Annotated in this window: 48 protein-coding genes and 1 pseudogene; 25 read left to right on the top strand and 24 right to left on the bottom strand. The window is 45.9% G+C overall.

The window, feature by feature from the left end; genetic code table 11:
- Window positions 1-494 precede the first annotated feature (494 nt).
- Window positions 495-1913 carry a [FeFe] hydrogenase H-cluster radical SAM maturase HydG gene (hydG, locus tag FFM78_RS09960; protein WP_137638289.1) on the top strand — a complete coding sequence of 473 codons (1419 nt, stop codon included), beginning with the start codon at window positions 495-497 and terminating at the stop codon, window positions 1911-1913.
- Between the two features lie 405 nt (window positions 1914-2318).
- Here hydG and FFM78_RS09955 read toward each other — a convergent pair whose 3' ends face one another.
- Window positions 2319-3494, bottom strand: coding sequence for an IS256-like element IS1310 family transposase (locus tag FFM78_RS09955; protein WP_003561746.1), 1176 nt, complete (start codon window positions 3492-3494; stop codon window positions 2319-2321).
- A 164-nt stretch (window positions 3495-3658) separates the two neighbouring features.
- Between FFM78_RS09955 and FFM78_RS09950 the strand changes: the two genes are divergently transcribed.
- The 6 genes from FFM78_RS09950 (at window position 3659) to FFM78_RS09925 (ending at window position 9538) form a co-directional block, all read left to right on the top strand.
- Window positions 3659-4858, top strand: coding sequence for a quaternary amine ABC transporter ATP-binding protein (locus FFM78_RS09950; protein WP_137638288.1), 1200 nt, complete (start codon window positions 3659-3661; stop codon window positions 4856-4858).
- A gap of 4 nt (window positions 4859-4862) precedes the next feature.
- A complete protein-coding gene (locus FFM78_RS09945; protein WP_137638292.1) occupies window positions 4863-5705 on the top strand; it encodes an ABC transporter permease in 843 nt (280 codons plus the stop codon).
- 11 nt (window positions 5706-5716) lie between these two features.
- Complete coding sequence (locus tag FFM78_RS09940; protein WP_004265175.1) at window positions 5717-6622, top strand: glycine betaine ABC transporter substrate-binding protein; 906 nt, start codon at window positions 5717-5719, stop codon at window positions 6620-6622.
- A 173-nt stretch (window positions 6623-6795) separates the two neighbouring features.
- The gene (locus FFM78_RS09935; protein WP_004265064.1) at window positions 6796-7734 is read left to right on the top strand and encodes a UbiA family prenyltransferase; all 939 of its coding nucleotides are present in this window, start codon (window positions 6796-6798) and stop codon (window positions 7732-7734) included.
- Between the two features lie 175 nt (window positions 7735-7909).
- A complete protein-coding gene (locus FFM78_RS09930) occupies window positions 7910-8179 on the top strand; it encodes an ACT domain-containing protein (RefSeq protein ID WP_137638287.1) in 270 nt (89 codons plus the stop codon).
- Between the two features lie 15 nt (window positions 8180-8194).
- Window positions 8195-9538, top strand: a complete 1344-nt coding sequence (locus FFM78_RS09925; protein WP_137638286.1) for a PFL family protein — start codon at window positions 8195-8197, stop codon at window positions 9536-9538.
- 150 nt (window positions 9539-9688) lie between these two features.
- On the opposite strand, the pseudogene FFM78_RS09920 reads toward FFM78_RS09925, so the two are convergent.
- Window positions 9689-11098 (bottom strand): annotated as a pseudogene (locus tag FFM78_RS09920) (aminotransferase-like domain-containing protein).
- A 246-nt stretch (window positions 11099-11344) separates the two neighbouring features.
- Here FFM78_RS09920 and FFM78_RS09915 point away from each other — a divergent pair.
- The 3 genes from FFM78_RS09915 to FFM78_RS09905 all read left to right on the top strand — a co-directional run bounded on the left by FFM78_RS09915 (window position 11345) and on the right by FFM78_RS09905 (window position 13485).
- On the top strand, window positions 11345-11959 hold the full coding sequence (locus FFM78_RS09915) for a LysE/ArgO family amino acid transporter (RefSeq protein ID WP_137638285.1): 615 nt from the start codon (window positions 11345-11347) through the stop codon (window positions 11957-11959).
- A gap of 26 nt (window positions 11960-11985) precedes the next feature.
- Window positions 11986-12522 carry a DUF1697 domain-containing protein gene (locus tag FFM78_RS09910; protein WP_137638284.1) on the top strand — a complete coding sequence of 179 codons (537 nt, stop codon included), beginning with the start codon at window positions 11986-11988 and terminating at the stop codon, window positions 12520-12522.
- Window positions 12523-12708: 186 nt separating this feature from the next.
- Window positions 12709-13485, top strand: a complete 777-nt coding sequence (locus FFM78_RS09905) for a Cof-type HAD-IIB family hydrolase (RefSeq protein WP_137638283.1) — start codon at window positions 12709-12711, stop codon at window positions 13483-13485.
- Between the two features lie 163 nt (window positions 13486-13648).
- Here FFM78_RS09905 and FFM78_RS09900 read toward each other — a convergent pair whose 3' ends face one another.
- The 4 genes from FFM78_RS09900 to greA all read right to left on the bottom strand — a co-directional run bounded on the left by FFM78_RS09900 (window position 13649) and on the right by greA (window position 17109).
- Window positions 13649-14203 carry a ferritin-like domain-containing protein gene (locus tag FFM78_RS09900; protein WP_137638282.1) on the bottom strand — a complete coding sequence of 185 codons (555 nt, stop codon included), beginning with the start codon at window positions 14201-14203 and terminating at the stop codon, window positions 13649-13651.
- Window positions 14204-14245: 42 nt separating this feature from the next.
- Window positions 14246-14473 (bottom strand): heavy-metal-associated domain-containing protein, encoded by a 228-nt coding sequence (locus tag FFM78_RS09895; RefSeq protein ID WP_137638281.1) that lies wholly within the window; start codon window positions 14471-14473, stop codon window positions 14246-14248.
- A 168-nt stretch (window positions 14474-14641) separates the two neighbouring features.
- Window positions 14642-16540, bottom strand: a complete 1899-nt coding sequence (locus FFM78_RS09890) for a heavy metal translocating P-type ATPase (RefSeq protein WP_137638280.1) — start codon at window positions 16538-16540, stop codon at window positions 14642-14644.
- A gap of 101 nt (window positions 16541-16641) precedes the next feature.
- On the bottom strand, window positions 16642-17109 hold the full coding sequence (greA, locus tag FFM78_RS09885) for a transcription elongation factor GreA (protein ID WP_137638279.1): 468 nt from the start codon (window positions 17107-17109) through the stop codon (window positions 16642-16644).
- Between the two features lie 357 nt (window positions 17110-17466).
- Here greA and ppdK point away from each other — a divergent pair, with 357 nt between their 5' ends.
- The 4 genes from ppdK (at window position 17467) to FFM78_RS09865 (ending at window position 22475) form a co-directional block, all read left to right on the top strand.
- Complete coding sequence (gene ppdK / locus FFM78_RS09880; RefSeq protein WP_137638278.1) at window positions 17467-20115, top strand: pyruvate, phosphate dikinase; 2649 nt, start codon at window positions 17467-17469, stop codon at window positions 20113-20115.
- Between the two features lie 51 nt (window positions 20116-20166).
- Window positions 20167-20799 (top strand): helix-turn-helix transcriptional regulator, encoded by a 633-nt coding sequence (locus tag FFM78_RS09875; RefSeq protein WP_171001873.1) that lies wholly within the window; start codon window positions 20167-20169, stop codon window positions 20797-20799.
- 62 nt (window positions 20800-20861) lie between these two features.
- Complete coding sequence (locus FFM78_RS09870; protein ID WP_137638276.1) at window positions 20862-21644, top strand: pyruvate, water dikinase regulatory protein; 783 nt, start codon at window positions 20862-20864, stop codon at window positions 21642-21644.
- Window positions 21645-21854: 210 nt separating this feature from the next.
- Window positions 21855-22475: an SGNH/GDSL hydrolase family protein gene (locus tag FFM78_RS09865; protein WP_137638275.1), complete on the top strand. Its 621-nt coding sequence runs from the start codon at window positions 21855-21857 to the stop codon at window positions 22473-22475.
- Window positions 22476-22581: 106 nt separating this feature from the next.
- On the opposite strand, the gene FFM78_RS09860 is transcribed toward FFM78_RS09865, so the two are convergent.
- Genes FFM78_RS09860 through FFM78_RS09850 form a run of 3 tightly spaced genes read right to left on the bottom strand, consistent with a single transcriptional unit; the run spans window position 22582 to window position 25385 of the window.
- The gene (locus FFM78_RS09860) at window positions 22582-23613 is read right to left on the bottom strand and encodes an ABC transporter substrate-binding protein (protein WP_137638274.1); all 1032 of its coding nucleotides are present in this window, start codon (window positions 23611-23613) and stop codon (window positions 22582-22584) included.
- A 12-nt stretch (window positions 23614-23625) separates the two neighbouring features.
- Window positions 23626-24420, bottom strand: a complete 795-nt coding sequence (locus tag FFM78_RS09855) for an ABC transporter ATP-binding protein (protein ID WP_137638273.1) — start codon at window positions 24418-24420, stop codon at window positions 23626-23628.
- Window positions 24417-25385, bottom strand: coding sequence for a FecCD family ABC transporter permease (locus FFM78_RS09850; protein ID WP_223877052.1), 969 nt, complete (start codon window positions 25383-25385; stop codon window positions 24417-24419). Before FFM78_RS09850 ends, FFM78_RS09855 begins: the two co-directional genes overlap by 4 nt.
- A 258-nt stretch (window positions 25386-25643) precedes the next feature.
- Here FFM78_RS09850 and FFM78_RS09845 point away from each other — a divergent pair, with 258 nt between their 5' ends.
- From FFM78_RS09845 to FFM78_RS09825, 5 genes are all read left to right on the top strand, one after another.
- Window positions 25644-26051: a molybdenum cofactor biosynthesis protein MoaE gene (locus FFM78_RS09845; RefSeq protein WP_137638272.1), complete on the top strand. Its 408-nt coding sequence runs from the start codon at window positions 25644-25646 to the stop codon at window positions 26049-26051.
- Window positions 26051-26296, top strand: coding sequence for a MoaD/ThiS family protein (locus FFM78_RS09840; RefSeq protein ID WP_137638271.1), 246 nt, complete (start codon window positions 26051-26053; stop codon window positions 26294-26296). Before FFM78_RS09845 ends, FFM78_RS09840 begins: the two co-directional genes overlap by 1 nt.
- Window positions 26297-26344: 48 nt before the next feature.
- A complete protein-coding gene (gene moaA, locus FFM78_RS09835) occupies window positions 26345-27340 on the top strand; it encodes a GTP 3',8-cyclase MoaA (RefSeq protein ID WP_137638270.1) in 996 nt (331 codons plus the stop codon).
- Window positions 27341-27345: 5 nt separating this feature from the next.
- Window positions 27346-28527, top strand: coding sequence for a nitrate/nitrite transporter (locus tag FFM78_RS09830; protein WP_137638269.1), 1182 nt, complete (start codon window positions 27346-27348; stop codon window positions 28525-28527).
- Window positions 28528-28704: 177 nt separating this feature from the next.
- Complete coding sequence (locus FFM78_RS09825; protein ID WP_137638268.1) at window positions 28705-30789, top strand: DNA topoisomerase; 2085 nt, start codon at window positions 28705-28707, stop codon at window positions 30787-30789.
- A 59-nt stretch (window positions 30790-30848) separates the two neighbouring features.
- Here the strand turns inward: FFM78_RS09825 and FFM78_RS09820 are convergent, their stop codons facing one another.
- Entirely contained in the window at window positions 30849-31652 is an 804-nt protein-coding gene (locus FFM78_RS09820; protein ID WP_137638267.1) for a putative ABC transporter permease, read from the bottom strand.
- Between the two features lie 320 nt (window positions 31653-31972).
- Here FFM78_RS09820 and FFM78_RS09815 point away from each other — a divergent pair, with 320 nt between their 5' ends.
- Together FFM78_RS09815 and FFM78_RS09810 are read left to right on the top strand one after the other, a co-directional pair.
- Complete coding sequence (locus tag FFM78_RS09815; protein ID WP_137638266.1) at window positions 31973-32209, top strand: DUF1858 domain-containing protein; 237 nt, start codon at window positions 31973-31975, stop codon at window positions 32207-32209.
- Entirely contained in the window at window positions 32196-33842 is a 1647-nt protein-coding gene (locus FFM78_RS09810) for a DUF438 domain-containing protein (RefSeq protein ID WP_137638290.1), read from the top strand. Before FFM78_RS09815 ends, FFM78_RS09810 begins: the two co-directional genes overlap by 14 nt.
- A gap of 191 nt (window positions 33843-34033) precedes the next feature.
- Here FFM78_RS09810 and FFM78_RS09805 read toward each other — a convergent pair whose 3' ends face one another.
- The 14 genes from FFM78_RS09805 to FFM78_RS09740 all read right to left on the bottom strand — a co-directional run bounded on the left by FFM78_RS09805 (window position 34034) and on the right by FFM78_RS09740 (window position 44374).
- On the bottom strand, window positions 34034-35011 hold the full coding sequence (locus FFM78_RS09805) for a polyprenyl synthetase family protein (protein ID WP_137638265.1): 978 nt from the start codon (window positions 35009-35011) through the stop codon (window positions 34034-34036).
- 15 nt (window positions 35012-35026) lie between these two features.
- The gene (locus FFM78_RS09800; protein ID WP_137638264.1) at window positions 35027-36010 is read right to left on the bottom strand and encodes a hypothetical protein; all 984 of its coding nucleotides are present in this window, start codon (window positions 36008-36010) and stop codon (window positions 35027-35029) included.
- A gap of 53 nt (window positions 36011-36063) precedes the next feature.
- Window positions 36064-36327: a hypothetical protein gene (locus FFM78_RS09795; RefSeq protein ID WP_137638263.1), complete on the bottom strand. Its 264-nt coding sequence runs from the start codon at window positions 36325-36327 to the stop codon at window positions 36064-36066.
- A gap of 26 nt (window positions 36328-36353) precedes the next feature.
- Entirely contained in the window at window positions 36354-37115 is a 762-nt protein-coding gene (locus tag FFM78_RS09790) for a flavodoxin family protein (protein WP_137638262.1), read from the bottom strand.
- 233 nt (window positions 37116-37348) lie between these two features.
- A complete protein-coding gene (locus FFM78_RS09785; protein ID WP_137638261.1) occupies window positions 37349-38008 on the bottom strand; it encodes a response regulator in 660 nt (219 codons plus the stop codon).
- A 165-nt stretch (window positions 38009-38173) separates the two neighbouring features.
- Complete coding sequence (locus FFM78_RS09780) at window positions 38174-39202, bottom strand: sensor histidine kinase (RefSeq protein WP_137638260.1); 1029 nt, start codon at window positions 39200-39202, stop codon at window positions 38174-38176.
- 150 nt (window positions 39203-39352) lie between these two features.
- Window positions 39353-39790 carry a GAF domain-containing protein gene (locus FFM78_RS09775; protein ID WP_137638259.1) on the bottom strand — a complete coding sequence of 146 codons (438 nt, stop codon included), beginning with the start codon at window positions 39788-39790 and terminating at the stop codon, window positions 39353-39355.
- A 110-nt stretch (window positions 39791-39900) separates the two neighbouring features.
- Entirely contained in the window at window positions 39901-40128 is a 228-nt protein-coding gene (locus FFM78_RS09770; protein ID WP_137638258.1) for a hypothetical protein, read from the bottom strand.
- A 16-nt stretch (window positions 40129-40144) separates the two neighbouring features.
- A complete protein-coding gene (locus tag FFM78_RS09765) occupies window positions 40145-40711 on the bottom strand; it encodes an NTP transferase domain-containing protein (protein WP_137638257.1) in 567 nt (188 codons plus the stop codon).
- The gene (gene moaC / locus FFM78_RS09760; RefSeq protein ID WP_137638256.1) at window positions 40698-41180 is read right to left on the bottom strand and encodes a cyclic pyranopterin monophosphate synthase MoaC; all 483 of its coding nucleotides are present in this window, start codon (window positions 41178-41180) and stop codon (window positions 40698-40700) included. The genes FFM78_RS09765 and moaC overlap by 14 nt, the downstream gene beginning before the upstream one ends.
- Entirely contained in the window at window positions 41180-41674 is a 495-nt protein-coding gene (gene mobB, locus FFM78_RS09755; RefSeq protein WP_137638255.1) for a molybdopterin-guanine dinucleotide biosynthesis protein B, read from the bottom strand. Before mobB ends, moaC begins: the two co-directional genes overlap by 1 nt.
- Window positions 41653-42873 (bottom strand): molybdopterin molybdotransferase MoeA, encoded by a 1221-nt coding sequence (locus FFM78_RS09750; protein WP_137638254.1) that lies wholly within the window; start codon window positions 42871-42873, stop codon window positions 41653-41655. Before FFM78_RS09750 ends, mobB begins: the two co-directional genes overlap by 22 nt.
- 8 nt (window positions 42874-42881) lie before the next feature.
- Window positions 42882-43349, bottom strand: a complete 468-nt coding sequence (locus tag FFM78_RS09745) for a MogA/MoaB family molybdenum cofactor biosynthesis protein (RefSeq protein ID WP_137638253.1) — start codon at window positions 43347-43349, stop codon at window positions 42882-42884.
- On the bottom strand, window positions 43346-44374 hold the full coding sequence (locus FFM78_RS09740; protein WP_137638252.1) for a HesA/MoeB/ThiF family protein: 1029 nt from the start codon (window positions 44372-44374) through the stop codon (window positions 43346-43348). Before FFM78_RS09740 ends, FFM78_RS09745 begins: the two co-directional genes overlap by 4 nt.
- Window positions 44375-44769: 395 nt before the next feature.
- On the opposite strand from FFM78_RS09740, the gene FFM78_RS09735 reads away from it, so the two are divergent.
- From FFM78_RS09735 to narI, 4 genes are read left to right on the top strand one after another with little or no spacing between them, the layout of a single operon-like run.
- Window positions 44770-48438, top strand: a complete 3669-nt coding sequence (locus tag FFM78_RS09735) for a nitrate reductase subunit alpha (protein WP_171001872.1) — start codon at window positions 44770-44772, stop codon at window positions 48436-48438.
- A complete protein-coding gene (gene narH, locus FFM78_RS09730) occupies window positions 48428-49987 on the top strand; it encodes a nitrate reductase subunit beta (RefSeq protein WP_137638250.1) in 1560 nt (519 codons plus the stop codon). The genes FFM78_RS09735 and narH overlap by 11 nt, the downstream gene beginning before the upstream one ends.
- Window positions 49980-50552 carry a nitrate reductase molybdenum cofactor assembly chaperone gene (gene narJ, locus FFM78_RS09725; RefSeq protein ID WP_137638249.1) on the top strand — a complete coding sequence of 191 codons (573 nt, stop codon included), beginning with the start codon at window positions 49980-49982 and terminating at the stop codon, window positions 50550-50552. Before narH ends, narJ begins: the two co-directional genes overlap by 8 nt.
- Complete coding sequence (gene narI / locus FFM78_RS09720; RefSeq protein ID WP_137638248.1) at window positions 50553-51251, top strand: respiratory nitrate reductase subunit gamma; 699 nt, start codon at window positions 50553-50555, stop codon at window positions 51249-51251. It begins immediately after the preceding gene.
- Window positions 51252-52072 lie beyond the last annotated feature (821 nt).

The following is a 52072-nucleotide window of genomic DNA, read 5'->3' as shown; positions in this document are numbered from 1 at the left end:
GCAAAATTAAAAAAATCTGTACAACCAAGGGACAAGTGTATCCAAAAGTTCAAAGCAATTCTGAGTTAGTTGAAAGATCTCACTAGCTAGAACTGATAAACATCGTATTTCAGCAAAAGATAAAGACATACCCGTCAGTTTTCGAAAAAATACGAAAACTGACGGGATTTTTATGAACTATGAATAATTCAGGATAATTCAGGAGTAACTATCATTTTAAATTCAGAGGCAACCCGTTCCTTTGACTGGATAGCTGATCCCGCAACCTTGTGAAAAAATGTTACCCCACAAGTCTCAACGCTATCAGTCCCACTTTCACGCTTTATTTGCTGTGCGCTATCGGCCCACAACTAATTGAAGCGGAAAGGTCAATGGAACAGGTTTTTTATTGGGATAAAACAAGCCAGCAATGGTTTGATTTATTAATATATTTGGCACCAACTTCAGTACTATAGGGAAAGAGCTTTCTGACCCTGAAGAAAGGAAGGACTACCATGTATAATCCAAAATCTCACATTGCCACTGAGTTCATCGATGATGATGAAATCCAAGAAACTCTGGCCTACGCTGACGCGAATAAAGACAACGCAGCTTTGATCGACCAGATTTTGAAGAAAGCAGCTCTCCATAAAGGGCTTGATCATCGTGAAGCTTCCGTTTTATTGGCCTGCACTTTGCCGGATAAAAATGCAGAAATTCTCGGCATTGCTAAAGGCATCAAGGAAGCGTTTTATGGCAAACGGATCGTGTTATTCGCACCGCTTTACCTTTCCAATTATTGTATCAACGGGTGTGTTTACTGTCCGTATCATAACCAGAACCGCCACATTCCGCGCAAAAAGTTGACTCAAGATGAGATCCGCCGAGAAGTTATTGCTTTGCAGGACATGGGCCACAAACGCCTAGCTCTGGAAACCGGTGAAGATCCGCGGAATTGTCCCATCGAGTATGTTTTAGAATCCATCAATACTATTTATAGTATCAAACATAAAAATGGTGCCATTCGGCGGGTCAATGTCAATATTGCGGCGACCACAGTTGAGAATTACCGGAAGCTGCATGAAGCGGGCATTGGCACATACATCCTATTCCAAGAAACCTACCACAAGGCAAGTTATTTGCAGTTACATCCTTGGGGACCTAAACATGATTATGATTACCATACTGAAGCCATGGATCGAGCACAAGAAGGCGGCATTGATGATGTAGGTATCGGTGTTTTATTCTGTCTAGATAAATATCGGTATGAATTTGCTGGTTTGATGATGCACGCAGAACATTTAGAGGCGGCCTTTGGGGTCGGCCCGCATACCATTTCTGCCCCACGGATCCGGCCGGCTGACGACATCGATCCCACCACCTTTGATAATGGGATCAGTGAAGAAACCTTTGAAAAAATTGTTGCCTGTATTCGGATCGCAGTCCCTTATACCGGTATGATCATGTCCACACGTGAAAGTATGGCTACGCGCCGCAATGTTCTAGATCTAGGTATCTCGCAAATCAGTGGTGCATCTTGTACCAGTGTCGGTGGCTACGCCGGAACTGATCGCGACAGTTTGGAATCCAACCAATTTGATACCAACGATAAACGCACAGTTGATGAAGTTGTCCATTGGCTGATGGATCTAGGCTATGTGCCAAGCTTCTGTACTGCTTGTTACCGCGCTGGCCGAACTGGGGATCGTTTTATGTCCCTATGTAAAAGTGGTCAGATCCAAAATTGTTGTTTGCCTAACGCCTTAATGACTTTAAAGGAATACATGCAGGATTACGCCAGCCCCGAAACTGTGGCGGCCGGCGAACGACTCATTCGGGAACAAGTGCCAGAGATTCCCAACGAACGAATTCGGGAAGTGGTCAGCAAGAATTTGGAAGCAATCACTGCTGGATCCCGGGACTTTAGGGTTTAAGCTTAACAAACACATGGCTGACTGAATTTAATTTATAAACTAAAACATGGCCTGAATGGGATCCGGTAATCCTATTGCGACCATGTTTTTTTTGATGGCCTAATTAAGGGCTTGTGAATTTTAAAAGGGATTAATTCTCATTTAATTTTAATGTACAAAGGAAAATAGTTGCATTTTCAGATTGGTTCCGTTTTAGAACTAATCTGATTTTTAAAGACTAACATAAAGCCCCATCTAGCGATTTTTTAATTTTTAAAGAAAGTTGGTTACCTAACTATCACATTAGAATAAAATGAGAATAAAAGTGGACGGTGTGCAACTTTCACAATAAGCCTGTATACTTTTTGGTAACATCAAGAATCTTGTGTAAATGAAATGCCTTCGTACATATAATATGTATCTAACTTAAATAAATGATGCTTCCAAGGTGTCCTGGAGTCCTTTGAACCCTCGGTGGATCCGCTTCAGAGACTTCTCGTTATAAACATTAAACTGAGAAACCAGGAAGCGATCCAGTGAATCTTCCGTTGGAAATTGTTCTTTGTGGTGGGTGGTGCGCTTGAGATGCTTATTAAAGTTCTCAATCAGGTTAGTGGAGTATAGTGATTGCCGGATAGCTGGTGGAAAGTCCATGAAAGTGAGTAAATTCGGCATTTTAAGCAGATCTTTGATTAATTTGGGATAGGTCTGATGCCAGTTGTTGGCGAACTCATTCAGTTTCAGTTCGGCTGCTTCACGGTTGGCGGCCCGATGAACTTGTTTAAAGTCACTGATCACGGCCTTGCGGTCTTTTACGCGAACTTTGTTCATCAGATTCCGCCCAACATGAACCAGGCAACGTTGTCGTTTGGCTTTAGGGAAATGCCGGTTCAAGCCTTCATCCAAACCAACTAACCCATCGGCCACAAACAACAGCACATCTTTAACGCCCTGCTTGATCAAGGTTCCCAGCAGTTCAGTCCAGATTCCAGTCGATTCCGTTGGCGCCACTTGGTAGTTCAGCACTTCTTTCGTACCATCTGGACGAATGCCAATCGCAATATGAACGGCTTCTTTTTGAACGGTATCCCGCTTTAACGGCAAGTAAGTGGCATCTAAGAAGATGGCCGCATATTGTGAAGCCAGTCGACGTTGCTGGAAAGCTTGAACCTGTTCATTGACGGCTTTAGTCATGTTGGAAACCGTGGCTTTGGAGTAGTGAGCACCGTACATTTTCTCAATAAGTTCGGCAATTTCAGCAGTGGTAATTCCCTTGGTATACAACTGAATGACCGTTGTTTCTAAATTATCACTGTGCCGACCGTAGGCTGGCAAGGTATGATTTTCAAACCGGCCATTGCGATCTCGAGGAATGGTTAAGTTAAGTTGGCCGTACTTCGTATCAAACGAGCGCTCATAACTGCCGTTGCGGTTATTACCAGTGTTAATCCCGGCGTATGAGTAGCGTTCGTAACCCAAAAACTCTGCCAATTCGGTTTGAAGCAGCTGGTTAATCGCAATTTCGAGGTGGTGACGAAAAACTTCGTCCAAATCTTGCTTTTGGGCTAGTGCAGCGATAATTTCTGTGGTAAGTTCATTCATGGGGAATGCCTCCTGTGATGTTTTCTGTGATTACTAAATATCATAAGGGAAGGCATTCCCTATTTCTATACAATTCAGAAATCTTTTATGCATTTACACAAGATATTTTACGCTCTCTACTTTTTAGATATAGTTTTCAGAAAATGAAATCAAAGGGGGATTCTATGACTATCAAATTACAAGTTAAAAATCTAACAAAAATATTTGGTAAGCGCGTGCCGCGTGCCAAAGAATTACTGAAACAAGGAAAATCAAAAGCAGCGATTCTAAAGGAAACAGGTGCGACAATCGGTGTCGACCGGGCTAACTTCGAAGTAGAATCTGGCGAGATTTTTGTCATTATGGGACTATCTGGGAGTGGTAAATCAACATTGGTTCGGATGATCAACCGGTTGATTGAGCCTACTGAAGGTAGTGTATTAATCGATGGCGAGGATTTAATGCAGATTGATAAGAAGGCATTACGTGAAGTCCGGCGTAAAAAGATGAGCATGGTATTCCAAAATTTTGGGCTCTTTCCAAATCGAACGATTCTTGAAAATACAGCCTATGGGCTTGAAATTCAAGGCATTGATAAGGCGACACGGGAACAAAAAACGAATGAAGCACTCGATTTAGTTGGTTTAAATGGTTATGGCGATCAGTATCCGACACAATTATCTGGTGGGATGCAACAACGGGTTGGTTTAGCGCGTGCATTAGCGAATGATGCTGAGATTTTATTAATGGACGAAGCTTTTTCTGCGCTTGATCCATTGAATCGTTCTGACATGCAAGACCAACTACTCGACTTGCAAGAAACGATGCACAAAACAATTATCTTTATTAGTCATGATTTAAATGAAGCGCTCAAAATCGGCGACCACATCATGATCATGAAGGATGGGGAAATCGTTCAAACCGGGACACCGGAAGATATCTTGACACGGCCTGCTGACGAGTATGTAGAGAAATTCATCGAAAACGTTGATCGTAGTAAAGTTTACACGGCCGGCAACGTTATGATTCGCCCAACGACTGTTAATATTGAAAAAGATGGCCCTCGTTTGGCCTTAAAACGAATGCGTGAAAATGAAGTTTCTAATGCTTACGTTGTCAACAGTAAACGTGAGTTAGTTGGGATTATTGATGCGCGTGATGTACTTGAGTTAGTCCGCAAAGAAAGTCGTGATTTGCAATCAATCGTGAATACTGAAGTTCCAACAACCGATGAAGAGACACCAATTGCTGATATCTTAGATGATATTTCGCAAACGGGCATTCCGTTTGCTGTCTTAAATGATAAGCAACAATTACGTGGGATTATTATTCGCGGGGCCGTCTTAGGGGCACTTGCAGGAAACGAGGTGAACCATTTTGCTTAATTTAATGACGATTACTAAATTACCAATTGCCAATTGGATGGATCACTTTGTCGATTGGCTGACACAATTTACTGGCTTTTTTAATGGTTTAACGAATTTTATTGGCGGAATTATCAACGCTTTCCAATGGGTGTTTGATTTAATCCCCATCTGGTTATTCATCGTGATTATCGCTGGCGTCACTTATTTAGCGAATCGCGACACCAAAAAATGGGGTTTAATTATCTTTGAAGTCCTCGGCCTACTCTTGATTTGGAACCTTGATTTCTGGCGGGATATGACGCAAACGTTAACGTTAGTGTTAACCTCGAGTCTGATTTCCCTCGTAATTGGGGTGCCACTTGGAATTTGGATGGCCAAAAGCGATATTGTCCAGGCAATATTTAAACCCATCTTAGATTTCATGCAGACAATGCCGGCATTTGTTTACTTAATTCCAGCCGTTGCCTTCTTTGGTATCGGGATGGTCCCGGGCGTTTTCGCATCAGTGATTTTTGCCATGCCACCAACGGTTCGTATGACAAACCTTGGGATTCGCCAAGTGCCAACCGAATTGATCGAAGCCTCTGATTCATATGGCTCAACTGAATGGCAAAAGTTAATTAAGGTTCAATTACCATTGGCGAAATCGACCTTAATGGCTGGGGTTAACCAAAGTATGATGTTGGCCTTATCAATGGTCGTGATTGCGTCAATGATTGGAGCAATGGGCTTAGGAACACGAGTTTACTTTGCTGTTGGCCGGAATGATGCTGGGGGCGGTTTTGCAGCCGGCTTGGCAATCGTAATCTTAGCGATTATTATTGATCGTTTAACCCAAGCTTTGAACCGGCAACGTAAACATTAAGGAGGGATTCAGTGATTAAGAAGAATAAATTAATAGCTTTTTTCACCTTAGTGGGGCTCGTCACACTTCTAACGGCCTGCAGTTCGCAAACTAAGCCGTACGCTACCGATGAGAAATTAGGCGGTCAAATTAATTACACGATTACCGGAATTGACGCGGGTGCTGGGATTATGGCATCCACACAAACTGCAATTAACAAGTATCATTTGAATGATCAGAACTGGCAGTTGCAAACCAGCTCAACTGCGGCAATGACCAGTACGTTAGACAAAGCGATTGCGGATAAACGCCCAATCGTCATTACTGGTTGGCAACCACATTGGATGTTTACTAAATATCCAATCAAGTTTTTAAAAGACCCCAAAAATGTTTTTGGTCAAGCTGAACACATTAATACGGTTGTTCGTAAGGGGCTAAAGAAGGATATGCCAGAAGCATATACCATCTTAGATCGATTCCATTGGACGCCAAAGGAAATGTCGACCGTAATGCTTAAAGTCAATGACGGTGTTGAACCTGAAAAGGCGGCGCGCGATTGGATTCAAGACAATCCAGAAAAAGTTGCTGAGTGGACTAAGGGTGTTAAAAAGGTTCATGGCACGAAAATTAAGTTAACCTATGTGGCTTGGGATTCAGAAATCGCGTCAACTAACGTGGTGGCTGAAGTTTTACGTCAACAAGGTTATCAACCAACGATTCAAGCTATGGAAATTCAACCGATGTGGGCGTCAGTCGCAACTAAAGCAGCCGATGCACAAGTTTCCGCATGGTTACCGAAGACCTCTGGTTTATACTACAAGGATTACAAAGGTCAGATTGAAGACTTAGGTCCGAACTTAGAGGGTGCTAAGGTCGGTTTAGCTGTACCTAAGTATATGACGAATATTAATTCGATTGAAGATTTGAAAACAAAATAGAATCAAACAGCGTATGCGATCTGTTCAGATAGAACATGGTTAGATGATCAAATTTCGGCTGTTGAAAGAGTCGGTTAGGGCAAAAGTTACTTTTGTTCCAACCGACTCTTTTTTTATTTGTTAGACATTCTCTGTTAGAATAGGACTATTGAATGTTATCGGAGGCGGAATAGATGTCTGTTAAGGCGTTTTTAGATTTTATCGAATTACGCACTAAAGTTGGTAGCGTGATTCCCTTTATGGCTGGGTTCTTTTTTACGTTGTATTATTTCCACCAAATTGATCCGATCAATACCGTGTTGTACTTCTGTGCATTGGTGTTAATTGATGTCTTCACAACGGGATGGAATAATTACAACGACTTTCACCTCGCTAAAAATGAAACGCTCCAGCAATCAACCAGTGCATTAGGACGACAAGATATTGCCCCTAAGGTTGCTTTACGCTGGTTGATCGGCTTTATAAGTACGGCAACCGTTCTGGGGCTGATTCTGGTCTGGCGCACAAATTTAATTGTGTTAGCCATCAGTGTTCTGTTCATCTTAATCGGGATTTTATATACTTACGGCCCATTCCCAATTTCACGATTACCACTGGGTGAGTTGTTATCGAGTCTGGTATTAGGGTTCGGTAATTTCTTTTTGACGGTGTATGTCAACGTTCCGGCGGATCAGTTGGTCGATTTGCGCTTTGATGGGCCGTTAATGTTATTCCAACTGAATTGGCTGAATGTGATTTTGGTGTTTGTGGCGAGTTTACCAACTGTCTTCCTGATTGCTAATTTGATGTTAATGAACAATATTTGTGATTACACAGTCGATTTAGAGAATGGGCGGCACACATTAATCAGTTACATTGGTCAAAAGCGCGGCATTCAACTTTATCAACTTAGTGCGTATAGTTGTTACGTGGTGATTATTGTTGGGATTGGCCTGAAATTATATCCATGGCCAGCAGCGCTAGCTTTTGCGAGTGGCCCAACTTTGTTACGTAATGGGTTTGCATTACAGAAGAGTCAGGAAAAACGCGTTGTATTTGGTACAGCGGTTCAGAATCTAATTGTCTTTAACGGTTTTTGGCTAGTGGGAATGTTGATTGGCCTCTATCTTTAAATGAAAAGTCACTGCGGTGGCTTTTTTGTTTGGGCGATCATTTAAACTAACTGGAATTTAACAGCAACTATTTTAAATAGTGGCACCGCATCATTTTTTATTTTTCAGAAAAAATGGCAATTTGATGAATAATCAATTAGAATTAAGCGTATCAAATATAAAAGGTGGGTTATTTATGCGTGCAGTCTTAACCGTCGTTGGACGAGATAAAGTTGGAATCGTGGCGGGCGTCAGCCAAACATTGGCGCAATTACAATTTAACATTGTCGACATGAGCCAAACTATTATGCAAGGTAATTTTACTATGATGCTAATGTGCGAATTATCCGCTACAGATGTGGACTTTGAGCCAATTCGCGCCCAACTGAACCAATTGGGGCAGCAATTAGGCGTGCAGATCCGAATTCAGCGTGAAGAAATTTTTGACACAATGCATAAAATTTAATGGAGGTGCCGGAGCTTGGAAACTAGCCAAATACTGGAAACGATTCGCATGATCGATGAGGAAAATTTAGATATTCGCACGATCACTATGGGTATCTCACTGTTGGATTGTATTGATCCAGATATTGAGCAGGCCTGCCGCAAAATTTATCAAAAGATCACCACTAAGGCAGCGCACCTAGTTGAAGTGGTCAATGCCATTGAAGCTGAATATGGGGTGCCGATCATTCACAAACGGATCGCGGTGACACCGATCAGTATCATTGGTGCGGCAACTGCTGCAACGGACTATTTACCCTTTGCCCAAGCCTTAGATCGCGCCGCTAAACAAGTCGGCGTTAATTTTATTGGCGGTTTTTCGGGTTTAGTTCAAAAAGGGTACCAAAAGGGGGATGAGATTTTAATTCACTCACTTCCCCAAGCACTGAGCCAAACTGAATTTGTGTGCGGGTCGGTCAATGTGGGTTCCAGCAAGTCAGGGATCAATATGGATGCGGTACGTGATATGGGGGTGGCCGTTAAGGCTGCCGCCGCACTATCGCCTTTAGCGCCGGCAAAATTAGTGGTGTTCGCCAATGCTGTTGAAGACAATCCCTTTATGGCAGGTGCATTTCACGGTGTTGGTGAAGCGGACGTGGTGATCAACGTTGGGGTCAGCGGTCCCGGTGTGGTCAAGCGTGCGCTGGAAAAGGTTAAAGGGCAGCCGTTTGACGTGGTGGCCGAAACGATCAAGAAAACGGCCTTTAAGATCACGCGCGTCGGTCAGTTAGTCGGTCATATTGCGGCCCAACGGTTGGCCGTACCTTTTGGGATCGTTGATTTATCGTTGGCGCCGACGCCGAAAGTTGGCGATTCTGTTGCCCGAATTCTAGAAGAGATCGGTTTAGAAACGGTGGGCACCCACGGAACCACGGCCGCCTTAGCTATGCTCAATGATGCAGTTAAAAAAGGCGGCGTTATGGCCTGTAACCAAGTCGGCGGCTTATCCGGTGCATTTATTCCAGTGTCCGAAGATGAAGGGATGATCGCCGCAGCCAGCAGTGGGGCGCTGAATTTGGAAAAATTAGAAGCGATGACGGCGGTTTGTTCGGTGGGGCTCGACATGATCGCGATTCCGGGTGATACGCCGGCGACCACCATTGCCGCGATGATCGCAGATGAGGCCGCGATCGGGATGATCAACAACAAAACCACTGCGGTGCGGGTCATCCCGGCCGTTGGCGCTAAGGTTGGTGACAACGTGGAATTTGGCGGCTTACTGGGGCGGTCACCGGTGATGCCCGTTAATACAGCCTCAGCCGCGGATTTCATTGCTCGCGGCGGACATATTCCTGCACCGATCCATTCGTTTAAAAATTAGTAAGGTTAGTGACGATCGTTGGTGCTAGGCAGATTTGTTTTAACTAAGTGGCTAAATCAAGCGCGCTTAACGTTGAATGATCAGCGTTTTCTAATAGAGCAGCGTGATACTAAAAAGTGGCGCCAGCAATGGGGCCACTTTTTTGTCGTTTCATTTCGCGTGCTGGATAAGTTGCGCTAAGACCTTGATCCCGGCTTGGAATTTTTGGGGGCTAACATAGGCGTAGGACAAACGGATCGCGTGTTCCGCACCATAAACACTGCCTGGATTAAACAGAATATGGTGACGCAACGCCGCTTGAAACAAGCGCTCAATGTTGATCTGCGGGGCCAGGTGCAGCCAAATGTAAAAGCCACCGCTAGGCGTTTGCCAAGTGGCAGCGGTGCTAAGGTACTGTTGTAAACTGGCTAGCGCAGCGTCGCGGCGTTGACGTAACTGCTGGCGGAGTTCAGTTAGGTAATCATCATACGCAGTATCTGCCAATAGCGCCGCCAATAATTGTTGTGCCAGCGAACTAGCGCCTTAATCGGTTTGCATTTTCACGTCGCTTAGGCGCCGGATCACTGCCGTGGGGCCGACTAGCCAACCTAAACGCAGGCCAGGCGCTAAGGTTTTCGAGATCGTGCCAAGATATAGCACATTACCGGTGTGATCCAGCGCTTTTAGCGGTAGTGGCGGCGGGGTTTCCAGCCATAGCTCTTGATAGGCGGTGTCCTCGATAAGCGGTAATTGCTGCTGTTGGGCAAATTGCAGTAGCGCTTGGCGCCGCGCCAAGGTCATGACGCTGCCAGTGGGATTTTGGAAACTGGGGATCGTGTACAACAATTGTTGCTGTGTAGCCGGCGGAATTTGCCAATAGCAGAGGCCGCTGGCGTCCTGAGGTATGCCTTTTATAGTGGCGGCGGCCGACTGGAAGACTTGCAGCGATTTAAGGTAGGTGGCAGCTTCAGTGTAAACGGTGGCACCAGGCCGCAATAAAGCGACTGAGATCAATTCTAATGCCTGTAACGAGCCGGAAGTGATCAAAATATTTTCTGGTTGGACGTTGATCTGCCAGCGGTGCAGTCGTTTGACCAATGCTTGGCGTAAATTCAGCGCGCCTAATGGTTCCAAATAATTCATTTGCGTGATCTGCGGCGTGATCGTTTTTAATTTGGTTTGGATCAAGCGTTGCGGGAAAAGTTCAGGCGCTAATTCACCGGTACTTAAGCGTAAATAATCGGCGTTTTCCAGCCGGTTGATCGTTTGGATCGTCGGTAAGTTGGCGTTGAATTGACCGTTCAGATAGTGATGCCAGTCCAGCGTCAGCGACCAAGTATTGCTGGCGACGCGGGTGCCGTTGCCGTAAGCACTGGTCAGTACACCGGCGGCCTGCAGATCATTTAATGCAGTGACGATGGTGCTACGGTTAACGCCAAATTGTTGGGCCAGCTGGCGTTGTGCCGGTAATTTTTCCCCTAGCAACCAATTTCCTTGTTGGATTTGTTGGCGGCAGTAGGTACTGATCTGTTGGTAAAGGGGAACGGTTGCGTTGGGATCGGGGCGCCAATTGATTTGCATGCGAAGACTCCTTTCACTGTTTGGTCCTTATTTGATGACTGTTCCCAATAATGGTTGGGTGAGTTTTGCGGATTTGGTTGGCGACAAGCAGTTGCTTCATCTCTATAATAGGCAACTAACAGTGAAAAGAAAAGCTTAATCAGCCTGCAGCTAAGGTGTGCTTTTCAATAAATTTAATGTAAACGGAGCTAAAAACGCTGCAAGCTAATCATCTTTTTAGCCCCGTTTTCGTAAAGGTTGGTTGGTATGATTCATTATTTACAAGGTTTATTATTTGGCATTGCTTATATTGCACCGATCGGGTTGCAAAATTTATTTGTGATCAATACGGCACTGGCCCAACCGCGGCGCCGGGCACTAAAAGTTGCGGTGATCGTGACCTTTTTCGATATCAGTTTGGCGCTGGCGACATTTTATGGTGTTGGTCGGTTGTTGACTTGGTTGCCCTGGTTAAAATTGGTGGTGCTGGGCGTTGGTAGCTTGATCGTGTTGTACATCGGCGTCAGCTTACTGCGCGCACAGGCCCCGGAGCTGAAAAAAAGTAGTACGCAACCCTTTAGTTATTGGCGTGCGATTATGGCGGCTTTTGCCATCGCGTGGTTAAATCCCCAAGCATTACTGGATGGCACGTTGCTGTTAGGGGCCTTTCGGGCATCGTTGGCCCCGCTAGCCGCTGACTTTTTTATTGGCGGCGTGATGACGGCTTCGGCGATTTGGTTTTCCGGCCTGACCCTGCTGATCTCTTGGTTGCGTGATCGTTTTACCACTAAATTTTTATTGTTACTGAACCGGATTTGTGGCGGCGTGATCATTTTATACGCTTGGAAATTAGTCAGCGAATTTGTGCAGCTGATTTGGTAGAATAGATAAAAAAAGGTGGTGGGCCAATGCGCTATTTGATTTTGTTGCGCGGCGTCAATGTTGGCGGCAAACACCGCGTCGTGATGGCCGAACTGCGCCAACAGTTAACGACGCTGGGATGCAAACAGGTACGCTCGTACATTAATAGCGGCAACTTACTGGTTGATAGCGACCAAAGCTTAATTGAAATGCAAAACACGGTAACCGCACTTTTAGCGGCGCAATACCCTTTTCCGATTGCAGCGGTGGTCATTGAAAAGGCGGCTTACTTGACTGAAGTAGCGCAAGTACCAACTTGGTGGGGTCAAGCCGGCGAGCTCCGGCATAACGCGCTGTTCTTTTTACCCACCTTTACAGAGTCGCTGTTAATACCGTTACGGCAGCAGGTGACGACTTACGAGCAGATCTATTACGGCCAGCACGCGTTGTTTTGGACCGCGCCGGCGCAGCAACATTATTCGCGTAGTTTATACGCCAAGCTATCACCGTTGGCGCTCTACCCGGCGGTGACGATCCGCAATCGTAATACAACGTTGAAGCTGGCGGCACTACTGCAGAATTAATGCATTTAATAAGATATGTAGTATAATAAGAATAGCTAAATATAACGTCTGGTTATATTAATTTGGTATTTTAGACTAATTTAGCGTACCTGTGTTTAAAAAAGGTGCCGCGTTTTGCTCCGACAGACAAGCACTTAAAAGTTGCGCTACGTTAATTTTCATTTCAAACAAAGGAAGGACTTCTGCATGTATAAAGCTGTCGTTTTTTTCGATTTAGATGGAACTTTATTTGATAATGACAAACAAGTCACACCGGCCAGTATCAAGGCGATCGCCCAGTTAAAGGCCAATAATATTTTGCCAGTGATCGCCACCGGCCGTAGTTTATTTGAAATTACTGGCACTTTGACCCAAGCCGGCATCGATTCTTGTGTTTGTGCGGACGGCAGCTACATTCAAGTCGCCGGGCGGCCGCTGAAAACTGAATATCTGAAAACGGCTGATATTACGGCAATCACTGAGTACGCACAACAAACGGAGCTGGCGGTTTCTTACTATAATCCCAATGGTTTTGTGGTCAGTCACGAAAATAAATTGGTGCGGGCTAATTATCATGAGTTGCAGGAACGGATCACAGTGGCACCAGATGCCTACTTGACGACTAAGGTGAACATGCTTTTTGTATTTAGTCCGGATACCGATAAGCAGGATGATGTTTATCGGCAGAAATTTGCTGGCACCTTCAGCTTTTATCGGAATAATCGGCGGGGCCTTGATGTGGTCAAGGCCGGCGTTTCTAAGCGCTCTGGTATCGAATATTTATTAAACCACACCGATCTGGAAAACGTACCAACTTACGGCTTTGGCGATTTCTACAACGATCTACCAATGTTTGATGTTGTCAAAACACCGATCGCCATGGGCAATGCGGTTCCGGAAATGAAGGCTAAAGCCGCTTGGGTCACCGCTAGCAATATGGATAACGGGATCGTCAAAGGGCTGCAACATTACCATCTGATTTAAGGTGCGATCACTATAAAAGCGCGTTACCTTATAGCACACGTTTTGACTATCTTGTTCAGCAATACAACAAAGGCGCAGACATCAATTACTGATGTCTGCGCCTTGTTTGTGCTACCGAACAATTTAATGATGTGCAGTTGCAAGATAATGTGAGTGGTGGCGATTAATCTTCGTCATCGTCGTCTTCTTCAACTAAGCCTTCCCACGCAGTTTTGCCAAGAATGGCTTGTAAGCGGCGAATGGCTTGATTGTTTTGACCACGTAAGTTCGTTAAGAAAGCAGCCATCGCTGGCCGGTTTTCCTTAGTTGCTAAAGCAATAGCGCGATCAATGAACATGTTTTGCGTGGCGTAATCGTGCGCGGTAATGTCAACTAGCTCAGCGTTGCTACGGTATTTGTTGCGGCCATCTTCTTCTAGCATTGCGTAATTCGCGTATTCGGCGCTAGTTGACGGTGGTAATTCATTTTCATCCAGCAAAACTTTAGCTAGCGCGTCGAAATTCTTGCGGCCGGCGCTGATCAATTCTGTGTACAGTGGCTGTAGGGCTTCAGCGGCGAAGCCTTCTAAGAACCAACTAGTTTGGTGCAATTTAATATTGTTAACGTGTAGATTGGCTAAAATATGGCCCGTCATGGCACCGGCAGTTGGAGTGTGGTGATCTGTGTCGGCCTGTTTGATTTCAGCTTGGTAACGTGCTTCGATTTCTTCTTTACTCATAGTGTAACCCTCCAAATTTAATTTTCTAAGTGTAAATGATCCTTAAGCTTTGACCTTAATTTTTTCAACCGTGTAGCCTAATTTAGTTACAACGGCAGCTAAGTCTTCGGCGCTGGTCTGCTCGTCGTTAAAATCGGCTTTGACTTTGCCAGCGTTGAATAAAACTTTGACCTTTTCTACGCCGGCGTGGTTCTTGACCGCGTTTTCGATTTTTTGCATACATGAAGGACAAGTTAATGCATCTAATTGTAAAACAGCTTTTTTCGTCATATTGACTGCAACTCCTTTGTTTAACTTTACTTGATGGTTATAGTGTACCGCGCCAGGCGCAGGTGGAAATTGACAGCAGTCAAGTTTACCTGAATTCTTGACCCTAAGTTTAACGAGAAAAGAAAAGCTGCCGCTAAGTCGATTTAGCAGCAGCTTACCCGCTGATTTTTATTTTGCGGTGGCTAGTTTAGCAGTGGGTGCAGCCTTTTCGTGGCCGTAATTGATCAAGCGCATTGCGTTGAAGATCACGACCAAGATGCTGATTTCGTGGACGAACATTCCGCTGGCCATGAAGATGAAGCCGGCGATCAATCCTAATAGTAAGAAGGCAACTACACCAATGGCGATCACAATATTTTCTTTGGTGTTCAGTACGGTCTTCTTGGCCAAGCCGTAAGCATGGACTAAAGCGTGGAAGCTGGATTGCATTAGGACAACGTCGGAAGTTTCGATGGCGACATCAGTGCCACTACCCATGGCGATACCGATGTTAGCGGTGGCAAGGGAGGGGCTGTCGTTGATACCATCACCGACGAAAGCCACGGTGCGGCCGGCTTGCTGGAATTGTTTAACGAATTCGACTTTTTGTTCTGGCATTAATTCGGCGTGGACTTCATCGATCCCCACTTGTTGGGCCACGTAATCGGCAGTGGCTTGGTTGTCACCAGTCAGCATAACTAGATGTTTGGCGCCTTTTTCCCGTAAGTGTTGTAATTCGGCAGCGACTTCGGGGCGAATGATGTCGGCGATACCTAACATTAATTCAAGTTTACCATCAACGGCGACTAACACGATCGAGCTGCCAGTAGTTTTCAACTCAGCAAGGTCTTCTTGCTGGCTGGCGCTTAAATGAACGTTATTAGCGGCGAGTAATTTATGGTTGCCGGCTAAAACCGCATGGCCGTCAATAGTTGCGGACAGGCCTTGCCCTTTAATGGTTTGATTGTCAGCAATGTTCAAAGCTTGATAGTTGTAGTCTTTTTGTTCAGCGTAATTGACTACGGCGCGGCCTAAGGGATGGTCAGATAGACTTTCGATCTTAGCAGTTAAAGCAAAAGCTTGTTCCAGTGGTAAGTCGTAGTTATTGACTTTCGCGACGGAGGTATTGCCTTTAGTCAATGTGCCCGTTTTATCGAAGACGAAGGTATCGACCTTGGCGAAAGTGTCCATTGCGTCGCCACCTTTGATCAAGATACCGCGTTTGGCGCCGTTACCGATGCCGGCCACGTTAGAAACTGGGGCACCGATAACCAGGGCTCCAGGGCAACCTAGAACTAAGACGGTGATCGCCAGCTTGAAGTCACGGGAGAAAATGAAGACCAGTAGCGCGATGACCAAAACAGCCGGCGTGTAATATTGGGCGAAACGATCAATAAATTTTTCAGCGTGGGACTTGGTGTCTTGGGCATCTTCAACTAATTCGATAATCTTAGCGAAGGTGGTGTCGTCGCCGACTTTAGTGGCGCGGACTTTTAAATAACCATCGCTGAGCATGGTGCCAGAGAAAACATCATCATCAACTTGTTTAGTGATCTCCCGTGATTCACCAGTGACGGCGGATTCGTCGGTGTAGCCGTGGCCGTCAACGATCACGCCATCGACAGGGATCGAGGCCCCAGTTTTGACTAAGACGATATCGTCTTCTTCGACGTCATCCACGTCAACTTCTTCAGTGGTGCCATCATCGTGGACCAAAGTGGCGGTGGTCGGCGCCATTTCCGTCAATGATTTGATCGATTCACGGGTTTTAGATAAGGTCCGTGCTTCCAAATAACTACCGAACAAGAATAGGAAGGTGACGATGGCGGATTCGTTGTATTCGCCGATGATGAAGGCGCCGATCACGGCGATGCTGACTAACAACTCAATACTGATGACCTTGACCCGCAAGGCCTGGTAAGCGTGGAGCATGATCGGGACAGCAGCGATGATCGAAGCCACCGCTAATACGATGTTGTAGGTAAGCGAGCTGCCAGCAAATTTACCAGCATAGCCTAAAACAATCAAGACGGCGGTCAGTAACGTGATTTGATTGATGTGATTTTGGATCCAGTTTTGAAATTTCATTTTTCCGCACTCCTTTTTTAATGGTTCGTAACTCAACTTGATGGCTTTAGCATAAACGCTTTGTGCGGTGGATGAATTGATAGAAGTCAAGTTTAGTTAAATTAAACGCGAATCGTCAAAATTTTAACTTGATAAGTGGTTGCCGGCGCGGAAACCGTGACGGTGCTTGGCGCTTTTTTACCCCGCAAGGCTTGACCCAGCGGGGAAGCCACCGAGATTTTACCAGCATTGACATCCACTTCTTCTTTACCGACTAATTGGTAGGTGACTTGTTCATGATCGTCGAGAAACTCGACAACCACAGTGTTGCCAATATCTGCGGTACCATCCGTTTTAGGAGCTAAGATTTGTGCGTATTGTAATTGTTTGTTTAAGTAACGTAGGCGACTTTCTAAATGGCGCAGATCACGTTTAGCCGAGCTGTATTCTGCATTTTCTGATAGATCACCTAAGGCGCGGGCGGCCTGAAGAATTTTGATTCGTTCTGGCTTGGCCGCCATTAACTGGGCAATTTCCGCAGTGATCTGATCATAGCCATTTTGCGTCATTTGATTGAAATAAGGTTGCATGGGCCCACCTCCAGTTTTAGGTTAAAGCGTGGCGCAACAACAGGCAGTTTTTGGCACGCTTGAAAATAAGGGTTAAGACAACTTGATAGTTGTAACATATTTGTGGACTTCAGGAAAGTTCACCGTTAAATGTAAAATTTTAACCATTAAAATTTACGCGGCAACACTAATGGTCTAGATCAGCGCTAAGTTTAAGCGCCACATAGCATTGCCGAGTTAGCGGTCTTTATGTAAGCGTTTTAGCTAAAGGCTGCGAATTACGGGGACAGTAATTATGGTCAAGAAAAGGGTTGCATTTTATTAGTACGTCATATATATTTAATGACGTACTAATAAAAGATAAAGGTGGCTATCAGTATGCAACAAATTTATTTCTTCAACGAAGGTCGACGGGATATGCGTTCATTACTTGGCGGTAAAGGGGCCAATTTAGCTGAAATGACGCATTTAGGGTTACCGGTACCACAGGGCTTTACCATTTCGACAGTTGCGTGTCACGAATATGAAAAAAATCAAAATCAATTACCAACCACGTTGCGCAGTGAAATCACTACTGCGTTGCAACGTTTAGAGGGTATTACCGAAAAGAAATTTAATTCAATGGCTACTCCGCTATTAGTTTCCGTTCGTAGTGGAGCCGCAATTTCCATGCCGGGTATGATGGATACTATTTTAAACTTAGGTCTAAATGATCAAACCGTTTTAGGTTTGGCGGAGCAAACACAAAATGAGCGGTTTGCGTGGGATTGTTACCGGCGACTGCTGCAAATGTTTGGTAACGTAGTTTACGATATGCCGGAACAAACTTTTGAAAGCGTCTTAACTGACTATAAACGCCGTAATGGCTACCGTACGGATCTTGATCTCACCGCAGCGGACCTGAAAGCGATCGTCGCCGATTTTCAAAATATTTACTTAGAATCTAAACACGGCAGCTTCCCGCAATCACCACAAGAACAATTAGAACTTGCCGTTTCCGCGGTTTTCACATCATGGCAGAATCCACGGGCCAAAGTTTACCGGAAGTTACATCATATTGATGAACACATCGGCACTGCAGTCAATGTCCAGGCGATGGTTTTCGGTAATAGCGGTGCTGATAGTGGCACCGGGGTGGCTTTTACGCGTGATCCAGTTACTGGCGAGAAAAAAGTTTTTGGTGAATTCTTGCAAAATGCGCAAGGCGAGGACGTGGTTTCTGGGGTTCGGACACCACAAGGGCTACCGGCAATGAAAGCAATGGCGCCACAAGCTTACGAACAATTTATCACCGCAGTCGCTAAACTGGAAACCCACTATCATGATATGCAAGATGTTGAGTTCACTTTGGAACACGGTAAATTATATTTCTTACAGACCCGTGATGGTAAACGCACCGCTAAGGCCGCCGTTAAAATTGCCGTTGATCAAGTCAATGAAGGTTTGATCGACCAGAATGCGGCGTTGCTACGGGTCGATCCAGAGCAGATCAGCAATTTATTACATCCTGAATTTGCGGCCGCAACGTTAGCCGCGCAGCAGCCGTTGACTAAAGGCTTGCCGGCTAGCCCTGGTGCAGCCAGTGGGAAGATCTATTTCACTGCGCCTAGTGCCAAAGCCGCACACGAGGCAGGCGAGAAAGTCATTTTAGTCCGTCAGGATACGTCACCGGAAGATATTGAAGGCATGGTGGTCAGTGAGGCCATCGTGACTTCCCGTGGCGGGATGACTTCCCACGCTGCCGTGGTTGCCCGTGGGATGGGCAAATGCGGGGTCGTTGGTTGCGAAAATTTGGTGGTCGATCAAGCAAAACAGCAAGTTGTTATTAACGGGCAAGTCTTCGCTAAAGGTAGTGAACTATCCGTTGATGGCGCTTCAGGCCAAATTTACGCTGGTGTACTAGAAGCAACACAGGCCACACAAGATGAAAATTTGCAAACCTTATTGACGTGGGCTGCATCGGTCGGTAAACTCGATGTTTACGCCAACGCTGACACTCCCGCGGACTTTGCCCAAGCACTAAATTTTGGGGCAAAGGGGATCGGCTTGACACGTACCGAGCACATGTTTTTCAAATCTGATCGGTTACTTAAAATGCGGCGTTTGATCATTGCCGGTACGACGGCTGATCGCGTTGAGCCCTTGGCCGAATTAGAAGAATTACAAACGGAAGATTTCTATCAATTATACCGTTTAGCCCAAGGTAAAACCGTGACGATCCGGCTATTAGATCCACCATTACATGAATTCTTGCCCCACGATACTAAGGAAATGACCCGGGTGGCTGAAGCTTTAGCTATGTCAGTTAGCTCGTTGGCAAAGCGGGTCGCTGTTTTACACGAAGCGAACCCCATGCTCGGCCATCGTGGCTGTCGGCTAGCGGTTACTTACCCAGATATTTACGAAATGCAAGTGACTGCGATTGTCAATGCTGCTTTGCGTTTGAAGCGTGAAGGCATTCCCGTTAAACCGCACATCATGATTCCATTGATCGATACGTTACCAGAATTAAAATGGGTCAAAGCGCGCCTAGTGGCCAAGATCAATGATCTTTTGGCCGCAGCACGTACGCCGCTACATTACCAAATCGGGATCATGATGGAAATGCCCCGGGCTTGTCTGGTTGCCGATCAATTAGCGCAAGAAGCTGAATTCTTCAGCTTTGGGACCAATGATCTGACCCAATTGACCTTCGGCTATTCGCGTGATGATATTGGCAGCTTCTTACCAACGTACATCGAACGCGGTATTTTAAAGGCGGATCCATTTAAAACCCTAGACGTTGAAGGGGTTGGCCGGTTAATGAAAATGGCCGTTGATAAAGGCCGTTACGAACGGCGTTCATTACCGATCGGTGTTTGTGGTGAATTAGGTGGCGATCCGGCCTCGATCAGCTACTTTGAAAAAATTGGCATTGATTACGTGTCGGTTTCACCATTCCGTGTACCAAGTGCTGTTCTTGCCAGTGCGCAAGCGACTTTACAACATGATTATCAAGCCAGTAAGGCAGCCGTGCAAGCACGCTAAAAATCAGCTATACTAAAGGTAATTATTCAAATGTGAAGGATGGCGCTGGGCGTGGAGTTTACTAAGCGACAACGAGAGATCATTGCGATCGTAAAAAATGAGCAGCCGATCAGTGGCGCAAAAATAGCGGCGCAGCTTAATTTAACGCGGCCGACCTTGCGTAATGACCTTTCAATTCTAACAATGACGGGTATGCTTGATGCTAAACCGAAAGTCGGCTATTTCTACGCCGGCCAGCACCTGACCAATTTATCATTTGAAACGTTATATGCCGCGCCAGTGGCGACGATCATGCTGGCACCGGTAATGATCAAACCAACGACGACTGTGCAAGATGCGGTGACTAGTCTGTTCATGAACGATGTGGGCTCGCTTTATGTGGCGGACGAACACCAGCAGTTACTTGGGGTGATCTCACGAAAGGATCTATTGCGGAGCACGATCAGTGGCGGCGACCTCCAGCATAATTACGCCTCGCTGATCATGACGCGGATGCCTAACGTGATCACAACAAGTCCCAATGCGCGAATTTTGGATGCGGGGTATTTATTAAAGGAACACCAAGTTGATTCTTTGCCAATATTGGCCGAGGACACCCAAAAAATCGTTGGCAAAATTACTAAAACACGGTTGATGACGTATTTTATCGAACAGGGTTTAGCGATTGAACAAAATCAGTTATAATTAAGGGCACAGCGCAGTTGGCTAGTAAACAACCTTAATTGTGAAGTAGAGGAAGTGGCGTCATGATTATTTACATTATTTCGGATGCCGTTGGCGAAACGGCGCAGCGGGTGGTACAGGCCACCTTACTGCAATATCCGGAACTCAAACCGGTGATCCGCACGTATCCATTTGTGACCACAGTGGATGAATTGGCACCGATCATGCAAGATGCAGTTGCCGAACAAGCTATCGTGACGGTTACTTTTGTTGCGGCTAAATTGGTGACGTGGGCAACCGCGTTTGCTCAGCAGCATCAGTTACAGCTGATTGATTATATGTCGCCGTTGATGCAAGCATTAACGACGCAAACCGGAACTAAACCACTTGCTCAGCCGGGGATGTTACACACGATCAATGCCGATTATTTTAAGAAAGTGGCGGCGCTTGATTTTGCGGTGGCACATGATGACGGTCAGAGTTTACAAACGTTAGCCAAGGCTGATTTAGTGATACTAGGAGTTTCCCGGACGTCAAAAACGCCGGTCAGCCTCTATTTAGCCGAGCAACGTATTAAAGTCGCTAATATTCCGCTGTTGCCGAATAATCCGTTAGATGAAGCTGTTTATCAATTACCAAAAGAAAAATTGATTGGCTTGACCATTAGTCCGCAACGGCTACAGAAGGTGCGGCAGAAACGGATGGTCGGCTTAGGCTTAAGCGCGGATAATTACTATACCGATGTGACGTCGATCGAAAAAGAACTTGATTACGCCCACGCGATATTTACTAAATTACAAATTACACCGATCGATACGACTGAACGTTCTGTTGAGGAAACCGCTGCATTGATCATGCAGCGTTAGAAAAGGGCGTGTATTCTGAATTACCGGAATACACACCTTTTTTATTGGGCAGCCTATTTTTAGCTTCCGCGTACAGAAGCATAAATGAACCGTTTTCAGCGCAAATAAATTATGGTATAACTAAGATAGATTTAAAGCGCCATTAGCGGTGCTTTAGTAAAAACGTGGCGCGGATCCTGCGTCACGTTTTAAGTTCTGGAGGGAGTAATTTTGCAAATTCAACATTACTGTGCGCTTGGTGACAGCATTACCGATCACCGCAATCATTTGGTGGACAAATGGTATACTGACTGGCTTGATGAATGGTGGCAACCAACTAAAACCAGTTTGTTGGCTGTATCTGGCTCAACGATCAGTTCCGAATTTGATTCAATGGCGGAACGCGCGCGGATGATTCCCGATACTTGCGATTTATTAACGATCTATGGGGGAATCAACGATTTTGGCCGCAGCCAACCGTTGGGCCGCTTAGGTGATTCGCTGAATACAACTTTTTATGGAGCACTGGATCAGTTATTGGCGCGGGTGTTGCGTGAACATCCACAAACAGCAGTTTATTTTATTTCACATGTTCACATCGGCCACGCTTTTTTTCCTGTCGCCAACGCGTTTGGTTTGCAGCAAAGTGCGTATGAGGAAGCTATTGAGCAGGTGACCAAGGTTTACGGTATTCCGCATTTGAGCCTGTACCATAGCTGGCTGAACTTTGTTGATCCGGAGCTGGCGACGCGTTACAGCCTAGATACATTACATCCCAGTGATGCTGGCCAATATGCAATTGCACGAATGACTGCCGATTTTGTCAAAGCGCATCCCTATACTAGCGTTTAAAAAAGAGTTGCGACATAAAAAATTATGCCGCGACTCTTTTTAGCTTTGCCAATAATATAGTTGAAACGCGTGCCCAAGGCGCTATTACCCGTTTTTACCGTAAACTTTAGGCGGGTGCTTCGCCGGCTAAGATCCGTTTAGCGGCCGCTTTGCTTAAGTTATAGTTGTAATACTTGTTGTAGAATTGCTGGGTTTTCTTGACCATATTTAAATGTTTAAACTGCGTTGGGTGCAGCTTTTTAGCGGACCATAAAACCTGCAGCGCTTCTTCCGCACTATAGCGATCCCAAGCAAAGGTCCCCTGCGGATTACCGTAAACGCGACCTGCTTTGACCGCTTTCAAGCCAGCAAAACGTGAATCAGCGCGTAGGGTTTTTAAAGCAACCTTACTGGTGGTGCTACCGACAATGATCACGTCAGGATTTGACTTAATGATCTGCTCTGCCGTGACTTCCCGCATATTACCTTTAAGCTGCAACGCGTTTTGGCCACCGCTTAACTTGATCCATTCATCGACGATCGTATCGCGACCATCAACTTTCAACAGATCCTGCGAATTGACGATGTGCAAGACTTTGGTTTTTTTGGTGTTCTTAGCTAAATGACTGGCAACGTATTTAATATTGCCATTTAATTCCTTAGTGTAGGCCGCGGCAACACTAGGAGCCTTACCGCCAAGGACTTGCGCAGTTACCTTGACAGATTTCTTCAAACCAGCAAAATCTTGGTACATTAAGTTCACCGCTGGAATGCCTAGTTTAGTGGCTTGTTCGGCTTGGGCAGCATCTGCAGTCAGCACTACGTCTGGCTTAAGCTTTAACAACTCTTCGGTTTGGAGATCATCACCACTAAAGGGCGCGGTTACGTTTTTGATACCTGGGAAAACGGTGGTGAACCAAGGCATTTGTTTGATCGTATCGGTGGTGGCGACGATTTTCTTCTGTCCGCCGAGTAACAACACCACTTGATTATTGGCGTGCCATAGGTCGGCAACCCGGTTGACCTTGGTGGGTACCGTCACTTTGGTTCCTGTGAGATCGGTGACGGTGCGCGTACTTGCAGCTTGACTGGGGGCTGGGTTAGCAGCGGTGGCTAACAATAACCCGGCTACTAACGCAATTTTTTTCCAAACTTTCATGAAAATTCTCCTTTAAGAAGTAATTTGATTTTGATCGACGATACAAGTTTTTTGTTGATTATCCGGTAAAGTTACGACCTTTAAAGGGAGCTGGTAAACTTGGGTCAGGTTGGCGCTGGTTAGAATCTTGCTGGCACTGCCGCTACGCCACTGACCATTTTGCGCTAAGGTACTCACTTGATCATTGAGCAAAAGGGCCTGGTTGGGATCATGGGTGGTTAAAACAATACCGTAACCATCGGCGGCTAATTGGCGGATCAGCTGAAGAATGCGCACTTGGTTGGCGACGTCCAAAGCCGAGGTTGGCTCGTCAAAGATGATCAGATCAGGTTCTTGAAGTAGCGCCCGCACAATACTGGCCAATTGTTGTTGCCCGCCGCTAACTGCGGAATAGCGATTATTGGCGCGTTGGGCGAGCCCAAATTGCGCCAATAGTGCATCAGCATGAGCGATATCCTTAGCACTAGGGGCTGCCAGTAAGCCTAAATAAGGGGCGCGGCCTAACAAAACGTAATCACGCAAACTGAAATTGATCGGCGTACGTTCATTACTCATTTGCGGCACGTAAGCAATTTTACGCGCGCGTTGCGCCGCAGTAATCTGTGCTAGCGGCTGTTGATCGAGCGTGATCTGGCCAGCAGTGGGCTGATAAACACCGGCCAAGCAGTTCAGTAGCGTTGATTTACCGACACCATTCGGGCCAAGAATACAGTGAATCTGACCACTATGCAGTTCAAAATTGATCTGAGTAAAAACGGTTGTCGTGTGGTAAGCAAAACTTAAATCGTGGGCCATTAAATCCGTCATGCTAAGGTCACCCGCTTTTTCAATAATAACCAAACAAACAAGGGCGTACCAATAAAGCCGGTTAAAATACCTAACGGAATTTCACCTGCGCTGACTGTACGGGCTAAGCTATCTAGCAGCAATAAAAAGATCGCCCCGAAAATGGCCGCTAAAGGTAATGACTTAGCATTGTTTTGTCCAGCAACTAAACGAGCGGCATGGGGAATGACCAGGCCGATCCAACCGATAGTGCCGCTTAAACAGACTGCGCTGGCCGTTAGTACGGTGGCACACAAAATGACGATACCTTGTTCAAGGCGCAGATTGGCACCTAGGGTAGTCGCCTCCAGTGAATCTAAGCTTAATAAATTCAGCCGCCAGCGCAAAGCGTATAAAACCACGCCGGCGATCAGTAAAGCTGGTAGGTTCAGGCCTAGGTTCGCCAAGGTAACTTTTTCCAAGCTGCCTAATTGCCAATAAGTGATGCTTGGTAACTGCTGATCAGGATCGGCGACGTATTTTAGCAAGCCGATGATCGCCTGCATAAAGCCACTGATAATGATCCCAGCCAACACTAAAGTCAGGCTCCCGCGGGTGCGCAATAAGCGTTGGATGGTGATGGCGGCGGTGACTGCCACCAGACCACCAATAAAGGCGCTAAGCTGAATCCCAGCGGAATGGTAACCTAGGATGATCGCTAAGGCCGCCCCCGCTGCGGCACCGTTAGAAACGCCTAACAGATCCGGCGAAACTAGTGGATTGTTGAAGATCGCCTGAAAGGCAGTTCCAGAAATCGCCAAGGCCGCGCCGATCGCCGCGGCTGCAATAACTCGCGGCAGTCTTAGTGCAAATAAAACTTGTTGATCAGTGGCGTTGACCGCTGGTGCCAAATGGAGTGGGTGCAATAAAAAACGCGTAATAGTTGTCGCTGATAAAGGGTAGCGGCCGACACTTAATGCGACCAAAGCTACGATAATGAGCAGCAAACTACTAACGCCTAATAATTGCCGATTATTCAATAAAGGTTTTTTTTGAATAAGATCACCCACTTTCTCGAAGCCAAAACATGGTCAGCACAAAGTTGTCCGCTAGCCTAATAACTACCTAAGTATAGCATGTAGCAGCGGTCACATTTATTAGGGAATTGACTAATTTCATTTCGGATGTGGCTCTGCCATACTAAAACTAATCAATGATAAAATTCGCACATTCTTGTTGGAATGGTAAAAGTGAGGGAAAACGCCGTGCATTATGTTGCCATAGCAGCGCAACCACTGGATGTTCAAGCGCTGTACGAAAAATTGAAAGCGCCGCAATTTGGTGGGATCGTCACCTTTGTAGGCACTGTGCGTCAATGGACTGCCGATGTGGAGACCCACGCCATTGAGTACACCGCCTATACAGAGATGGCGCTAAAGGAGCTGACTAAATTGGCCACGACGATCGAGGCCCAGGGTGCTAATGTGGTGATCGTGCATCGGGTCGGCCATTTGGCGTTGACTGATGAGGCGGTTTTTGTTGGCGTGGCGGCGGCACACCGCGGGGACGCCTTTAAATGGTGCGAATACCTGATCAATGCGGTTAAGCAACAGGTACCGATTTGGAAGAAAGAATTTGATACGGACAAGATCCGTTGGGGAGGGCTGGAGTGATGTATACGGTTAAGCTATTTGCGATTTTAGCCGAGCAAGTCGGGCAGGCTGAAGTTCAGCTGCAACTACCGACTCCGATCACGGCTGGCGCTGTTAAAGCTGCGATGCAGGCCGCCTTTCCTCAAACCAGCAGTGTTTTAGCTGACTGTCTTGTTGCCGTCAACCAAACCTTTATTGATCAGGAAGAATTTGCGCCTAGCGAAGTAACTGAATTAGCCTTAATACCACCAGTTAGTGGTGGTTAATATTAGTCGGTGCGCGGTTAGCATTGGCGAATTTTAGGAGGAATTTTCATGAAACAATTATACGACCGCTACGATCGTTTGCATAATTATATTCGGATCTCGATTACTGATCGTTGTCCGCTACGTTGCGTTTATTGTATGCCTAAAGAAGGCCTGCCATTTTTCCCTAGCGAGCGTGTTTTGTCGCAGGATGAGATCGTACAAATGGTGGAAAACTTTGCGGAAATGGGTATTTCCAAAGTACGGTTCACTGGTGGTGAGCCTTTGTTGCGCAGTGATGTTGTTGAAATCGTTAAGCGTGTCCACGCGATCCCAGGCATTGACGATATTTCCGCGACTACCAATGGCTTGTATTTAGCGCGTAAAGCGAAGGCCTTGAAGGAAGCTGGTCTACAACGGCTGAATATTAGTTTGGATACCTTCGATGCGGAACGCTACAAAAAAATCACGCGTGGTGGTAACATTAAGCAGGTTCTCCAAGGTATTCAGGTGGCCAGTGATCTTGGTTTTATGATCAAACTTAACGTTGTGGTGATCAAAGGGCAAAATGATGATGAAATTCTTGAATTTTTGAATTACACGCGTACCCATAACGTTAATATTCGTTTTATTGAATTTATGCCAATCGGCAATCCACTGAAAACTTGGCAAAAAGAGTACGTTGGCCTAAAAAGTGTCTTCGAAGTTTGTGAAGAAAACGGCCTAGCGTATGATCCAATTGAACTGACTGGTAATGGCCCGTCAGAGAACTTCAAAATTAAGGACGCTGTAGGGAGTTTTGGTTTGATCCACCCTATTAGTAATAAATTCTGCGAGACCTGCAATCGCCTGCGGGTCACACCAGACGGTTATTTGAAAGCTTGCCTGTATTGGGATGAAGAAATCAATATTCGGCAAGCCATTCCGGACAAGGAGGAATTTCAGCGCTTGATCCAAAAAGCTTTGGATAATAAGCCGTTGAACCACGAAATGGCGATGGCTGATGCCGATAAGGTCGTCAACAAAGCCCCAACATGGCGTCACATGAGTCAAATTGGAGGTTGAAAGTTATGCAGAAAGAAGCAGGTTCCAAATCTAGTGCGGTGATCGCCCTGATTATGAGTACCTTGGCAATGGCTGGCTGTTTTATGGCGTGGTCGAGTTTTGCACCATTAGCCGCCCAAATTACTAAGACCTTTGGGTTATCCGTATCGCAGCGGACGTTATTATTAGCAACGCCGGTTTTACTAGGTTCGATCATGCGGATTCCCGTTGGTATTCTTAGTGACCGTTATGGCGGTAAGAAAGTTTACATTGCCTTAATGATCTTTGTTTTGATCCCGCTGTTCTTAGTTCCGCGGGTCCATTCATTTGGTATGCTATTATTTGTTGCTTTATTATTAGGGATGAGCGGCACCTCATTTGCCGTCGGGATCTCTTATGTTTCCGTTTGGTTCCCACCTGAACGTCAAGGTTTGGTGCTCGGGATCGCTAGTCTTGGTAATATTGGTAACGCAATTTCAGCGTTGACCTTACCGCGGATCGCTGCTAAATGGGATTTCAGTATGGTTTACAATGTGCTGATCGGTTTATTGATCGTGTTGATCATTTTATTTATTGTGTTATGTAAAGAAATGCCTGTCGATAAAACCAAGTCGTTAAAGGATTCCTTAGCAGTGGCCAAAGACGCTAATACTTGGTACTTATCCTTGTTCTATGCCTTGACCTTTGGTTTATTCATGTCCTTTAGTAATTTAACGCCTACTTTGTTAGACGCGCTATTTCACATGAATCCAGTTAATGCAGGAATGTGGGCCGCTGCCTTTGGGGCTTTGTGTACCTTAGTGCGGCCAGTTGGTGGTGTTTTATCTGATCATTTACGGCCGATGCAATTATTGCAATGGATCTTGGTTGGGATCGGTATTTTCGCCATTGAAATGGGGCTCACTTTAAGTGGCATTACGCCATTTGTCAGTGGGCTCGTGTTGATCGGCGTTTTTGCTGGCTTAGGTAACGGGATCATCTTCAAAATGGTACCTTACGTTTCTAAAGGTAATACAGGTGCCGTCACTGGCTTTGTCGGCGCGATCGGCAGCTTAGGGGGATATTTCCCACCTATTTTACTTGGTAGCTTAAAACAAGCAACGGGTAGCTATACTTGGGGCTTCTGGCTGCTAGCGGTTTTTGCCGTTGTTTGTTGGTTTGTGCTTTACCGCGAATTTATTCGCGGGGGCTCACATATTGTGCAATAATACGAAGCGCTTGCTTAAACATAGGGTTTGAAATGAACATCAAGCTAAGTGGTAGTTTGGTTAATCACTAAATTGCCTTTAGCTTGGTGTTTTTTAATTGGCTTAAGTAGGATAAAATGAGGTGGATCGCGCAATGTAAAATGAGAATCTAGCGCGGTGATAAAGGAGGGTGACTGCATGATCGACCTGTTGATTTTAGCTGAAAAGGCTAGCGCTGCTAAGCACATGGCCAAGGCTTTTGGCGGTACGACTGGGCGCATGGCCGGTAAAACATATAAAATCGTGCACGCGCACGGTCACTTAATGGCCTTCAAAGACCCCGACAAAATGGTGACCACCGCAGCGGCCAAACAGCGTTACAGTTCGTGGACGGATATGCAGACGATGCCCTGGGATCAAGCTGATTTTTCTTGGGCGAAAACTTATACGAAGGCTTACAATGCTTATACAAAAAAATCCAAATCGACTCGTGCCGATATCACGGCGATCAAGGCCGAGGCGGCCAACGCTCAGGCGATTTTGATGGCCACTGATAATGATCCTTCTGGTGAAGGTGATCTGCTAGGTTGGGAGATCATCAACGCCATTAAGTGGCACAAGCCCGTTTACCGGATCCGCTTTGCTGACGAAACGCCTAAATCCTTGAACAAGGCGCTACACCAAATGGTTGCGATCACGGATCAATTTAAGCAAGGTGAATACCTTAAATCAGATGCGCGCAGCAAGTGGGACTTTCTGTCAATGCAATTGACGCGTATTTCCACCTATGCTGCCCGGCAGGCTGGTTACCGGGTCAAAGTGATCAATCAAGGGCGGCTAAAATCAGTGATCGTTTTGAAGATCTGGCAGCAGCAACAACTGATCGACAATTACGTTAAAACACCTTATTTTGAGGCCAAATTCAAGGATCCAGCCGGCCATATTTTTGCACGGGAACTTAAAACGGATGCGCAAAAACAAGCCGCCCGTTTTGCCGATGAAAAAAGTGGGCAAACCGCTACAGCACGCTACACCAAAAGTCCAGTGACCAATATTAAACGGGTGCGCAAAACACAGGCGCCAGGGGCTCTGCTGGATCTGGCTAAATTAGGGTCACTTTTAGCCCGCCAAGGCTTTAACCCTAAGGAAGTGCTGGCAACTTATCAGAAAATGTACGAGGCGGAGATCGTGTCCTATCCGCGGACGGAAGATCGCAAAATTACGCAGGAGCAGTACAACGAACTTTTGCCGGTGGTGGACAGCATTGCTGCTGTGATCGGCGTTGACCAGCGATTGTTGACGCACCGCACCTTGCGCAGTAAGCATTGTGCCAGCGCAGCGGCCCATGGGGCCAACCGACCGGGAATTAAGGTGCCGCAGTCATTGACCGAATTGGCTAAATATGGTCCTAGCGCACAAGCGATCTACAAAACCTTAGCGGCCAACTACTTAGCGATTTTAGGTGAAGATTATGAATTCGATCGCGTCACCGCGCAATTACAATTATACCCAACCTTTAAAACCGGCTTTAATGTGCCTGTAAAATTGAACTATAAGGCGATTTTTGATGATGCTGAGCAGGTGTTGGCTAAAACTAAGCCGCTTAGTACGGTTGTTGGCCCGGAGGCAGTCCCTTTTATGTATCAAGGTGCTAATCCGAAACCGACCCGGCCCAGCGCTGATTGGATCGGCAAATTTCTGGAAAAGCATAATATCGGCACTGGGGCCACCCGATTAAGCGTACAAGCGCAGCTGACCAGCGGCAAAAATGCCTTTATTAACGAAAAGCGCGGTTTCTATACGCTGACCCAACCAGGCACGATCGCAGCAGTGTTAGTCCGCGATACCTGGATCGGCTCACCGCAAATTACCAAGCAACTTTTTGATCATATGGATGCTGTTGGCCAATTAAATGAATCACCGGCGGTCGTGGTCAATTCAGCCACTAAAGTAGTTGCCCATGACTTACCGCTGATCTTAAATAACAGTCAAGCGTTGGCTCAATTTGTAGGTAAGCCCGCACCAACGCGAACCACTAAAAAATATAAGGCCAAGCCTAAAGTAAAGGGTCAATATTGTGATGGTCAGACAGTGGAATTTAACGCAACTTGGAGTGGCCATAAATTTAGTGCAGAGGAACGCCGTAAGCTATTGCAAGGCGCCACAATCACTTTCGAGGCCACCAGCAAGTACGGTAAGACCTATACCGCCACAGGGGCCTTGAAGCAGCAAACCTATAAAGGCAAGCAGTTTTGGGGATTTAAGGCCGCTTTCGGTAAATGAAAAACAGTCACCGCTCAGCTTATTACTTTAAGCTGGTCCGTGACTGTTTTTAAATTGATTTAGCGGCGCTTTTGCCGTAGAAAATCCGTGATCCGGGTAATATCTTTAATTGAAGTGGTGGTGCGTTTAAATTTGATATTCGGAAAGGCGTGTAACAGCCGGCGCTGCACGTAGTTTAATTTTGGCTGTTGATCCATTAATTTAACGTTAGTGCGGAAATTTTCAAACCAAGCAAGTGGCTTGCTTAATTTAGTGTCCGTTGTGACTTGATTTTTCAGTTCAGCCTTTAAGGTTTCAACCGTATTGCCGATCCGCTGAGTTGCCGCTCCAAAACCGATCACGTTGGCGATCGTAAAGCCAAGGTCGAACATGAGCAGATCAGTTAAAACAATACTAGCGACAATGGCGGTGAAGCTCGACAAATTTAGAATGAATTGGCTGACAAATGGGTGCACCAACTTGACGATGACGACCACGCCAAAACCCCAGAAAAGGGAGATCGGTAAAGCTACCCGGCCGTTGAGATTGAAGGGCAGGTCGCTATAATCCCACCAGCGCGCTTGAAAAAGCCTTTCCATCAGCCAACTGGTTAGATATTCGATCAAGGTGACCAGTAGCGCACTGAGAACAAATAATTCGCCGATGTTATTTTTGAACGGTTCCAGCACTGCTAGTACAATGATCACGCTGAAGCCGTAAACCGGGATAATCGGGCCGATCAGAAAACCAGAATTGGTTAGCTGTTTTTTGCGCACACTCACATACGCACTTTCCCACAACCAACCGATCAAAGCATAGGCAAAAAAATAAAGGATCAGAAATGAAAAACGTAATTCCACTGGTGACAATAAAATTTCCTGCACGTAGGGTCCCTCCTTTGCGCCACATCAAAGCAAAAGGGTCATGGTTATTAGACCAATTGCTGATGCCGGCGTTATATGATTAGTTTAATGGTACCACGACTGTGTTTAGTCCGTCTGAATTGCGGGCTGGTGGTCATTTTTCTAAGGGCTGACCCTAATTTTTATTGAGAATCGTTCTCAATACGGTGGTTACCTGTTATAATGAAGCTAATTTTAAAAAGCACGACCTGCGTTGATTTTTCCGCTAACTTAGTGTAGTGGCGCGTAAAAGTTTCTTTAGTCGTGCTAAGGTAACCACGTTTCTGAAAGGGGATCGACACATGGCGACACTTGATTTGCAACAAACAGTTTATGAATTAGTAACGGCGCACCCAGAAGTGGCCGATGTTTTATATGAAATTGGATTAAAGGATATTAAAAATCCGGCGATCCTCAATACAATGGGGCGCTTCATGACCATTCCTAAAGGCGCAGCGATGAAAAAAGTACCGCTGGCGCAGATCGTGGCGAAGTTGGAGGCTAAAGGATTTGAGGTGATCAATGATGCCGGAAACTGAACAAAATAGTGTTTACCGCCAAAAAAAGATCGTCGAGATCCTGAAAATGCTTCACGCAGGTGGTAGCTTTGATGAAGCTAAACGAATCTTCGACAGTACGTTTTCCAGTGTCGATGTTTCGGAGATCACTTCGGCAGAGCGTGAATTGATCGGTAGTGGCCTGAATCCAATGGAGATTCAGCGGCTGTGTAACGTACACGCCGCTGTTTTTAAAGGGGCGATCAATCCTGGAGCTGGCGATAGTGTGGAGGAAGTGCCGGGGCACCCAGTGGCGGTGATCAAGCTGGAAAATACAGTTTTAACGTCACTGCTCGATGATGAACTATTACCTGTGCTGAAAAAATGGCAACAATCCAGCAACGCCGCCGAACCGTCAGCTCAGGATCAAGCTTATTTGGCGCGAATGAAAACCGCCTTAAATGATTTACGGACCATTGATAAACACTATGCGCGTAAGGAGAACTTGTTATTTCCGTTAATGGATAAATACGGTATCACAGCACCGCCTAAAGTAATGTGGGGCGTTGACGATGATATTCGGGGCTGGATCAAAGACGCTATTCGGTTAGTCAACACCGTGCCCACACCACCTAAATATGACATTGAACAGGCGATCGAAAAGGCGCAAAAAGATATTGAAGAAATGATCTTCAAAGAAGAACAGATTCTGCTACCGATGGTTTCTGAAGTTTTTACACCCGATGACTGGGCGTTGATCCAAAGTGAAAGTGACGATATTGGCTACACGTTGATCCCTGAACCACTGCCATGGCAACCGTCAGAACGCGATTATGCGGAAGCTGCGAAACGCAAACCGTCTAAAATGGCACAAGAATTAAATGCTATGGCACAATCAATGGCCGATGGGCAAGGCTTGGAGGCTAAAGATCATGCCCAGACACCGCAACCGGCCTCCAGCGATGCGGCACCGCTGATCCCCGATGATTTAAAGGCTAAACAAGATGATCCAACCGCACTTAATGCGTTACCGTTACATTTACGTGCTGAAATGGGGCAAGTTCAAACGCAAAAGCCTGCTAAAGAGGATGCGCGGGCCCAGATCAACGTTAATATTAGCCAGCAACCAGCGGCTAAACCGGCTAAACCAAAGGCGGACACAGCGGCTATGCCGGAATTTGTGAAGCAAATGTTAGCCGATGAGGACAGTAAACCTACCCGTAAACGGCGGCCTAAGCTTACTGAATCTCATTTAGAAATTGGTGCCGACAATCACGCTACAGTGGTTTTACCAACTGGTGATCTGGATCTGCAACAACTAACCGCGGTATTCAATGTTTTGCCGGTGGACGTTACCTTTGTGGATGCCAATGATATTGTGCGGTGGTTCTCCGACAATGGTGACCGTATTTTTCCGCGGACCCGGGCAGTGATCGGTCGGGCCGTAGTTAATTGTCACCCACCGAAGAGCATGGATAAGGTCCAGAAGATCTTAGATGATTTTCGCAGTGGTGCGCAAAGTCATGCTGATTTCTGGATCGATCTACATGGCACTAAAAAGGTGTACATTCGTTATTTTGCCATGCATAATTCACAAGGGGATTACTTGGGCTGCTTGGAAGTTTCCCAAGATATTACCGAGATTCAACAATTAGACGGTGAAAAACGATTGTGATCAAAAAAGAGAGTGTGACATAAGGCGCCCAGCTTTTGAGCATTAGCCTAGAGCGGCGAATAATTCACGTAGTGGATTATTTGACGATCGTAGCTAAGCGGAAAAAGTTGCCTTATGGCACACGTTTTGGCTATATTGTTCGGAAGTACAAAGAAGGAGTTGGACATAAATTACTTATGTCACAACTCCTTTTATTTTTGTCGCTTTAACAAGCGCCGCGTTAATTTTTCCAGGTCAGCTCGTGCTCGCGATTCAGGCAGGGTTTGGATATCAAGTAAGGCCTGATCAGTCAACTCGTTAGCCATGGTTTGGGCCTGAGCGACACCGCCGCTGGCGATCACAAGTTGCTGTAGCTCGTGTAACTCGGCCGTTGTTAAGCGCGTTTTTTTGCTGAGAAATGCCCGCGTTGCTTCCGGCTGTGCCTCTAACGTAAATAGCAAAGGTAGCGTATAGATCCCATTTTGAATATCCTGCAAAATCGGTTTGCGAATACTGGCTTCGCTACCAGTATAATCGAGAATGTCGTCTAAGATCTGGTAGGCCAAACCTAAAGAACGCCCAATTTGTTCGCCAGTTTCCACGATGATCTCATCCGCATGGGCTAATTTAGCGCCTTGCGCGCAGGCCAAAGCAAATAACTTCGCTGTTTTGCCTTCGATCTCCCGTAAATATTGGGCCACCGTTTCGTTTAATTGATAATTTAGATCATATTGGTCAAGTTCACCGGCTAAAATGCCGTGCATGGCTTTCACATTAGTATCAATATCCGCAAATGTTTCTGCTGAACGTAATACCTGATCAAAATATAATGTGAATAATAGATCACCGGCATAAACTGCGTTGCGATTACCAACACTAGTTTGAACCGTGGCGGTGTGGCGGCGTTCAGCGGCCTGATCAATAACATCATCGTGGATCAAAGTCGCTAAATGCAGCAGTTCGATCGCAGCCGCACCAGCTTGTAAGCGCGCTTGATCGGATTTGGTACCGAATTCGCTAAATAGATAAAATAGCCCGGCGCGGACTAATTTACCCCCATTTTGAATCAAGGCTTGGACCCGCTGATTAACGGCGGATTGCTTGATTTGTGCAGCCTTAAGCAAATAAGGCGTGAGTGGTACTAATTCTTTTTGAATGTGGGGGAAGTCATCCCAAATTTGAAGCGTCATAGGCTACCTCTTGTTCTAATGATTGAATTTGGCGATCGCAGCTGCCAATTGTTCTGATAATGGCATGAAAACTGCTGTAAACATACGATCGAGATCTTTTTGGGTGGTTTTAGCATCATGGGCAAGCTCGTCGGATTTTTCCCACGCGTCTTTGCGCATTTTTGATAATAAGCCAGGTTTAATGTGGTTAAGGTGTTTCGCTAGTTTAGCATCAGTTGCAGCATACTTACGCAAAAAATAATAGAAAATATCATGGAAAGTGTTATCCAGATCCCAGAAGAAAGTATTCCGTAGAATGCGTTCATTCATGGCCTGACCAAAAAAGCTATCGCCGATAATTTCATTGGTTGCAAAAGCAGCGGCGGAAGAAATTACTGCGCGGACCTCGTGATTGTCAGCTAAATAGCCACTGAACCGTTCTAGCTCTGCGTCAGGCAGTTTGAAACCAATAGTTTTTTCACGTTCGGCTGCGGACATTGCGCTTAATTGACTGACAAATTTAGGTGCGATCTTTTGGCTGTCGGTGATCAGATCAGCGACGGTTTCTTCCAATAAGGCCTGATTTTTTGCCAAATAAATTTTGACTTGCGCCCAAACTTTTTCAAAAGCAGAGGTGAAATCATTAAATAAGGCGTCAACAGTGGTCACTTGTTCCTTTTCCACACTAGCTTTTTCGGTATGGGCTTCAAATTGAACCACCAACGGTAAGGCAAACGTCTCATCATCGGCGATCGCGCCATCGTTTTTGCGCTGTTGGGCGGTGTAATCCTGGAGTTCCTGCAGATCAAGCAATCCTAAAGGCGCGATCGCCAATTCAGCGTTAGTCGCCATGATCTGCAAAGCAAATGGTGTCGCCGCGTCCTGGTTTTTGGTAAAGGCTTTAAGTGATGAGAGCAGCGTTGCTCGATTTTTAAGGGTATCTTCAGGATCAGCGTAGAAAGCCGATGTATAAATTGGCGTATTTTCGTATTTTGCTTTTAATTTCTCTTGAATGTCCATCTAATCAGTCCTTCTGTAGGGTACCAGTCAGCGCACCGGCTGACAAGTCTAAATTATGCTTCGGTTTGTTGATGCGCCGTTAAAAATTCTTCACCGGCTTTGGTTAAGCTAGCGTGGCGGAGATCAATACTAGCCACAGGCCGGTTGGTGCTATCTTCGACGAAGGCATCCGCTAATAATTTTTCTTGGACTGCGTAATGAGTGGTTTGGTACAACATTGATTCTGGATTGATACTACGCGCTTCACGAAAGCGATGATGGGAAACATCCGTTAAAATACCGATCAGTTCTTCAGTGCGACTAACATTGTGAGCCATGAATTTTACCTACTTTCTATATTAGATCAACGACGACGATGACGCAAAAAAGTGAAAAAATGAAGTAAACTAGCTAGTAAAACGTAGAAAATAATCACGAAAGTGGCGTAGGTGATCCAAAATTGACCGTTGGCGAAAACGTTGAAGAGCAATTGTTGTAAACCCATCGTCACTAAAGCCATTACGGCGATCATGCCAAATAATTGTATGTATCGTTTCACGGTGTTGTCATCCTTTTTTTGTTTAGTGGCCAATTTAGCACCCCAACGGGTACACAAAGCTAATTTTTGGGGATTAGGTTGATGCTGTTGCCAAGTTCCGGTACCCACGATTTCACCGACTTTGATCAATCCTGCGCCGGTCAGCACCCGGTCGATCGTTTTAAACGTATCATCAGTGATACCGACAAAAAAGTTTTCTAAACTAGATTGAAAACAGGTGGTAAGGGCTAAATAATGCTTATTTTTAAATTGGCCGGGTAATGTGTCAGCGGCCTTAGTCATGCGAACCATTCGTGGCCGCATACAATCAAAGAAGTTTTTCATAGTGCCTGCTAAAGCACCCCAATAAGTCGGTGCTGCGATGATCCAAAGATCACTAGCCTGTAATTTAGCTTCTAGCTGATCCAAAACTGGATTAGGTTGGCCGGTATCCGGTTCAATAGCGTAGTCGGCTAGGTAGAGTAACTCGTAGTCAACCGCGGTTGGTAAGCCTTTGGCAGTGGCAGCCAAATACTGTGCGGTTAAACCGTCACGCTTATGGGCGCCTAGTATCCCTAAAACTTTCACGGTGAATGTGTTCCTCCTGCGCATCAGTTGGCGTTATTCACTGCCAAATGATGCCTTAAATTATGTAAAAGGGACTGAGACGTAAGTCAATTATGTCGCGGTTCCTTGTTTATTCTTCCGAATATTGGCGTTAAAGTGTGCCGTGTCTGCCAATTGTTGGGGGCACGACCCGCTAATTTCTATGATAATAATGATGTGGTCCGGCTACCATTAGGGTTTTACCCCAAAAGTGATCAAAAATCGACTAAACCGTGGTGAAGAGCATAGTGAACTAGATCAACCCGATTTTTAAAACCAAGTTTGCGGTTGATGCTTGCCTTGTGTGCTTCAACTGTTTTGATCGAAATATAGAGCTTTTTAGCAATTTCTTTATTTGAATAGCCGAGCGCGATCAGTGGTAAAACTTCACGTTCACGGCCAGATAAGTCTGAATAACCCTCGATCTTAACGTTGACGTCGTTATCTTTTGAATTAATTTCGGCAACATCATTTTTAGTCAAAATAATGTTCTGATCCACATAGGTTTGGTGGTTAGCGACCGCCTTTAATGCACTGAGTAGTTCAGTATCAGGTGAACTTTTTAAGACATAAGAATCCGCGCCGTTTTGCATGGCCCGATCGATGTAGTCTTGCTCTTCGTGCATTGACAGAATAACGATACCGACTTTTGGAAAGCGGTCGTGGATCCGTTGCGTAGTGATCAAACCATTCTCACCAGGTGGCATATTTAAATCCAGCACGATCAAGTCAACACCAGCGCGCTCAACTTCAAAGAAGGCTTCATTGCCACTAGCCGCTTGGGCAACAACTTGAAAGTTGGGCTGCTGATTGATGAGGAATGACAGACCGCTGCGCACGATGGCGTGGTCATCGGCGATCAAGACTTTATACAAGCGCGGTCCCCCCTGTTCATAATATAGGATAAAGTTTCGTACCGAAACTTAGATTTTCTCGACGGATGACCTTCCTCGCTAAGTCGCGCTGGGCGCGACAAGTCGGAGAGGCTCCTGTTCATAATATAGAATAAAGTTTTGGTGCACGGTTCAGTGCATGGCCCGTTAGGCGATCGGAAAACTAGCCGTCACGGTGGTGCCGCTACCTTTTTCTGATTTGATCTGAAAGGTACCGTGCAGTGACTTGACTCGTTCATTCATATTCAATAAACCAAGTGAGTGGCCATTAAAGCTGACATGTTCTTTAACGTTAAAGCCGGTACCATCGTCGATGATCTCTAAGCTGATCTCGTGTTCATGGGCAACTAAAATCAGATTGATCTCGTTAGCCTCCGCATGTTTGATCGCATTAGTCATGGCTTCCTGAGCAATGCGGTAAAGAACGGTTTGTACGTCTTCGGACAGTTTCAACTCAGCAATATCGTGTGCCACGACAATGATCTCGATCCCGGTATTTTCTTCTAAACGTTTAGCCAACGCCTTTAAGGCCGCCGGTAAGCCAAAACTATCAAGCACAGATGGCCGGATATCTAGGGCCATTCCTTTGATTTCTTGTAAGGTCGCGTAAAGTTGACTTTCGATCAACTTGGTTTGGTGCGCAAAAGCAGTCGGGTCCGCTTGCGCCATTGTTGATTCTAAATGGCGGACACCCATGATCGACGAATAAACGCCTTGGGCAATACTATCGTGCAGATCCTGCGACAAGCGTTTACGTTCTTCTTCGTGCGCCCGGTTGACGTATTGTACTAGTTTGCGTTGCTGGGCTAATTGATCAACTCGTTGTAGTAAGTCATTGCTTTTCAACGTCAACGAATAGACTTTTTTAGCAGCATCCAGTTCAGAATAGACTAAGAAAAAAGATAGCGGGTGTCCGTCTTTGACCGGTAAGGTAAAGGGAATCGCCGGTTTGGCTTGATCTAACGCGGCACAATTAAAGCAATCATCCGTACGGGAGCTTTGTTGCTGGACAACGCTGTTCATTAATTTAGTAATATAGGCAGTGCTCAACGCATAGTCAGCTTGCAGCGTCCGGGCGGCATAATTGCTCACTAGCAGTTGATCATCGCGAAAAATGAAGATCGCATCTGGGGCTTCATTGAAATTCTTTTCGACCCAACTAACAGATTCTAACATGGCTATCACCTCGAAACTTAACAGTTACTATCATACCAGATTGGCGAAGCGCTTTCAGCTTCTTTGCTCCGCACCGGCACCTTGGGTCATAACAAAAAGATGGTATAAAAAAAGTGACAAGGAGCTCCTTGTCACGTGATGAATCGTGATTTACTGGAATGGTTGTAAATATTCCTGCAGCACGTGACCGGAGTGAGCAGTGACTCTTTGTTGCTGCCGGTAACCAGCCAGCAAAACGCCGCTAACGAGATGATCTTGATCAAAGATCGGTACTGCAACCGCACTAGTCAGCTGTTCGATCAGCGTGATCGGTTGCGACATATAACCTGCGTACTGATGATGCGCAAGATCATTTTCCAAAAACGGTTCGCCAGTACGTATGACTAAACCGGCGATCCCGATCCCGCTGCGCAAAATGATTTTTCGAAAGCGTTGGCTAGTATTGCCAGCCGCATAACGCCAATGGATTTTGCGCCAGCTCGTGGTATCTTGCAAAGCGATGCCGACAAAATCGAAATCTTCCTGCTGGTAGATCGTCCGCACAAGTTCTTGGTAAGCCAAGTCGGCGGCGAGTTTTTTGTCACCCATAACAGTGTCACTCCTCTCTGAGTATAGCATAATCTGGTCATGAATTTACGCTAGAGTTAGATTTAAATTACTAAAATGTCAAAAAAAGCTGGATTTTTTTATAAAATAAGTTATTTTTTTGTTTCTAAAAATTGTTTATAGTGATCGTAATCTTCACGAACAGGTTGAATTTGTTGTTCTAACTTTTCAATGGCTTCATCCTGCTCCAAAGTCCGTAAGTCGGCACGTTGATCCGCAATTTCATTTTCTAAAAGCGTTCGGCGAATGCGGAGGTCCATCAAAGCAATATTAAGCAGTTTCTGAAAATCGGCTGGAGCCATATCATCTTTACTGAGCATAAGTTCACGTCCTTGATTATTTTAGTTGGTTCAAATTGGTCAACGCGGTGGTGGGCGCCACTAGTAACGGCTGACAACCGGCAACAGCAACGATAAAAGTTTGCAACCGGCGCTGACCGCTGGTTAAAAATTGCCGCACGGCAACCTGCGTAGTCGTAAAATGGGCCAAGGTATAGTGGGCCTGGGTGGCAGTAGCAAGGAAACATTGCGGTCGCTGTGCTAACTGTCTTAATAAGGTGCCGGTCAAATATGGATAATCGGTGGCTAACAAAAGGTAGTCGTGTTGTTGTGGCTGCTGCGCAGTAACCGCAAAGAGCCCACCTAAAGGTCCGCAATCACGAAAAGGGGGTTGATCAACACAAATATGGACCCGCTGCTCAGCTGCAAATAGTTGGCGTAACGCCGCAGCATTTGTCAGGTTGGCCGCTACAAAAACAGTAGCTGTCAGCGGTAATAGTTTTTGAACCGCTAAAACGGCGTTAGATCGCGGTTGATCAGGTAATTGTGTTAAGGCCTTATCGTGACCGAAACGGCGCGAACGGCCGCCGGCCAAAACAATCCCGAGCGGTTTAGTTTTCACCATGGTAAGTAAAATGGCCGCTTTTACCGCCATCTTTTTCCAATAAATGGACATTGTTGATGACCATGCCGCGATCAATCGCTTTGCACATGTCGTAGATCGTCAATAAGCTGATCTGACAAGCCGTCAGCGCCTCGATCTCCACGCCAGTGACGTGCTTGGTTTTAACAGTGACCACCGCCGTGATCGTATCCTGATCGTTGTCGCTAAAATGAATATCGACGCCAGTTAACGGAATCAGATGGCACATTGGAACTAAATTGCTAGTTTGCTTAGCGGCCATGATGCCGGCCACCTGAGCCACGGCCAGTACATCGCCTTTTTTCATAGTACCGGCGTGGATGCGCGCCAAAGTTGCTGGGTGCATGGTGATCTGCCCGGTGGCTTTAGCAGTACGGGCGGTGACGGCTTTAGCGGTGACATCCACCATCCGCGCCCGATTTTGATCGTTAAAATGAGTGAGTTCAGCCATTAGATCCCTACTTTCTGTAAATAAGCGGTAAACCAAGCTTGGCGCTGAGCCGCAGTGCGAAAATCTAGGCAACCACTGAATTCTGGTGTGTGTAAGCTGGCGTAAGCACTGATCTGGGTCAAGGTTGCAAAATCAGCCGGGCGTTCACCGGGGCGCAATAAGATCAGTTTCGGATAAGCTGCAGTTTTGAACCCTTCCAGCAGGCAAAATTGACCCGGTTGGGCGTAAGTAGCGATCAATTGTTGGGCACTAGGCAGCTGCGGCAACTGTTGATGCACCATAACGGCCTGATCGGTGGCCAGTAAAACAGTTTGCGCACCAGCGGCGCTAAATGCGGCGGTATCCGTACCTAGTTGATCCATTTGGGCGTGATGGGCGTCATGTTTAAGTACACACACGGGCTGCTTACGTTGTTGAAGGACAGCTAAAAAATCGCGTAACGTTGTGGTTTTACCACTTTTCTTAAATCCGACTACTTGAAGGGGAGCAACCATGTTTCCACCTCAGCATTAAGCGGCAAGGGATCGTGACTATGCGGAATTTTAAATAGACAAGTTGTGGATTGCAGATTGCCTAAAGCCCCGGAAACATCACTGCCGTTTAAATGGACCTGATAGCCGCCAGCGCTTTGTTCGTAATGACCGCGTAGGACTTTATCGTACCCGTTGGTTTTAGGGTAGATCACACTTAGGGTTGCGGTTACCTTTTGACACCGAGAAGGGCGACCGACGAAGCGCCGTAGGATTGGTTCAGCGAATAAATAAAAACCAGTATAGCAGGCGCCAGGGTTACCAGACAAGGCAATGATTAAGGTGTCATGATCGACAAAGGCGGTCGTGACACTACCTGGCCGCATTTTAAGTTTATTAAATAGCAATTGATCAGAATCGCGGGCGGCTGTGGCCAGATAATCAAAATCGCCAACGGAAACACCGCCATCGGTGATCACAAGATCATTGCTGCGCTGCAAGCGTTCCAAGTTAGCTTGCAATAACTTGTAATCATCGATTAATTGGATGGTTTCGGTGACAACGGCGCCACTTTCGGCCACTAAATTAGCAATTAATGGGCCATTACTATTGAAAATCTTGCCTGGTTGCGGCTGGGCACCAGCTTGCAGTAATTCGGTGCCGGTGGTGATGATCGCGACCCGCGGTTGGCGGTAAACCTTGACTTCAGTGGCACCAAACGCGGCGAGCAAACTAAGGCCGCCTGGATTAAGCTCGGTACCAGCGGCGATCAGTAAATCACCAGCTTTGAATTCAGAACCAACTGGGGTAATGTTATCACGCTTGGCGCTGACCATAATTTTAACTTGATCAGGGTGACCAGGTACTACACGTGTTTGTTCCAACATGATCACTTTGGCGGCATTGGCCGGGACAAAGGCCCCCGTCATGATCCGGGCAGTTTCATTTTCCGTTAGGTCCCGGTCGAAGGTGGCGCCTGCTTGGATCTCACCAGCTACGGTGAATACTTTGGGGAAATCTGTATCGTCAGCAGCACGAATAGCGTAACCATCGTAACCAGAACGACGAAAATTCGGGTAATCGTATGCCGCAGTGATATTTTCCGCCAGTACGCGGTGATTAGCGTTGGCGAGGGGGATCGTTTCAACTTGTTGTGGCAGGTCCAAGGCCGCTAATTTGGCTTGGGCTTCTTCTAACGTGATCGGTTTGCGACGTTCTAACATTTAATGACCTACTTTCTTCTTTCAAATAACAAATGTTTCAGTTCAGGTAAAATCAATTGCTGCAGCGCGGTTTGACAGGCATTGGTCGAGCCAGGCAATACGAAGCAGAGTTGCTCGCGAACATTGAAGCCAGCTAAGGCGCGGGAGGCTAAGGCGTGGGTGCCGATCTCCGCGAAGCTGATTTGGCGGAATTGTTCACCAAAACCGGGGATGGTCACTGGTAATAGGGGTTCTAAGGCGTTAAAAGTCACGTCACGGCGTGCAATGCCAGTACCACCATTGGTGATGATCAGATCAGGAGCTGTTTGTTCCAGTTGGAGAAAGGCGCTTTGGATAGCCACAATATCGTCAGGGACGACTAAACGCTGACTAACCGTTAGGCCAGCAGCAACTAGTGTGGCCGCAATGGTCTGACCGCTTTTATCGCTGGTCAACGTGCGCGTGTCACTGATCGTTAAAATAGTCGCAGTTGTCAATTGAGCTGGCCTTCTTTCTGGGCGGTTTTTAGTAGTTGCCACAATGCGCGGTAATGCAGTTGTGCCTGTGCTTGTTCCAGTTGGTAAAGTTGTACTTTACCGGTTTTGAAATAAGTAGTAGGCGCCCCTTGCCAAGCAAAGGTCACCATACTAGGTGTTTGCTGGTAGGCAATTTTTTGTGCGGCCAAGGTAGCAGTCACAGCAGCGATGCTGCGCGTTTGTGGTAAATAAACTGACCAAGCCTGACTGCCACACAGACGGCGCAACAACGTTTTATCATTTAAGGAAATATTAACTTGTGTATGTTGGCATACCGGACAAGTGGGCCGCTTTTTGACTTGAAAGTTGTGTTGGCTTGGCGGCCAACAACTGACTGTGGTCAGCTGATCGAAGGGGCCAGTGCCACTAACTAGGTAATGTAGCGCCAAAGCAATTTGCAAGCCGGAAACTAAGGGGATCAGCGGGGTCACCACACCTAAAATATCGCAGTCGCGTTCCTTTAATTGGGTGATGTTGGGGAAAACGCAATTTAAGCACGGGCCTTTGCTAGGATCCAACAACATTAATTGTCCGGAAACCCCAGCACAAGCCGCAAAAATAAAGGGGAACTGTTGATTCAGCGCTAGCCGATTCAACATATCGCGCACGCTAAAATTATCGCTGCAGTCCAAGGCTAAAGTCAGCGGCTTCATTTGTGCCAATAATTCTGGTCGTAATTCAACGGGGAAAACCTGGATGGTCACGTGATGATTGATTCGCCGCAACTTAGCCGCTGCAGCATCAACTTTAAATCGGCTGTTGGCGGCATCAGCTTCGGTGAACAAACTTTGGCGCTGTAAGTTAGTGACGCTGACGGTATCGGGATCGACTAGGTACAGCGTGCCCACGCCAGCGCGTACTAATTGTTCCGCGGCGTAAGTGCCTAGTGCACCGCAACCGACGACTAAAATCGTGCTGGCGCTGATCTTGGCCTGACCAGCGGCGCCAATTTGTTTGACCCGCATTTGCCGATCATAACGTTCCATCGCTAAATTCTCCTTCCATTGATCGTACTCATGAAAAAATACTAAAACTAGATTATTGCTGATCCTAAAAGCGCTACTGGAAGCGAGACGCTTCAGCACTCTTATTTTTCGTAAAAACATCTATAATTTTCGTAAAATTCGGGCAATTCCCTAATCGCAGTATAGCATTAGAAATGATATTGTGAATATTAGGGAAAAGTCCTAGTTTTATGCGCAACTTTTGCCGAAGAAATTAGTTTGAAGTGTTGATTATATTTGGTCATAAAGTAGTTGAAATTAAAAATTTAGTGAAACGTGTTGCAAAAGCGGATCGTAACGTCTAGCTACATTAGGCGATACTCCATAAGGTAAGCGCTTTTTGTAACACACTAGTTCTGGAAGGGACGTGAGGTATCGTGAAATCTCGCTTTTTTAAACAAGTCGAGAAATTTAACGGCAGTTTTACACAGCTGGAAGAAAATAATCGCCGCTGGGAAAAATTGTACAAGCAGCGCTGGGCACATGATAAAGTTGTGCGCACAACTCATGGGGTCAACTGTACTGGCTCGTGTAGTTGGAATGTTTACGTCAAGCAGGGCATCATTACTTGGGAACATCAGGCAACTGATTACCCATCATGTGGGCCGAATATGCCGGAATTTGAACCACGGGGCTGTCCGCGTGGCGCTAGTTTTTCGTGGTACGAGTATAGCCCAGTCCGGATCAAATATCCCTATATTCGTGGCAAGTTGTGGCAATTGTGGACAGAAGCTAAGAAAAATACCGGCGATCCTGTTGCTGCTTGGGCAAGCATCGTTGAGGATAAAGAAAAGACAAAATATTATAAAAGCGCCCGTGGTCATGGTGGCTTAGTCCGTGTGCATTGGAATGAAGCCTTAGAACTGATCTCCACGATGCTAATTTATACGCTGAAAAAATACGGCCCTGATCGGATCGCTGGTTTTTCACCGATCCCAGCAATGTCGATGATCAGTTACGCTTCCGGCGCCCGCTTCCTGTCCTTACTGGGATCGGAAATGTTAAGCTTCTACGATTGGTACGCCGATCTACCGCCGGCTTCACCACAAGTTTGGGGTGAACAAACAGACGTGCCGGAATCCAGTGATTGGTACAATAGCCAATACATTATGATGTGGGGCTCCAACGTACCGTTGACCCGGACACCTGATGCTCATTTCATGACTGAAGCCCGTTATCATGGGGCTAAAATTGTTGCCGTCAGCCCCGATTATGCGGAAAACGTTAAATTTGCCGATAACTGGTTGGCGCCACATCCTGGTACTGACGCCGCTTTGGCGCAAGGGATGACCCACGTTATTTTAAATGAATATTATCAAAAGCGGCAAGAACCGCAATTTGTTAATTACGCCAAGCAATTTACCGATCTACCATTCTTAGTTTTCTTAGACCCTAGCGCGGCCAATGACAGCCACTTTACTTCAGGCCGCTTTGTGCGGATCAGCGATTTGAATAATGATGAAGTCGCTAACGCTGAATGGAAACCGGTGGTCTGGGATCAAAATACCCAACAGATCGTGGTGCCAAACGGAACAGTCGGTCAACGGTGGGAAGATAATCGCCAGTGGAATTTGACCTTAAAGGATGATGCCGGCAACAAAATCGACCCTGAATTAAGTGTTGGTGCCGACAGTGAGAACGTCGTTGTTGATTTTCCAGTATTTGATCAGCAAGGTAATGGCGTCTTACCGCGGCATTTACCGGTTCGTTCGATTACATTGGCTAACGGCCAGCAAAAGTTAGTCACCACTGTTTATGATCTAATGATGAGCCAATACGGCATCAAGCGCACCGCCGATGATGATTTAGCGGCGCAAGGTTACGATGATGCGGCTAGTATTTATTCACCAGCATGGCAGGAAGCCGTCACTGGCGTTAAGCAAAGCTTAGTTGTTCAGATCGCCTGTGAATTTGCCCAAAACGCCATTGATACAGGTGGTAAATCAATGGTGATCATGGGCGCCGGCATCAATCACTGGTTCAATAGTGATATGAATTACCGGACGATCATTAACATGTTGCTTTTGTGCGGCTGTGAAGGTGTTTCTGGTGGTGGCTGGGCCCATTATGTTGGCCAAGAAAAACTGCGGCCAGCGGAAGGCTGGGCCACGATCGCCTTTGCCAACGACTGGCAACCTGGTGGTGCGCGCCAACAAAACGGTACGTCCTTCTTCTACTTTGCCAGTGATCAATGGAAGTACGATGAACTAGATAACCGAGCGCTGAAATCACCCGTTAAAAAGGTGAAACACAGCTATGATCATCCCGCCGACTATAACCAAATGGCGATCCGGCTTGGTTGGTTGCCAGGTTATCCAGAATTCGATCGTAATTCGTTAAGCTTCACTGAACAGTACAACACGACCGATATTGCGACCATCAGTAAAAAAGTGGTCAGCGAGCTAAAGTCGGGTGACTTGCATTTTGCGGCCGAAGATCCTGATGCGCCGCAAAATCAGCCAAAGGCGATGTTTGTTTGGCGGTCTAACTTATTTGCTTCCTCTGGTAAAGGTCAAGAATATTTCATGAAACACCTGCTTGGTGCTGAAAATGGCTTGCTGGCTAAAAGTAACGACAACTTTAAACCAACGCAAATGAAATGGAATGACCAAACGGTTGAAGGTAAATTAGATTTGCTGGTTTCGTTAGATTTTCGGATGGTCACCACACCACTTTATGCAGACGTGGTGTTGCCCGCCGCTACTTGGTACGAAAAGGAAGACTTGTCTTCAACGGATATGCATCCCTTTATCCATCCATTTAATGCCGCAGTTAGTCCATTATGGGAATCTAAGAGTGACTGGCAGACCTTTGCCGCAATTGCCCGTAAATTCTCAACGATGGCGGCTAAATACATGCCGGAACCAGTCTATGATTTGAAGACGCAGCCATTAGGACATGACTCGAAGGCGGAAATTTCGCAGCCATTAGGTGAGATCAAAGATTGGAAATACGGTGAGATCGAACCAATTCCTGGTAAGACGATGCCAAGCTTGTCCTTAGTCAAACGTGATTACACGCAAGTTTATAACAAGTATGTGGCGTTAGGGCCTCACGCTGATGGTAATGTTGGTGCAACTGGTTATTCGTATAGCGTTAAGCCAGAATATGCTGAATTGCGTGATCGTAATTCGGTTTGGGATGATGGGATCAATGCTGATTGTCCGAAACTTGATCAAGATAAAAAAGTTGCGGAAGCCGTATTGCTGTTGTCCAGTGCAACCAATGGCCACGTGGCCCAACGTGCATGGGCGGACGCAGAAGCTAAAACTGGCCGCAAATTACAAGATATTAGCGCAGGGCGAGCGGAAGAAAAGATCACCTTTAAGGCAATCACCACCGAACCGCGGGAGGCGATCCCAACCCCTGTTTTCAGTAGCTCGAAGCATGATGGTGATCGTTATTCACCATTTACCTTGAATATTGAACGGTTAGTGCCGTTTCGGACTTTGACCGGCCGGCAACAATTCTATTTGGATCATGAAACCTTCCAGGAGTATGGCGAAGAATTAGCAACGTATAAACCGACCCTGCCACCGACAGTGATGGGACCTAAAGATACCAAGATCACGCCGGATGCCAATGAGTTGACCTTACGTTACATGACACCGCATGGTAAGTGGAATATTCACACGATGTACTACGATAACTTAGAAATGTTAACGTTATTCCGTGGCGGTCCAAATGTTTGGCTGAGCCCGCTAGATGCTGATAAGATCGGCATTAAAGATAACGATTGGTTGGAACTTTACAATCGTAACGGCGTTGTTACTGCGCGAGCGGTGGTCAGTCACCGGATGCCAGAAGGCTCGATGTATATGTACCATGCACAAGACATGGAAATTCAGGAACCTTTGTCGATCATTACCGGCAATCGCGGCGGTAGCCATAACGCGCCAACGCAGATCCACATTAAGCCAACACAAATGGTGGGAGGCTATGCGCAATTGAGTTACGGGTTTAATTATTATGGCCCGATCGGGAACCAACGTGATCTTTACGTTAACGTCAGAAAATTAAAGAAGGTGAACTGGAATGAGGATTAAAGCGCAAATCGGCATGGTATTAAACCTTGATAAATGTATCGGCTGCCATACCTGTTCGGTCACGTGTAAAAATACTTGGACCAACCGCCCTGGTGCCGAATATATGTGGTTTAACAATGTTGAAACTAAACCTGGGGTTGGTTACCCGAAACGTTGGGAAGACGAGAGCCACTATCATGGTGGCTGGGAACTTAACAGCAAAGGCAAATTACAATTAAAGGCCGGCAACAAATTAAACAAAATTGCTTTAGGTAAGATCTTTTACAATCCCGACATGCCAGAATTAGATGATTATTATGAACCTTGGACCTATGATTACCAAACGCTATTTGGCCCGGAAAAGAAACATCAGCCAGTAGCACGCGCTAAATCACAGATCACTGGTGAATATATGGACCTAAAAAACGGCCCCAACTGGGATGATGATTTGGCAGGTTCACCAAACACATTTGATCAAGACCCTAATATGCAAAAAATTGAAACGGATATTAAGGCTAACTTTGAACAAGCCTTCATGATGTACTTACCACGTTTATGTGAACATTGTTTAAACGCACCTTGTGTCGCTTCGTGCCCATCTGGCGCCATGTATAAACGGGATGAAGATGGTATCGTCTTAGTCGATCAAGAACGTTGTCGTGGTTGGCGTTTTTGCATGACCGGCTGCCCGTATAAGAAGGTTTACTTCAACTGGCGGACTAATAAAGCCGAAAAATGTACCTTCTGTTATCCGCGGATCGAAGAAGGGATGCCGACCGTTTGTGCGGAAACTTGTGTTGGCCGGATTCGCTATATTGGTGTGATGTTATACGATGCTGATCGCGTAGCAGAGGCCGCTGAAGAACCTGATGATTCTAAATTATACGAAAGTCAACTCAGTTTGTTCTTAGACCCTAACGATCCGAAAATTATTGACCAAGCTTACGCTGATGGTATCAGTGATGAAATGATCACTGCGGCGCAAAACTCACCGATCTACCGGATGGCAGTCAAAGAAAAAATTGCCTTTCCGTTACATCCTGAATACCGGACCATGCCAATGGTTTGGTATGTGCCACCGTTGTCACCGATCATGAACTACTTTGAAGGCCGCGATTCGATCAAGGATCCAGAAATGATTTTCCCTGGGATCGATGAAATGCGAATCCCAGTTGATTATTTAGCTAGCCTGTTGACCGGTGGTAATCGGATCGCGATCAAGTCGGCGTTGTACAAATTAGCGATGATGCGGCTGTATATGCGGGCTCGCACCAGCGGTAAAGATTTTGATGTAGAAAAATTAGCGCGGGTTGATTTGACTGAACGCAGTGCTACGTCCCTATACCGGCTGTTGGCGATCGCTAAATATGAAGATCGCTTCGTAATTCCGACTAACCATAAGGAACAAGTTGAAGATGGTTATGATGAACAAGGGACATTAGGCTACGATGAATGCCAAGGCTGCAGCCTAGCACCACAGCACAGCAGCATGTTCCGCAAGGCAGAAGCCGGTAAATCAACGGCAGAAATTTATGCTGAAACATTCTATGGGGGGATCTGGCGTGATTAATATTGAACGCGTGGACCAATTGCGGCCCGGCTTCGTTTACTTTTCGCACTGGCTAGATTATCCCAGCGCTGAATTATTACAGCCAACGTTAGTCGCTGATTTTACCCGCGATTATCCGAAAACACCGCATAAAGCGGCACTGGTTGCCTGGATCAAGCAATTACAGCAAAAATCATTATTTGACTTACAGCAAGAATATTCCAATCTTTTCGACTTAAATAAACGCTTTACACTATATTTAAGCTACTACCGCTATCAGGATTCACGGGAACGTGGCCAACTGTTAGCAAAACTGAAGATGTTGTACGAAATGTTTGGCGTCGCTGTTGATAGTGACGAACTAGCTGATTATTTTCCGTTGATGTTGGAATTCTTGACCTATGGTAAGTGGGATCAAGATGCTCGACAGCAAGATATCGGTTTGGTGTTCCAAGTTATTGAAGACGGCACCTACAACCTATTGAAAAATGAAGCTGAATATGCTGGGGAAGCTTATCTGGAATTGATTCGCCTACTCCGGCAAGAATTCAGATCCTGCATCGTCGCACAACAGGAGGTGTCATAGATGATTGCGAGCCATCCGTTTCAATTTTTCTTGTGGAGTGTTTATCCTTATCTGATGCTGGGGTCGTTTGTCTTCGGCACGATCATCCGCTTTGCCTTTTTCCACCCAACGGTCACCGCTAAATCCAGTGAATTGTTGGAAAAAAAGACCTTGATGATCGGTAGTATTATGTTTCATGTCGGCATTATCGGCGTGTTCTTTGGTCACATTATGGGGGTGCTGATCCCTAAATCGTGGACCGCGGCACTGGGGATCACTGATGAATTTTACCACCATGTGATCGCCGTTCCGGCCGGTGCGTTTTTCGGTATTCTAGCTACCGTCGGCGTTTATATTCTTTGCTTCCGCCGCTTCCATGATCATCGGGTATTCCATGCTAGCTCGACCGGTGATCTACTTGTGATCGTCGCCTTGACGGCGGAGATCACGTTGGGGATGCTATCGTCCTTTGTTTCGGGACCGTTGAATCCTAGCTTTAATTACCGGGATACATTGGCGGTTTGGGCGCGGCAGATCTTCATGTTCCATCCTGATTTTCGGCTGATGCTGCAAACGCCATTGCTGTATAAGTGCCACGTGATCTTCGGCTTTATGATCTTCGGTGCTTTCCCGTATACACGTTTGGTACACGCCTTAGCCTTGCCATGGCAGTATGTTTACCGGCGGTTCATCGTGTATCGGCGGCGGCCACAGATTTAAAAGTGTGGTACGTTAAACAATAAGTAGTGGAGTAGGACTTAAGTGGTAGTTGTTAATTTTCTTTTCTGTAAAATACAGAAGAAGGAAATTAGCAGCTATTTTTATACAGTTTCTGAAAAAACATTTTTTTATAAAAGCAGCTCATTTTGAATTCTCAAAAATAGGCTAGTAGCTAAAGTGGCGAATAATATGTTAACTGCAGCGATTCCAACTCACTGTCTTATGTTTATGAAAAGATAATTAAATTTCTCCTTGATTTATAATTATAACTAAGCTATTATTATCACTAAGTTTTAATAAGAATAAATTTAATAATATTAGCGATGATGAGAAGAGTAAGTCTTAGCATAATCACACAGCGACTGTCGTCAGTGAAAGGGCAGAGATTATATAAGACTGAATATGAGCTCTGAGCAGTGGTGACTGGTGAAAGCTAGGTACTCGTGAGGATACGATATAGTCCCAGACATAGTTTGTTTTGTGTTGTTGAGGCTATATTTTTATAGTAAATAAGGGTGGTACCACGATAAATCGTCCCTACGTAATTTTTACGTAGGGGTGATTTTTTTTTATCATTATTTAATGAAAGGCGGATTATGAAGAAACCGGATATACGGAAAAATTAGTTTAATCAAAACGTGTCTTCAAAAAAATAAGTAAATCGGTCAGATGAAAAACATATTTTTTGGACACATTTTATCCCTACCTAAATTTAAGGCAATACGTGTGGTGCTAGTTTGTAACATTTAGAAATTTAACAAAAAAGTCCAACCCAGTTAGACTCATAAGTGACAAAACTTAAAAGGAGTAATAACTGTGTT

It is taken from the genome of Loigolactobacillus binensis (assembly GCF_005405165.1).
GTDB classification, from domain to species: Bacteria; Bacillota; Bacilli; order Lactobacillales; family Lactobacillaceae; genus Loigolactobacillus; species Loigolactobacillus binensis.
Note: the sequence above shows the minus strand (reverse complement) of the source record. Positions and strands in the feature narration are given on the sequence as shown.

Excerpts from the sequence above, each read along its gene's own strand:
- FFM78_RS09750 (WP_137638254.1), bottom strand. The coding sequence starts at position 42,873 with ATGTTAGAACGTCGCAAACCGATCACGTTAGAAGAAGCCCAAGCCAAA.
- FFM78_RS09945 (WP_137638292.1), top strand. The coding sequence starts at position 4,863 with ATGACGATTACTAAATTACCAATTGCCAATTGGATGGATCACTTTGTC.
- FFM78_RS09950 (WP_137638288.1), top strand. The coding sequence starts at position 3,659 with ATGACTATCAAATTACAAGTTAAAAATCTAACAAAAATATTTGGTAAG.
- ppdK (WP_137638278.1), top strand. The coding sequence starts at position 17,467 with ATGCAACAAATTTATTTCTTCAACGAAGGTCGACGGGATATGCGTTCA.
- FFM78_RS09805 (WP_137638265.1), bottom strand. The coding sequence starts at position 35,011 with ATGACGCTTCAAATTTGGGATGACTTCCCCCACATTCAAAAAGAATTA.
- FFM78_RS09855 (WP_137638273.1), bottom strand. The coding sequence starts at position 24,420 with ATGACGGATTTAATGGCCCACGATTTAAGTTTTGCTTACCACACGACA.
- FFM78_RS09740 (WP_137638252.1), bottom strand. The coding sequence starts at position 44,374 with ATGGAACGTTATGATCGGCAAATGCGGGTCAAACAAATTGGCGCCGCT.
- hydG (WP_137638289.1), top strand. The coding sequence starts at position 495 with ATGTATAATCCAAAATCTCACATTGCCACTGAGTTCATCGATGATGAT.
- FFM78_RS09780 (WP_137638260.1), bottom strand. The coding sequence starts at position 39,202 with ATGTTAGAATCTGTTAGTTGGGTCGAAAAGAATTTCAATGAAGCCCCA.
- moaA (WP_137638270.1), top strand. The coding sequence starts at position 26,345 with ATGAAACAATTATACGACCGCTACGATCGTTTGCATAATTATATTCGG.
- FFM78_RS09860 (WP_137638274.1), bottom strand. The coding sequence starts at position 23,613 with ATGAAAGTTTGGAAAAAAATTGCGTTAGTAGCCGGGTTATTGTTAGCC.
- FFM78_RS09840 (WP_137638271.1), top strand. The coding sequence starts at position 26,051 with ATGTATACGGTTAAGCTATTTGCGATTTTAGCCGAGCAAGTCGGGCAG.
- FFM78_RS09810 (WP_137638290.1), top strand. The coding sequence starts at position 32,196 with ATGCCGGAAACTGAACAAAATAGTGTTTACCGCCAAAAAAAGATCGTC.
- FFM78_RS09765 (WP_137638257.1), bottom strand. The coding sequence starts at position 40,711 with ATGGTGAAAACTAAACCGCTCGGGATTGTTTTGGCCGGCGGCCGTTCG.
- FFM78_RS09770 (WP_137638258.1), bottom strand. The coding sequence starts at position 40,128 with ATGCTCAGTAAAGATGATATGGCTCCAGCCGATTTTCAGAAACTGCTT.
- FFM78_RS09795 (WP_137638263.1), bottom strand. The coding sequence starts at position 36,327 with ATGGCTCACAATGTTAGTCGCACTGAAGAACTGATCGGTATTTTAACG.
- FFM78_RS09935 (WP_004265064.1), top strand. The coding sequence starts at position 6,796 with ATGTCTGTTAAGGCGTTTTTAGATTTTATCGAATTACGCACTAAAGTT.
- FFM78_RS09890 (WP_137638280.1), bottom strand. The coding sequence starts at position 16,540 with ATGAAATTTCAAAACTGGATCCAAAATCACATCAATCAAATCACGTTA.
- FFM78_RS09955 (WP_003561746.1), bottom strand. The coding sequence starts at position 3,494 with ATGAATGAACTTACCACAGAAATTATCGCTGCACTAGCCCAAAAGCAA.
- FFM78_RS09870 (WP_137638276.1), top strand. The coding sequence starts at position 20,862 with ATGATTATTTACATTATTTCGGATGCCGTTGGCGAAACGGCGCAGCGG.
- FFM78_RS09900 (WP_137638282.1), bottom strand. The coding sequence starts at position 14,203 with ATGAGTAAAGAAGAAATCGAAGCACGTTACCAAGCTGAAATCAAACAG.
- mobB (WP_137638255.1), bottom strand. The coding sequence starts at position 41,674 with ATGGTTGCTCCCCTTCAAGTAGTCGGATTTAAGAAAAGTGGTAAAACC.
- FFM78_RS09910 (WP_137638284.1), top strand. The coding sequence starts at position 11,986 with ATGCGCTATTTGATTTTGTTGCGCGGCGTCAATGTTGGCGGCAAACAC.
- FFM78_RS09775 (WP_137638259.1), bottom strand. The coding sequence starts at position 39,790 with ATGGGTGACAAAAAACTCGCCGCCGACTTGGCTTACCAAGAACTTGTG.
- FFM78_RS09895 (WP_137638281.1), bottom strand. The coding sequence starts at position 14,473 with ATGACGAAAAAAGCTGTTTTACAATTAGATGCATTAACTTGTCCTTCA.
- FFM78_RS09915 (WP_137638285.1), top strand. The coding sequence starts at position 11,345 with ATGATTCATTATTTACAAGGTTTATTATTTGGCATTGCTTATATTGCA.
- FFM78_RS09815 (WP_137638266.1), top strand. The coding sequence starts at position 31,973 with ATGGCGACACTTGATTTGCAACAAACAGTTTATGAATTAGTAACGGCG.
- moaC (WP_137638256.1), bottom strand. The coding sequence starts at position 41,180 with ATGGCTGAACTCACTCATTTTAACGATCAAAATCGGGCGCGGATGGTG.
- FFM78_RS09800 (WP_137638264.1), bottom strand. The coding sequence starts at position 36,010 with ATGGACATTCAAGAGAAATTAAAAGCAAAATACGAAAATACGCCAATT.
- FFM78_RS09905 (WP_137638283.1), top strand. The coding sequence starts at position 12,709 with ATGTATAAAGCTGTCGTTTTTTTCGATTTAGATGGAACTTTATTTGAT.
- FFM78_RS09825 (WP_137638268.1), top strand. The coding sequence starts at position 28,705 with ATGATCGACCTGTTGATTTTAGCTGAAAAGGCTAGCGCTGCTAAGCAC.
- narI (WP_137638248.1), top strand. The coding sequence starts at position 50,553 with ATGATTGCGAGCCATCCGTTTCAATTTTTCTTGTGGAGTGTTTATCCT.
- FFM78_RS09930 (WP_137638287.1), top strand. The coding sequence starts at position 7,910 with ATGCGTGCAGTCTTAACCGTCGTTGGACGAGATAAAGTTGGAATCGTG.
- greA (WP_137638279.1), bottom strand. The coding sequence starts at position 17,109 with ATGCAACCTTATTTCAATCAAATGACGCAAAATGGCTATGATCAGATC.
- narH (WP_137638250.1), top strand. The coding sequence starts at position 48,428 with ATGAGGATTAAAGCGCAAATCGGCATGGTATTAAACCTTGATAAATGT.
- FFM78_RS09830 (WP_137638269.1), top strand. The coding sequence starts at position 27,346 with ATGCAGAAAGAAGCAGGTTCCAAATCTAGTGCGGTGATCGCCCTGATT.